56 protein-coding genes (1 of these 56 running past the window's edge) are annotated in these 56,951 nt (G+C 55.8%); 31 read left to right on the top strand and 25 right to left on the bottom strand.

Annotated features, from left to right (window positions below; all coding sequences use genetic code 11):
* Positions 1–41: 41 nt before the first annotated feature.
* Positions 42–239 carry a heavy-metal-associated domain-containing protein gene (locus ACN0UH_RS10870; protein WP_417662053.1) on the bottom strand — a complete coding sequence of 66 codons (198 nt, stop codon included), beginning with the start codon at positions 237–239 and terminating at the stop codon, positions 42–44.
* Between the two features lie 162 nt (positions 240–401).
* Between ACN0UH_RS10870 and ACN0UH_RS10865 the strand changes: the two genes are divergently transcribed.
* The 3 genes from ACN0UH_RS10865 to cueR all read left to right on the top strand — a co-directional run bounded on the left by ACN0UH_RS10865 (position 402) and on the right by cueR (position 3,733).
* Entirely contained in the window at positions 402–794 is a 393-nt protein-coding gene (locus ACN0UH_RS10865; protein ID WP_417662052.1) for a hypothetical protein, read from the top strand.
* A gap of 87 nt (positions 795–881) precedes the next feature.
* Positions 882–3,257: a heavy metal translocating P-type ATPase gene (locus tag ACN0UH_RS10860; RefSeq protein ID WP_417662051.1), complete on the top strand. Its 2,376-nt coding sequence runs from the start codon at positions 882–884 to the stop codon at positions 3,255–3,257.
* A 68-nt stretch (positions 3,258–3,325) separates the two neighbouring features.
* Positions 3,326–3,733 (top strand): Cu(I)-responsive transcriptional regulator, encoded by a 408-nt coding sequence (gene cueR, locus ACN0UH_RS10855; RefSeq protein ID WP_417662050.1) that lies wholly within the window; start codon positions 3,326–3,328, stop codon positions 3,731–3,733.
* 599 nt (positions 3,734–4,332) lie between these two features.
* Here the strand turns inward: cueR and ACN0UH_RS10850 are convergent.
* The 6 genes from ACN0UH_RS10850 to ACN0UH_RS10825 are packed head-to-tail and all read right to left on the bottom strand — an operon-like array spanning position 4,333 to position 8,434.
* Complete coding sequence (locus tag ACN0UH_RS10850; protein WP_417662049.1) at positions 4,333–4,632, bottom strand: GNAT family N-acetyltransferase; 300 nt, start codon at positions 4,630–4,632, stop codon at positions 4,333–4,335.
* A gap of 16 nt (positions 4,633–4,648) precedes the next feature.
* The gene (locus ACN0UH_RS10845) at positions 4,649–4,789 is read right to left on the bottom strand and encodes a hypothetical protein (protein WP_417662048.1); all 141 of its coding nucleotides are present in this window, start codon (positions 4,787–4,789) and stop codon (positions 4,649–4,651) included.
* A 2-nt stretch (positions 4,790–4,791) separates the two neighbouring features.
* Positions 4,792–5,394, bottom strand: a complete 603-nt coding sequence (locus ACN0UH_RS10840; protein WP_417662047.1) for an HAD family hydrolase — start codon at positions 5,392–5,394, stop codon at positions 4,792–4,794.
* Positions 5,391–6,260: an acyl-CoA thioesterase II gene (tesB, locus tag ACN0UH_RS10835; protein ID WP_417662046.1), complete on the bottom strand. Its 870-nt coding sequence runs from the start codon at positions 6,258–6,260 to the stop codon at positions 5,391–5,393. Before tesB ends, ACN0UH_RS10840 begins: the two co-directional genes overlap by 4 nt.
* The gene (locus ACN0UH_RS10830) at positions 6,253–7,875 is read right to left on the bottom strand and encodes a SagB/ThcOx family dehydrogenase (RefSeq protein WP_417662045.1); all 1,623 of its coding nucleotides are present in this window, start codon (positions 7,873–7,875) and stop codon (positions 6,253–6,255) included. Before ACN0UH_RS10830 ends, tesB begins: the two co-directional genes overlap by 8 nt.
* Entirely contained in the window at positions 7,868–8,434 is a 567-nt protein-coding gene (locus tag ACN0UH_RS10825; protein WP_417662044.1) for a GNAT family N-acetyltransferase, read from the bottom strand. The genes ACN0UH_RS10830 and ACN0UH_RS10825 overlap by 8 nt, the downstream gene beginning before the upstream one ends.
* Before the next feature lie 77 nt (positions 8,435–8,511).
* Here ACN0UH_RS10825 and ACN0UH_RS10820 point away from each other — a divergent pair, with 77 nt between their 5' ends.
* Positions 8,512–9,426 (top strand): histone deacetylase, encoded by a 915-nt coding sequence (locus tag ACN0UH_RS10820; RefSeq protein ID WP_417662043.1) that lies wholly within the window; start codon positions 8,512–8,514, stop codon positions 9,424–9,426.
* Positions 9,427–9,483: 57 nt separating this feature from the next.
* Positions 9,484–10,725, top strand: a complete 1,242-nt coding sequence (locus tag ACN0UH_RS10815; protein WP_417662042.1) for a TIGR03862 family flavoprotein — start codon at positions 9,484–9,486, stop codon at positions 10,723–10,725.
* Here ACN0UH_RS10815 and ACN0UH_RS10810 read toward each other — a convergent pair.
* The 5 genes from ACN0UH_RS10810 to ACN0UH_RS10790 form a co-directional block, all read right to left on the bottom strand.
* Positions 10,720–12,147, bottom strand: a complete 1,428-nt coding sequence (locus ACN0UH_RS10810; RefSeq protein ID WP_417662041.1) for a Na+/H+ antiporter NhaC family protein — start codon at positions 12,145–12,147, stop codon at positions 10,720–10,722. The genes ACN0UH_RS10815 and ACN0UH_RS10810 overlap by 6 nt on opposite strands.
* A complete protein-coding gene (locus ACN0UH_RS10805) occupies positions 12,148–13,329 on the bottom strand; it encodes a trans-sulfuration enzyme family protein (RefSeq protein ID WP_417662040.1) in 1,182 nt (393 codons plus the stop codon).
* Between the two features lie 101 nt (positions 13,330–13,430).
* Positions 13,431–14,762 carry a DEAD/DEAH box helicase gene (locus tag ACN0UH_RS10800; protein ID WP_417662039.1) on the bottom strand — a complete coding sequence of 444 codons (1,332 nt, stop codon included), beginning with the start codon at positions 14,760–14,762 and terminating at the stop codon, positions 13,431–13,433.
* A 116-nt stretch (positions 14,763–14,878) separates the two neighbouring features.
* Entirely contained in the window at positions 14,879–15,490 is a 612-nt protein-coding gene (locus tag ACN0UH_RS10795) for a PolC-type DNA polymerase III (protein ID WP_417662038.1), read from the bottom strand.
* Between the two features lie 86 nt (positions 15,491–15,576).
* Positions 15,577–16,053 (bottom strand): NYN domain-containing protein, encoded by a 477-nt coding sequence (locus tag ACN0UH_RS10790; protein ID WP_417662037.1) that lies wholly within the window; start codon positions 16,051–16,053, stop codon positions 15,577–15,579.
* 176 nt (positions 16,054–16,229) lie between these two features.
* Here ACN0UH_RS10790 and ACN0UH_RS10785 point away from each other — a divergent pair, with 176 nt between their 5' ends.
* Together ACN0UH_RS10785 and ACN0UH_RS10780 are read left to right on the top strand one after the other, a co-directional pair.
* The gene (locus ACN0UH_RS10785; RefSeq protein WP_417662036.1) at positions 16,230–16,808 is read left to right on the top strand and encodes a cysteine hydrolase family protein; all 579 of its coding nucleotides are present in this window, start codon (positions 16,230–16,232) and stop codon (positions 16,806–16,808) included.
* A 123-nt stretch (positions 16,809–16,931) separates the two neighbouring features.
* Positions 16,932–17,594: a YciC family protein gene (locus tag ACN0UH_RS10780; RefSeq protein WP_417662035.1), complete on the top strand. Its 663-nt coding sequence runs from the start codon at positions 16,932–16,934 to the stop codon at positions 17,592–17,594.
* On the opposite strand, the gene ACN0UH_RS10775 is transcribed toward ACN0UH_RS10780, so the two are convergent.
* Both ACN0UH_RS10775 and ACN0UH_RS10770 read right to left on the bottom strand, forming a co-directional pair.
* Entirely contained in the window at positions 17,591–18,376 is a 786-nt protein-coding gene (locus tag ACN0UH_RS10775; RefSeq protein WP_417662034.1) for a substrate-binding periplasmic protein, read from the bottom strand. The two genes, ACN0UH_RS10780 and ACN0UH_RS10775, sit on opposite strands and share 4 nt — an antisense overlap.
* Entirely contained in the window at positions 18,376–19,221 is an 846-nt protein-coding gene (locus ACN0UH_RS10770; protein ID WP_417662033.1) for an SDR family oxidoreductase, read from the bottom strand. The genes ACN0UH_RS10775 and ACN0UH_RS10770 overlap by 1 nt, the downstream gene beginning before the upstream one ends.
* 306 nt (positions 19,222–19,527) lie before the next feature.
* On the opposite strand from ACN0UH_RS10770, the gene ACN0UH_RS10765 reads away from it, so the two are divergent.
* Positions 19,528–20,526: an NAD(P)H-quinone oxidoreductase gene (locus ACN0UH_RS10765; RefSeq protein WP_417662032.1), complete on the top strand. Its 999-nt coding sequence runs from the start codon at positions 19,528–19,530 to the stop codon at positions 20,524–20,526.
* 70 nt (positions 20,527–20,596) lie between these two features.
* On the opposite strand, the gene ACN0UH_RS10760 is transcribed toward ACN0UH_RS10765, so the two are convergent.
* Positions 20,597–21,517 carry a LysR family transcriptional regulator gene (locus ACN0UH_RS10760; RefSeq protein ID WP_417662031.1) on the bottom strand — a complete coding sequence of 307 codons (921 nt, stop codon included), beginning with the start codon at positions 21,515–21,517 and terminating at the stop codon, positions 20,597–20,599.
* A 221-nt stretch (positions 21,518–21,738) separates the two neighbouring features.
* Between ACN0UH_RS10760 and ACN0UH_RS10755 the strand changes: the two genes are divergently transcribed.
* The 6 genes from ACN0UH_RS10755 (at position 21,739) to ACN0UH_RS10730 (ending at position 28,331) form a co-directional block, all read left to right on the top strand.
* Positions 21,739–22,806, top strand: a complete 1,068-nt coding sequence (locus tag ACN0UH_RS10755; protein WP_417662030.1) for a 4-oxalomesaconate tautomerase — start codon at positions 21,739–21,741, stop codon at positions 22,804–22,806.
* A gap of 107 nt (positions 22,807–22,913) precedes the next feature.
* Complete coding sequence (locus ACN0UH_RS10750) at positions 22,914–24,233, top strand: OprD family outer membrane porin (RefSeq protein WP_417662029.1); 1,320 nt, start codon at positions 22,914–22,916, stop codon at positions 24,231–24,233.
* A gap of 56 nt (positions 24,234–24,289) precedes the next feature.
* Positions 24,290–25,273, top strand: coding sequence for a Bug family tripartite tricarboxylate transporter substrate binding protein (locus ACN0UH_RS10745; RefSeq protein ID WP_417662028.1), 984 nt, complete (start codon positions 24,290–24,292; stop codon positions 25,271–25,273).
* A gap of 49 nt (positions 25,274–25,322) precedes the next feature.
* Positions 25,323–25,781, top strand: coding sequence for a tripartite tricarboxylate transporter TctB family protein (locus tag ACN0UH_RS10740; protein ID WP_417662133.1), 459 nt, complete (start codon positions 25,323–25,325; stop codon positions 25,779–25,781).
* A gap of 3 nt (positions 25,782–25,784) precedes the next feature.
* Positions 25,785–27,302: a tripartite tricarboxylate transporter permease gene (locus ACN0UH_RS10735; protein ID WP_417662027.1), complete on the top strand. Its 1,518-nt coding sequence runs from the start codon at positions 25,785–25,787 to the stop codon at positions 27,300–27,302.
* A 36-nt stretch (positions 27,303–27,338) separates the two neighbouring features.
* Complete coding sequence (locus ACN0UH_RS10730; protein WP_417662026.1) at positions 27,339–28,331, top strand: D-2-hydroxyacid dehydrogenase family protein; 993 nt, start codon at positions 27,339–27,341, stop codon at positions 28,329–28,331.
* A 45-nt stretch (positions 28,332–28,376) separates the two neighbouring features.
* On the opposite strand, the gene hrpB is transcribed toward ACN0UH_RS10730, so the two are convergent.
* A complete protein-coding gene (gene hrpB, locus ACN0UH_RS10725; protein ID WP_417662025.1) occupies positions 28,377–30,908 on the bottom strand; it encodes an ATP-dependent helicase HrpB in 2,532 nt (843 codons plus the stop codon).
* Between the two features lie 140 nt (positions 30,909–31,048).
* Here hrpB and ACN0UH_RS10720 point away from each other — a divergent pair, with 140 nt between their 5' ends.
* Together ACN0UH_RS10720 and ACN0UH_RS10715 are read left to right on the top strand one after the other, a co-directional pair.
* Complete coding sequence (locus ACN0UH_RS10720; RefSeq protein ID WP_417662024.1) at positions 31,049–31,468, top strand: polyribonucleotide nucleotidyltransferase; 420 nt, start codon at positions 31,049–31,051, stop codon at positions 31,466–31,468.
* 64 nt (positions 31,469–31,532) lie between these two features.
* Positions 31,533–32,438 carry a cation diffusion facilitator family transporter gene (locus ACN0UH_RS10715; protein ID WP_417662023.1) on the top strand — a complete coding sequence of 302 codons (906 nt, stop codon included), beginning with the start codon at positions 31,533–31,535 and terminating at the stop codon, positions 32,436–32,438.
* An 18-nt stretch (positions 32,439–32,456) separates the two neighbouring features.
* Here the strand turns inward: ACN0UH_RS10715 and ACN0UH_RS10710 are convergent, their stop codons facing one another.
* Complete coding sequence (locus ACN0UH_RS10710) at positions 32,457–32,864, bottom strand: DUF6515 family protein (protein ID WP_417662022.1); 408 nt, start codon at positions 32,862–32,864, stop codon at positions 32,457–32,459.
* A 227-nt stretch (positions 32,865–33,091) separates the two neighbouring features.
* Here ACN0UH_RS10710 and ACN0UH_RS10705 point away from each other — a divergent pair, with 227 nt between their 5' ends.
* The 3 genes from ACN0UH_RS10705 to ACN0UH_RS10695 all read left to right on the top strand — a co-directional run bounded on the left by ACN0UH_RS10705 (position 33,092) and on the right by ACN0UH_RS10695 (position 34,651).
* Positions 33,092–33,511, top strand: coding sequence for an MAPEG family protein (locus ACN0UH_RS10705; RefSeq protein ID WP_417662021.1), 420 nt, complete (start codon positions 33,092–33,094; stop codon positions 33,509–33,511).
* 318 nt (positions 33,512–33,829) lie between these two features.
* Positions 33,830–34,309, top strand: a complete 480-nt coding sequence (locus ACN0UH_RS10700) for an Lrp/AsnC family transcriptional regulator (protein ID WP_417662020.1) — start codon at positions 33,830–33,832, stop codon at positions 34,307–34,309.
* A gap of 132 nt (positions 34,310–34,441) precedes the next feature.
* A complete protein-coding gene (locus ACN0UH_RS10695; protein WP_339516454.1) occupies positions 34,442–34,651 on the top strand; it encodes a DUF2788 domain-containing protein in 210 nt (69 codons plus the stop codon).
* A 26-nt stretch (positions 34,652–34,677) separates the two neighbouring features.
* Here the strand turns inward: ACN0UH_RS10695 and ACN0UH_RS10690 are convergent, their stop codons facing one another.
* Positions 34,678–35,244 carry a pseudouridine synthase gene (locus ACN0UH_RS10690; RefSeq protein ID WP_417662132.1) on the bottom strand — a complete coding sequence of 189 codons (567 nt, stop codon included), beginning with the start codon at positions 35,242–35,244 and terminating at the stop codon, positions 34,678–34,680.
* Positions 35,245–35,453: 209 nt separating this feature from the next.
* On the opposite strand from ACN0UH_RS10690, the gene ahr reads away from it, so the two are divergent.
* Positions 35,454–36,488 (top strand): NADPH-dependent aldehyde reductase Ahr, encoded by a 1,035-nt coding sequence (gene ahr / locus ACN0UH_RS10685; protein WP_417662019.1) that lies wholly within the window; start codon positions 35,454–35,456, stop codon positions 36,486–36,488.
* A 227-nt stretch (positions 36,489–36,715) separates the two neighbouring features.
* Here ahr and amn read toward each other — a convergent pair whose 3' ends face one another.
* The 4 genes from amn to ACN0UH_RS10665 all read right to left on the bottom strand — a co-directional run bounded on the left by amn (position 36,716) and on the right by ACN0UH_RS10665 (position 42,764).
* A complete protein-coding gene (gene amn / locus ACN0UH_RS10680; protein WP_417662018.1) occupies positions 36,716–38,191 on the bottom strand; it encodes an AMP nucleosidase in 1,476 nt (491 codons plus the stop codon).
* Positions 38,192–38,366: 175 nt separating this feature from the next.
* A complete protein-coding gene (locus ACN0UH_RS10675; protein WP_417662017.1) occupies positions 38,367–40,016 on the bottom strand; it encodes an acyl-CoA dehydrogenase family protein in 1,650 nt (549 codons plus the stop codon).
* Positions 40,013–40,654, bottom strand: a complete 642-nt coding sequence (locus tag ACN0UH_RS10670; RefSeq protein ID WP_417662016.1) for a TetR/AcrR family transcriptional regulator — start codon at positions 40,652–40,654, stop codon at positions 40,013–40,015. The genes ACN0UH_RS10675 and ACN0UH_RS10670 overlap by 4 nt, the downstream gene beginning before the upstream one ends.
* A 142-nt stretch (positions 40,655–40,796) precedes the next feature.
* On the bottom strand, positions 40,797–42,764 hold the full coding sequence (locus tag ACN0UH_RS10665; RefSeq protein WP_417662015.1) for a sensor histidine kinase: 1,968 nt from the start codon (positions 42,762–42,764) through the stop codon (positions 40,797–40,799).
* Between the two features lie 324 nt (positions 42,765–43,088).
* On the opposite strand from ACN0UH_RS10665, the gene ACN0UH_RS10660 reads away from it, so the two are divergent.
* The 5 genes from ACN0UH_RS10660 (at position 43,089) to ACN0UH_RS10640 (ending at position 47,339) form a co-directional block, all read left to right on the top strand.
* Positions 43,089–43,883, top strand: a complete 795-nt coding sequence (locus tag ACN0UH_RS10660; protein WP_417662014.1) for a bifunctional hydroxymethylpyrimidine kinase/phosphomethylpyrimidine kinase — start codon at positions 43,089–43,091, stop codon at positions 43,881–43,883.
* 13 nt (positions 43,884–43,896) lie between these two features.
* Entirely contained in the window at positions 43,897–44,520 is a 624-nt protein-coding gene (gene thiE / locus ACN0UH_RS10655) for a thiamine phosphate synthase (RefSeq protein WP_417662013.1), read from the top strand.
* A gap of 66 nt (positions 44,521–44,586) precedes the next feature.
* Complete coding sequence (hemL, locus tag ACN0UH_RS10650) at positions 44,587–45,876, top strand: glutamate-1-semialdehyde 2,1-aminomutase (RefSeq protein WP_417662012.1); 1,290 nt, start codon at positions 44,587–44,589, stop codon at positions 45,874–45,876.
* Positions 45,876–46,538: a hypothetical protein gene (locus tag ACN0UH_RS10645; RefSeq protein WP_417662011.1), complete on the top strand. Its 663-nt coding sequence runs from the start codon at positions 45,876–45,878 to the stop codon at positions 46,536–46,538. The genes hemL and ACN0UH_RS10645 overlap by 1 nt, the downstream gene beginning before the upstream one ends.
* Positions 46,539–46,793: 255 nt before the next feature.
* A complete protein-coding gene (locus tag ACN0UH_RS10640; protein WP_417662010.1) occupies positions 46,794–47,339 on the top strand; it encodes a tetratricopeptide repeat protein in 546 nt (181 codons plus the stop codon).
* Between the two features lie 85 nt (positions 47,340–47,424).
* On the opposite strand, the gene ACN0UH_RS10635 is transcribed toward ACN0UH_RS10640, so the two are convergent.
* Complete coding sequence (locus ACN0UH_RS10635) at positions 47,425–47,748, bottom strand: DUF1820 family protein (protein ID WP_339490177.1); 324 nt, start codon at positions 47,746–47,748, stop codon at positions 47,425–47,427.
* 129 nt (positions 47,749–47,877) lie between these two features.
* Between ACN0UH_RS10635 and miaB the strand changes: the two genes are divergently transcribed.
* The 5 genes from miaB to lnt all read left to right on the top strand — a co-directional run bounded on the left by miaB (position 47,878) and on the right by lnt (position 53,325).
* Positions 47,878–49,221, top strand: coding sequence for a tRNA (N6-isopentenyl adenosine(37)-C2)-methylthiotransferase MiaB (miaB, locus tag ACN0UH_RS10630; RefSeq protein ID WP_417662009.1), 1,344 nt, complete (start codon positions 47,878–47,880; stop codon positions 49,219–49,221).
* A gap of 134 nt (positions 49,222–49,355) precedes the next feature.
* Positions 49,356–50,360 (top strand): PhoH family protein, encoded by a 1,005-nt coding sequence (locus ACN0UH_RS10625; protein ID WP_417662007.1) that lies wholly within the window; start codon positions 49,356–49,358, stop codon positions 50,358–50,360.
* The gene (gene ybeY, locus ACN0UH_RS10620) at positions 50,353–50,811 is read left to right on the top strand and encodes an rRNA maturation RNase YbeY (protein WP_417662006.1); all 459 of its coding nucleotides are present in this window, start codon (positions 50,353–50,355) and stop codon (positions 50,809–50,811) included. Before ACN0UH_RS10625 ends, ybeY begins: the two co-directional genes overlap by 8 nt.
* Positions 50,812–50,844: 33 nt before the next feature.
* Positions 50,845–51,684 carry an HlyC/CorC family transporter gene (locus tag ACN0UH_RS10615; RefSeq protein WP_417662005.1) on the top strand — a complete coding sequence of 280 codons (840 nt, stop codon included), beginning with the start codon at positions 50,845–50,847 and terminating at the stop codon, positions 51,682–51,684.
* Between the two features lie 120 nt (positions 51,685–51,804).
* Positions 51,805–53,325 (top strand): apolipoprotein N-acyltransferase, encoded by a 1,521-nt coding sequence (gene lnt / locus ACN0UH_RS10610; RefSeq protein WP_417662004.1) that lies wholly within the window; start codon positions 51,805–51,807, stop codon positions 53,323–53,325.
* A 23-nt stretch (positions 53,326–53,348) separates the two neighbouring features.
* Here the strand turns inward: lnt and ACN0UH_RS10605 are convergent, their stop codons facing one another.
* On the bottom strand, positions 53,349–54,107 hold the full coding sequence (locus tag ACN0UH_RS10605; protein ID WP_417662003.1) for a YdcF family protein: 759 nt from the start codon (positions 54,105–54,107) through the stop codon (positions 53,349–53,351).
* A gap of 164 nt (positions 54,108–54,271) precedes the next feature.
* On the bottom strand, positions 54,272–54,697 hold the full coding sequence (locus ACN0UH_RS10600; RefSeq protein WP_417662002.1) for a hypothetical protein: 426 nt from the start codon (positions 54,695–54,697) through the stop codon (positions 54,272–54,274).
* Between the two features lie 207 nt (positions 54,698–54,904).
* Between ACN0UH_RS10600 and leuS the strand changes: the two genes are divergently transcribed.
* Positions 54,905–56,951, top strand: the 5' portion of a protein-coding gene (leuS, locus tag ACN0UH_RS10595; protein WP_417662001.1) for a leucine--tRNA ligase. 560 nt of this gene lie beyond the right edge of the window; 2,047 of the gene's 2,607 nt are visible here — the first part of the coding sequence; it begins with the start codon at positions 54,905–54,907; its stop codon lies off the right edge, out of view.

Below are 56,951 nucleotides of genomic sequence, written 5' to 3'. Positions count from 1 at the left end.
CAGCGGCTGCGCAAAGCAAACAGTGTCAGCGCAGAGCAAGCCTACTGGGCTTGCGCGCAATAACCTGCTTTATTAATCAGTGCACTCAATTGCGCAGCATCCAATGAACTGCTCACACACACTTCAGCACTTGCCAGATCGACTTGCACTTGCGCCTGCATATCAACGGCTTTAATCACATTGGTGATGGCCTTTATGCAGTGCCCACACCTCATACCATCGACTTTGAATATTTGCATTTTCAATCTCCAAACGTTACGGATATAGGGCATTGGCTACCCTGTCGAGCGCAGTATCAAGCTTGCCGCACTGGGAAGGTCAAGCGCTGGCGGTTATGCTGTTTGGCAACGACCTGCAGCGCCGTGATGACCTGCGTTGGTCCTGACTTTTCGGGGATAAACATGCGTCGATTAGTAATATCTGTGATTTGCAGTGCCATTGCAGCCAGCTGTTTAAGTGGTACAGCACAGGCTGGCGACTACAGTCGCGCTGAAAGCTATGCGGTTTTGATTATTTCTCGCGAACGCCTGCAAGTGTCGACCCAATGTGAGATTGGCCTGTATTTGCAAGACGAGCTGACAGCGCGTCTGGATCAAGGACAGTCGGCTTCATTTAATCTGCCACCGGGAGAGATTACGGTCCGTTTGGCCACCGTCGGCACCAAAACCTGCCAGCCAGGTATTAACCAACTGGACGGTCAGCGCCTGTCACTTAAAGCCGGCGAAATCAGCCGTTATCGGATTAGCCAGACCAGTGCCGGCTATAAATTGATTCGTGCCCCTTCAATCAATTAAAGCTGCGCGAAATAAGGTCGCCCAAACACTTGACCTTACCAAGATGGCAAGGTTGATCATGTAGGTGAACTTCAAGGAGATCGCCACATGTCCGCCACCCAAACATTCAACCTGCCAATCGGCGGAATGACCTGCGCCAGTTGCGCTGGACGCGTCGAGCGCGCCTTGCGTCAACTGCCCGAAGTCAGCAATGTCAGCGTTAACCTTGCCAGCGAACAGGCACGTGTCGACGCCCCGGCAGACAGCCTGCTCAAACTGCTCGACACCATTGAAGCCGCAGGTTACGAAGTGTCCAGCGAACGTATTGAACTGGCTATTCAGGGCATGACCTGTGCCAGTTGCGTCGGCCGTATTGAGCGGGCATTAGCCAAGCACCCGGGGGTACTCGAAGTCAGCGTGAACCTGGCAACCGAGCACGCCCAACTCAAGGTTGCGCGAGGCGCTGACCGCAACCTATTACTCAGCGCAGTCAGTAAGGCCGGCTACAGCGCGACATTATTGACTGAGCAGGCAACAGAACCTGACAGCGCCGAGAAAAACCTACAGCGCGAACGCTGGTTATTGATTGTCGCCTTGATGCTGGCCGCACCGCTGGTTTTGCCGATGCTGCTGGCTCCATTGGGTGTGCATTGGATGCTCCCGGCCTGGGCACAATTTGTCATCGCCACACCGGTGCAGTTCATCCTTGGCGCACGCTTCTATCGAGCCGCCTGGAAAGCACTACGAGCAGGCGCTGGAAACATGGACCAACTGGTTGCCATCGGCACCAGCGCCGGTTATGGCTTGAGCGTTTACCAGTGGCTGACTACTCCAGCCGGACAAATGCCGCATCTGTACTTCGAAGCTTCTGTGGTGATTATTGCGCTGATTATGCTCGGCAAATATATGGAGAGCCGCGCCAAGCGGCAAACCACCAGTGCCATTCGCGCTCTGCAAGCACTACGTCCCGATCAAGCCCTGCGCTTGAAAGACGGTGAGGAACAACTCGTCGCCCTAAACCAATTAGTGCTCGGCGATCAGGTCGTGGTCAAACCGGGCGAACGGTTCCCGGTAGACGGCAAGGTGCTTGAAGGTCAAAGCCATGCCGATGAAGCCCTGATCAGTGGCGAAAGCGTGCCGCAGGCCAAACAACCGGGCGACTCTATAACCGAAGGCGCAATTAACGGCGAAGGTCGCTTATTGATCGAAACGACAGCGCTAGGCACAGAAACCGTGCTGGCGAAAATCATTCGACTGGTCGAAGACGCGCAAGCCGCCAAAGCACCGATTCAAAAGCTGGTGGATAAAGTCAGTCAGGTGTTTGTGCCCGCCGTTTTAGGCATAGCGCTGATCACCCTGATTGGCTGGCTGATCGCGGGTGCAGGCGTTGAGACGGCCCTGCTCAATGCCGTTGCAGTGCTGGTGATTGCATGCCCGTGCGCACTGGGCTTGGCTACACCTACAGCAATTATGGCGGGCACGGGTGTTGCGGCGCAGCACGGTATTTTGATCAAGGATGCCGAAGCACTTGAGGTCGCGCACAAAGTCAATATTGTTGCCTTCGACAAGACCGGCACACTCACCTCAGGCACACCGCAAGTTGCCCACCTGCAAGCCGTCGACAACGACACTCAAAACTTGCTGCAACTGGCGGGCAGCTTGCAAAGCGGTAGCGAACACCCGCTGGCCAAGGCTGTGCTGGATGCCTGTGCAGAACAAAACATCAAACCGCTGGCTGTGACCGCCAGCAAGGCCTTGAGCGGTCGTGGAATCGCCGGAACACTGGCTGAGCGCAGCTTGGCCTTGGGCAATCGGCGCATGCTCGATGAGCATGATTTGAGCCCCGGCGACTTAGCTGCCAAGGCCCAGGCCTGGGAGGCTGAAGGTCGCACTTTGTCGTGGTTGATCGAGCAAAAGCCGCAGCCAAGGGTACTGGGCTTATTCGCTTTCGGTGACACCCTTAAGGAAGGCGCCAAAGAGGCGATCAGCCGCTTGAAGGCGCTGGATATCGACACTCACCTGATCAGCGGCGACAACCGTGGCAGCGTTGATAACGTCGCGAATGAACTGGCGATTACTTCAACCCACGCCAATGTATTACCAGCAGACAAAGCCTCAATCATCAACGCATTAAAGCAGCAAGGCGTGGTGGCAATGGTCGGCGACGGTATTAACGATGCGCCCGCCCTCGCCTCAGCTGATGTTGGTATCGCCATGGGCGGCGGCACTGACGTTGCGATGCAGGCAGCAGGCATTACGCTTATGCGTGGCGATCCGCGCTTGGTGGCTGCGGCGCTGGACATCAGCAACCGCACCTTTAACAAGATCCGGCAAAACCTGTTTTGGGCTTTTGCCTACAACATGGTCGGCATTCCGTTAGCAGCACTTGGTTACCTCAACCCGATGGTGGCTGGCGCGGCGATGGCGCTTTCCAGCGTCAGCGTAGTGGCCAATGCATTATTGTTGAAACGCTGGCGGCCCTGATAACTGTTGCGCCATGTGGAAACAGATGGCGCAACTAGCAGGGACAAATTGTTTGATGGAGACTTGAAGTGAATATTGGCCAAGCAGCGAAAAAGACCGGGCTTAGCGCGAAGATGATTCGTTATTACGAGTCAATCGATTTGCTGCCAGAGGCTGGGCGTAGCGATAGTGGCTATCGGATTTACAGCTCACAGGATCTGCACCGTCTGACGTTTATCAAACGCTCAAGAGACTTGGGCTTTTCTCTGGCTGAGGTCGCCAAACTCCTGACCTTGTGGCAAGACCGTGACCGCGCTAGCGCGGATGTGAAGAAGCTGGCTGGCGAGCATATTGAGGAACTCAACCGCAAAATCGTTGAGCTGACGGGCCTGCGCGACACACTGCAAGAGCTGAGCGATCACTGCCACGGCGATCAACGACCAGACTGCCCAATCATCAAGGCGCTGGAACCAAACGCAAAGGATGACCATCCGTAAGGTGCGACAACGCGAAGCTTGTCCACCACAAAGCGCCAAGCAATCCTGTTTTGTGCTGCAAATGGCGGACAGAAAAGCGCTGTCCTCCCTACGAAATAAGCATCACTCGTAGGGTGCGACAACGCGAAGCTTGTCCACCACAAAGCGCCAAGCAATCCTGTCTTGTGCTACAAATGGCGGACAGAAAAGCGCTGTCCTCCCTACGAAATAAGCATCACTCGTAGGGTGCGACAACGCGAAGCTTGTCCACCACAAAGCGCCAAGCAACCCTGTTTTGTGCTGCAAATGGCGGACAGAAAAGCGCTGTCCTCCCTACGAAATAAGCATCACTCGTAGGGTGCGACAACGCGAAGCTTGTTCACCACAATGCGCCAAGCAATCCTGTTTTGTGCTGCAAATGGCGGACAAAAAAGCACTGTCCTCCCTACGAAATAAGCATCACTCGTAGGGTGCGGCAACGCGAAGCTTGTCCACCACAATGCGCAAAGCAATCCTGTCTTGTGCTGCAAATGGCGGACAGAAAAGCGCTGTCCTCCCTGCGAAATAAGCATCACTCGTAGGGTGCGACAACGCGAAGCTTGTCCACCAACGCCCACCGATCAGGGCGCAAGTGCCTTGGTCATGACGATTATTTTTTCGGCGCCCTCGTACACTTCACGAATCGTTGCGTAACCCAGACGCGTATAAAAGCCTTCGGCGGTAATTGAGGACGGCACGCTCAATTTGCTAACCGACCGCTGCCGCGCCAGCGTTTCTATTTGCGCCATCAGCGCCAAACCGGCGCCACGGCCTTGATATTCCGGCAAGACAAAGACCGAGCGCACGGTCATGCCATCCAAGCTGGCGGTGGCGATAACCACGCCAGCGTCCAGGGCGACATAGGTGTCTCGCACCGACATGCGTGCTGCGATTTGTTCAGCAGAACAAATGCTCAGGTAACGACTCGATTAGTTCAGCGGGATAATCCTTGGCATTGGTTTGCTTGATCGCAGTGATGATTACCGAGCTGATCGCTGATGCGTCATCCTGCTGAGCCTTGCGAATTAGCAGCGCCATGACTAGATCGAGCTGCCTGTAAGCTGTTTGAGCAGAGCGTTGCAATCCACTGCAAAGTGATCAACCAGCTCTGGCCAAGGATTACTCGGTAAGTTAACCAACACACTGTAAGCGCCAGCCGCACGGGCGCATTGCAGGTCGAAGCGGTAATCACCGACCATCACCAACTGCGTTGACGCAACCTGCCAGCGCTGCGCCAAACGTAGCAAACCATCAGGGTCAGGCTTGGGCAGTGCTTCACCACGGCCGATCACATCAGGTGCTGCGAAGTAGTCGCCAACACCGATCGCCTGCAAGGTCAGCAGCGCCAGTTCATGGGCATTGCGGGTCAGGATGCCCAGTTGGTAACCACGCTCAGACAACTCACGCAGCAGTTCGACCGCGCCGGGCGCAGGCCGCGCATTAAGTGCTAATTCGCGCTCGTGCTCGAGTAGCCACGCATGTTTGGCCTTGCCTTCGGCGATCGGTAATGCTGCGAGGTGATGCAAAATATCCTGTTCAAGCGGAATTTCCAGCTCACGCTTGATCGCCTCGAAGTCATGCACAGCCAGCGTCAGCGTGCCGTCCATGTCGAATACCCAATGCTGCGCTGTGTGCAGGCTCATTTCCAGTCTTCACGCAGACGTATCAAGCCTTCCTGAGCAACCGAGGCAACCAGCTTGCCCTGCCGGTTGAACACGCTGCCGCGGGCAAAACCACGGGCGTTACCCGCCCACGGGCTGTCCATTGCATAAAGCAACCAGTCGTCCATGCGCAGATTGCAGTGAAACCACAAGGAGTGATCCAGGCTAGCCACCTGCATGAATTTTTGCCACACCGAAATACCGTGCGGCAGCATCGAGGTTGTCAGCAGGTTGAAGTCCGAGGCGTAGCCCAGAATGTATTTATGCAGGGCCGGGCTCTGTGGCAACGTCCCATCAGCCTTGAACCAGACATACTTCACAGGCTCAGTAACTTCAGGATTGAATGGATTGCCGACGGTAACCGGGCGGATATCGATTGGCTTGTCACTCAGCGCTCGCTCACGCATCCGCTCGGGCAGCAAGTGCGCTACTTGGCGCGCCAGTTCAGTCTCCGACGCCAACTCTTCTGGGCCAGGAATGTCCGGCATTTCGATCTGATGACTAAAGCCTGACTCATCCGCCTGAAATGAGGCGCTGCAGGTGAAGATTGGCTGGCCCTTTTGAATCGCCATGACGCGGCGCGTGCTGAAGCTGCCGCCATCACGCACGCGATCGACTTGATACACAATCGGCAAGGTTGGATCACCCGGGCGCAGGAAATAGCCATGCATCGAATGCACATGCCGCTCATCATCCATGGTCTGGCTCGCCGCAGAGATGCACTGACCGAGTACTTGGCCACCAAATAACTGACGAAATCCTAGATCCTGGCTCACACCGCGAAACAGGTTTTCTTCAATGGTTTCGAGGCTCAGCAGCGCCACCAAATCATCAAGAACTTTACTCATCGAACCGCTCCTTACCGCTTGCTGCGGCTGGTAATCGTAGCGTTGGGTAAGCGGGCAGCGCAGTCAAACGCTCATCCCAAACAGCCTTACCCAAAGTGAAATGGTAGAGACTTTGCCAGCGAGTGTCGGCCAAGCCCAGCAATTCATGCACGGCATCGTCGAAATAACAGCCGATACCCGTCGCAGATAGCCCTGCCGCCTCTGCCTCTAAATACAAAACTTGGCCTATTTGGCCGCATTCCCAATACAAGCGCGGATAACGCCACTGGCCTGCCGCCAGCGCAGTATCGAAACGCGCGAGCATAGCCATGGCCACACAACCATCGCTGGCGATATCTTGCGTGCAGGATAAAAACCCAGCCAGTTCACGGGCATCACCTTCCAGCAAGCGATACAGCGGCAGCTCGTCATCAACCCGTTGCCAGCTAAAATCGCCACGTAAGCCGGTTTCAGCCTCACCTCTCACGCGCGCCAACCAGTAAAGCCCTGGTTGCAAGCCTTGCACTCGGTGAACAAAGATTAATAAATCGACCTGAGCGGGCTCACCTGTCGTGGCGAACGGTACGGGCGAGTTGTTCGGCATAAGGCGACGCAGCCAGGCCAACAGTAACTCAGCATGGATGCCGGTTTTGCCATCCATGGATTGGGCGCTGCGCCTGCGGTGCAAGATAGGCCGCAGCGACAGCCCCGGATTATCTGCCTGCATGCGCCCTGCCCCGGCTTGCCAGTCGGCGACCGGCAATGCTGGCGCCCGGCACAGCGCCTGTACGCGCTGCAACTCCGGCCAGTTGCGGTACTGGCGCGACAAACGATTCGGCGTTCCAGCCAGTTCAAGCTCAGACAAGCCCTGCAGTAAGGTTGCAGGTAGTGGAAATTCAGCGGTTAGCGTTGGACCAACCCACAACAGGCAATCAGCGTGCTCCGCTTCGGCAAAACCGTGGCGATCCAGCCCCAGCACTGCATCGAGTTGATCCTCTGCAACAGAGTGCAGCATGCGCACTTGCCAGCCCTGCACGTTTGCCGCTATCGCCAGCGCAGCCAACGCGTGGCCAAGGTCGTGATTGCAGTAACGGTAAGCGCGTTCGCCGTACTTCCAGGCCTCGCGCCAGGCAATACTGCTCAACCCCAGTAGAAAACCATCTGCAGGCAATGCACTGCGAAGCTGTTCAGCAAGCGCTGCAGGTAACTCGCTACGTACCTCCAATGCGTGCGCATCCGGCGCGTAATGCACCAGCAAGGCAGACGACTCAAGCGTGCCTGCGGGGATCAGTGCATAGGCCTCGGTCGGGTGTAAATTGCCGGATGAGGGATTAACCCGTAACGCCCAGCGTGTGGCGCCCGCCTGCTTCCACGCGGACACCGCCAGGCTGTCATAAAACAGCTGCGAGATACTTGCCAGATTAAGCTCGGCAGCGGGCTGTGCCGACTCACTGAAGGCGCTGTCGTATGCAGGCGATTCTTCCTGCGGGCGATGCCACAACTCAATCAGTCGCGCATGGTTGTAGCGGCGAAACGGCGCGGGCTGCGTCGCCCATTCCAACTGACCGGGGCCAGGTGCAAAGTTACCGGGTTGGTGCTTACTGAGTTGGTGATAAGCCCTGACCAGATCACTCATGGGTTTGCTGCCACTGTTCACGCGTAAGCCGGTAAAGAACATGCTGACGCAACGGATGCTCAACCGGTAGGCGCGGATGCTCAAAGTCAGCCAATGGGTCGCGCTGCATATGCAAACGCTGCATCAATGCTTGCGATGAGGTGTTTGCCGGTACGGTAAACGCGACGATCTGTTCAAGCTCAAGTTCAGTGAACCCATGGCGCAGTACCGCCTGCGCCGCCTCCAGTGCATAACCTTGACGCCAGTGGTTCGAATCCAGTCGCCAGCCGATCTCAACCGCTGGCGTAAAGGCCGCCGCAAAGCTGACATGCAGCAAGCCAACAACACCGATCAAACCTGGCTGATCAATACGCTCGACAACCCATTGGCCAAAGCCATAATCGGCAAAGTGCTGGATAATTCGCTGCGCCAGCGCATCACTTTCTTCGCTGTTCATGCACGCTGGAAAGTGGCGCATAACCTCTGGATTGGCATTCATTGCCGCGAACGCAGCTAGATCCTCCTCGCGCCACGGACGCAGGATTAATCGTTGTGTTTGCAGCTCTCTCAGCTCGCTCATTGCTACTCCACTTGAGTCATCATGCTCTGCAGCGCCATACTCACGCCCTGAAAAAATACCGTTACAGAAGTCATTGTATGCGCCTACCGCTGGTCTATCACCCCGACTACAGCCCGGAGTTTCCTGTGGAGCATCGCTTCCCCATGGAAAAATTCCGTCTGCTGCAAGAGCACCTGATCAACAGCGGAGTGGTGAGTGACAGTCAATTGCAGCGCCCAGAACTCTGCCCCAATGAGGTTCTGGCATTAGCCCATTGCCCAGATTACATCGAGCGCTACATGAGCGGTGAGTTGCCCCATGCCGACCAACGCCGACTCGGCCTGCCTTGGAGTGCAGCACTGGCGCAGCGCACGGTCCGCGCCGTTGGCGGTTCGATTCTAACCGCTGAACTGGCGCTCAAGCATGGCATGGCTTGCCACTTGGCTGGCGGCACGCACCATGCGCACTATGATCACCCGGCTGGCTTTTGCATCTTCAATGACCTTGCGGTGATCAGCCATTACCTGCTCGAAGCGGGCAAGGTGCAGCGTGTATTGATATTTGATTGCGACGTACACCAAGGCGACGGTACCGCACGTTTACTGGCCGATACGCCAGAAGCAATCACCGTATCGCTGCACTGCGAAAAAAACTTTCCGGCACGCAAAGCACAAAGCGACTGGGACATTCCATTGCCGATGGGCATGGGTGACAGTGACTACCTGCAAGTGGTCGATGACGCCCTGAATTACCTGTTGCCGCTGTATCAGCCCGACATTGTGCTGTACGACGCCGGGGTCGATGTGCATAAAGATGATGCATTGGGTTATCTGAAACTCACCGATCAAGGCGTCGCTGCGCGTGATGAAGCGGTATTGCGCCACTGCGTTGGCCGCGACATTCCGGTGATGGGTGTAATTGGCGGCGGCTACGATAAAGACCGCAAGGCGCTCGCGGCGCGTCACGGCATCCTGCATCACAGCGCCACACGCGTTTGGGCTGAGCGCATGTAATTCGCTGGTGTAGAATGCCGGCCATTACCCTCGCCGATACGACCGAGCAAAGCCCTGATGACGCCAAATTCCACTGACCCTGCCCGACACGTCGCCATTATTGGTGGGGGTCCGGCTGGCTTGATGGCGGCTGAAGTTCTGGGAATGGCTGGGGTCAAAGTTGACCTGTTTGATGCCATGCCTTCGGTGGGACGCAAGTTCCTGCTGGCGGGTGTCGGCGGCATGAACATCACACATTCGGAAGCCAAACCTGCGTTTATGCAGCGCTACGCGGAACGCAGCGAAGAAATCGGCCAGTTGCTCACAACATTCGATGCCGATGCCTTGCGCAGTTGGATTCACGACCTGGGTATCGAGACCTTTGTCGGCACCTCGGGCCGCGTATTCCCGACTGATATGAAAGCCGCACCGCTACTGCGCGCCTGGCTCAAACGCCTGCGTGAACACAATGTAAGCATCCACACTCGCCACCGTTGGCTTGGCTGGACAGAGGACGGCCAGCTACGCATGAAGAATACAGAGGGTGAGTTTCAATTTGCGCCTGACGCAACGTTGCTGGCACTCGGCGGCGCCAGTTGGTCGCGCTTGGGTTCTGATGGGGCCTGGGTTGAGCTGCTGCATAGCCGCGGCGTTGAAATCAGCCCCTTGCAACCGAGCAATTGTGGGTTTGAAGTGGCCGGTTGGAGCCCGTTTTTACAAGACAAATTTGCCGGTGCGCCGCTGAAAAACGTCAGCCTGAACTTGGCTGGCGAAACACCACGCCAAGGTGAATTCGTACTGACGGCCAAGGGCATCGAAGGCAGCTTGGTGTATGCGCTTTCAGCAAAAATTCGCCAGCAGATCAACCAGCACGGCAGCGCCACGATTTACCTCGACCTGCTGCCACACAGCACGTTCAGTACCTTGGAAAAGGCCCTGAGCAAGCCGCGCGGCTCACACTCAATGGCCAAGCACCTGCATCGCCAAGCCAATATCGACGGAGTTAAATCAGCGCTGCTACGTGAACTGACGGCGGCTGAAGTATTCCAGAACCCGGCGCGTCTGGCCCAGGCCATCAAAGCCCTGCCTATTACCCTGGTTCGAACCCGTCCGCTTGACGAGGCGATCAGTACCGCTGGCGGCGTGCCATTTGCCGAGCTTGATCAACAGTTGATGTTCAACCAACTACCCGGCGTCTTCTGTGCCGGCGAGATGCTCGACTGGGAAGCGCCAACCGGCGGTTACCTGCTCACTGCCTGCTTCGCCACTGGCCGACAGGCAGGCTTAGGTATGCTCGACTGGCTGCACAACCCGTTATAGAAGGCCGACACCAATAAAGAACAACAACGCCACCGCACCCGCGGCTAAGCCATAAGGCAGCTGGGTGTTGATGTGGTCGATGTGATCGTTACGCGTGGCCATCGAGGTGACGATACCGGTGTCGCTGATCGGTGAAATCGAGTCACCAAAGATTGACCCGGATATCGCCGCACCAATCAGTGGGTAAGGGTCAACGCCGGTCGCTGCGGCAATCTGGATACCAATCGGAATCATGATCGCAAAGGTGCCCCAGGATGTGCCGGTCGACAGCGAAATACCGCACGCCACAACAAACACGAAGGCGGCTGACAAACCGGCTGGCACATAGTCATTAATGTGATGCGCCAGATAACCACCGACGTTGAGGTCGCCACTGATATTGCCGATCATAAATGCCAAGGTCATCACCACCGTCAACGGTATCATTGACTGATACCCGGCCAGCAGTTCGCGAAAGTATTCATCAAGGGTGAAAATCCGCTTGATCAGCAAGTACTGCACTGCACCGACAAGTTGACCACTGAGCACACCCCAAAGCACCGCCGTCGAACCAGAACCTTTGCTCAGTTGTCCATCACCGGTGATATACAAACCAATGGGCACGCTGATAATCATAGTCAACAGCGGCAGCAGCAGATTCCACACGCTGTGCGTGCTCGGCTCACGCACCGAGTCTTCATCAAATTCAGCCATCAAGGGAATCGCGCCTTCACGCAACTCAATACCTTGCGCCGCCCGCTCGTTTGCCCGGCGCATACCGGCAAATGAGAACCGGCTGAATATGCTCAGCAAGACAAAGCCAATCGATGCCCAGGCGTAGACGTTGTAGAGCATCGAATTGGCAAGGATGTTGAACGGCTCACCATCGATAAAACCCTTGCCGACTTGCAATGCGATGACGCCCATCATTGCCGCGCCCCAGCCGTTGAACAGAATCGACGACCACACGCTAAGCCCGGTGCCTTGGATCACATACGCCATTTGCTCGCGTGAAACCCGATATTTGCTGGCCAAGCCGCTGGTCACAGTACCTGCGGTCAACAGTGACAAATTGCTCTCGATAAAGATCAAGGTCGCGATCGCCATACCCAGCAGTTGCGTGCTGATTGGGCCTTTCACCACTCGCTCACGATCAGTCAGCAATTTAACCAGACTGGCCATGCCGCCGGTGATGCGCGCCAAGTGGATAATCGCGCCGACCATCAAGCCAAACAGCAAGGTCTTGACCGCGCCATCAGATTTGAATACATCAACCAATCCCTGCGCAGAACCTGCCAACGCTGGGCCTATGTGGAAGTCTGAGAGCACCAGAAAACCGGCGACAACACCTGCAACCAGCGACAGGATTACTTGGCGAGTGAATACTGCTAAAAAAATCGTCAGCAGCGGCGGAATGATTGACCAGATACCGTAATCCGTCATTTATAGTTCTGCCTTCTCGGGTAAAACCGCAGCAAAACCTCGCTGCAGATCTGCGATCAGATCATCGGCATGCTCGATACCAATCGACAGTCGCAGCAAGTTCTCGGTAATCCCAAACGCCGCTTTTTGTTCATGGCTTAGCGAGCAATGCGACATGCTGTAGGAGTGATTGATCATGCTTTCAACCCCGCCCAGCGAATCCGCCAGGACGAAGATCGACAACTGCTCAATAAACCGTGCAGTGCCTGCGCGATCGGCCTTCAAACGCAATGACACCACCGCACCGCCGCTGCGCATTTGCCGTTGACCAAGGGCGTATTGCGGATGGCTCGGCAGCCCCGGATAAAACACCGCCTCAACCTGCGGGTGCTGGCTGAGAAACTGCGCGACGCTAAGCGCATTGCTGCATTGGCGTTCCATGCGCACATCCAGTGTCTTCAAGCCCCGCAAGGCCAAGTAGCAATCAAACGGCCCCTGCACCGCACCAATCGCCATGCTGATGTTGCGCAGGCGCTTGAACAAATCCTCGTTGGCCGCCACCACTACACCGCCAATCAGGTCGGAATGGCCACCGATGTATTTGCTCGCCGAGTGCATGACTAGATCAATCCCATGCTCAATTGGCCGCTGATTCCAGGGCGAGCAAAAGGTGTTGTCGACGCAGGTAAGAATCCCATGCTCACGAGCGAACGCCGCCACCGGGGCAATATCGACCAGCTGCAAAATTGGGTTGGTTGGGGTTTCGATCCAGATTAGCTGAGTCTTCTCGGTACGGCTGGCAGCCAGCGCGTCCAGATCATTGAGATCGACATAGCTGACGGTCAAGCCAGAGGTTCTGCTGCGGTAATCGTTAAGCAAGCGGAAGGTGCCGCCATAAACGCCCGCCATGACGATGATGTGGGCATCTTTTTCCAGCAACTCGAACACAGTTGAAGTCGCGGCCATGCCGGAGGCGCACGCCACAGCGCCACAACCGCCCTCAAGCTGGGCGATGCAGGTTTCATAAGCATGGCGTGTGGGGTTGCTGACCCGGCTATAAGCGTACTCGCTGGGCTCATCAAGGCCACGCTGAACAAATGAGCTGGCGGTAACAATCGCCGGGAAAATAGCATTATCGGCATAGCTCGACTGGTCACCGGCGTGGATCACCTGAGTAGAGAATTTGGCTTTGTCCTGGCTCATCATGTGGCTCCTGATCGGTCTGTGTGCGTCAATCCGAAAGTGGTGGATAAAAAAGCGCTATCCACCCTACGGCTCGCAGGCATTGCGAGACAGCCAAGGCTTTATTTACCCCGTTTGACCGGCTTACCGCCGAAGCTTGGTACTTTGCGGATCGCTTTGATCGGCGGCTCAGCAGGTTCATCGCTTTCAAGCCAGCGCCCCAAGCTACCGGCCTTGTTACCGCCAAGCACTTTCGGCTTTTTGGCTTTCTTTGGTTTTTTAATCACCGCACCACCCGCAACAGTCTGCGGTACACGATGGTCGGGAATAAAGTCTGGTTCATCCACGCGCGGCAAAATTTGCTGGATCATGCTTTCGATTGCGGCCAGCAGTTGTACTTCATCGGCGCAGACCAAAGAAACCGCTTGCCCCGTCGCTCCGGCACGACCGGTACGACCGATGCGGTGAACGTAGTCTTCGGCCACAATCGGCAAGTCGAAGTTGACCACCAATGGCATGTCGTCGATATCCAGACCACGCGCCGCTACATCCGTCGCGACCAAGACGTTGACTTCACCCTGCTTGAAACGCTGCAGTGCGCGCAAACGAGTGGGCTGTGGCTTGTCACCGTGAATCGCATCAGCACTGATGCCATTACGTTGTAATTCAGCTTCGAGTTCATCGACCCCTTTACGGGTTTTCACGAACACCAACACTTGCTGCCACTGTTTACTTTGATACAGGTGCAAGAACAGCTCGGCCTTGCGCTTTTTATCCACAGTGACCAACCACTGTTTCACCGACTTGGCCGCCGCATTACGCGGGCTGACTTCAATGCTCAGCGGGTCGCGCAACATCTCACCAGCCATGCTGCGAATCGCATCGGAAAATGTCGCCGAGAACAGCAGCGTCTGGCGTTTTTTTGGCAAGGCGCTAAACAGGTCATCCAGTTCGCGGGCAAAACCCAGGTCGAGCATGCGATCGGCTTCATCCAAGACCAGCACTTGCAACTGATTAAACTTGACCGCGTTCTGGCGATACAAGTCGAGCAAGCGACCCGGCGTTGCCACCAGCACATCAAGCCCTTTACGCAGCTTCATCATCTGTGGGTTGATGCTAACGCCGCCGTACACCGCGTAGCTGCGCAGCGGCAGGTGCTGACCGTAAGTCTGGAAACTCTGCTGAACTTGCTCGGCCAGTTCGCGAGTCGGCACCAGCACCAGCGCGCGTATGCAATTGCTGGCAACGCTGGGGCCTTCCATCATCAGGCGTTGCAACAATGGCAAGGCAAAGCCTGCGGTCTTGCCGGTGCCGGTTTGCGCCGCAGCCATCAAATCACGACCCTGCAGAATCGGCGGTATAGCTTGCGCCTGCACCGGCGTCGGCGTTTTGTAATCGAGCCCGTCAAGGGTGCGCAGCAACGGCTCAATCAAGTTGAGCGAGGCAAAAGTCATGGTGAATAACCTGATGAAGTAACGCGAAAAATAATGCCGCGTAGTTTAGCAGGCTGCGCGCTGTTTCAGGTGCCGCAGCAAACAGTGCCTAACCTGAGCCTCTTGCGCCGCCAGATTCAAGCCTGACGCAGGCGTTCGAGTGCCAGCCCCATCTTGGCCGCAGGAATTTTCTGCAACGAGCAAAACAGCTCATGCGAGATATCGTTAATGCCATGGCGCTCGCGCAGCAAGGCACTCATAAAACAGGTGAGGTTCGCCGCCATCTCAGCATCAGCCAGCGCGCGGTGAGCCTGGCCGGTTGAAGGGAGCTGCGCCCAACGATTGAGATTACCCAGCTTGTGGCTCGGCGCTTGCGGCAACAGGCGGCGTGATAACAGCAAAGAGCAGGCAAACGGTTGCACTCGCTTACGTCTTACCAATGCTAGCTCGGCGTCCCAAAACTTTTGGTCGAAGGCGGCATTGTGTGCCATCAGCGGAATGTCACCGACAAAGTCCGCCACCTCGTTCATCACCTGCGCGGCGGGCGGAGCATCGCGCAACATGGCGTTGCTGATGCCGGTTAGCTGCTGAATGAACGGCGGCACCCAGGCGCCGCTATTCATCAGACTTTGATAGCGCGCAACAATCTGCCCGTCCTGCACGATGGCAACGCCAATTTCAGTGGCGCGGGCTTGTTGCGCCGGCGACATGCCGGTGGTCTCAAAGTCGATTACAGCAATCTGTTCCACGGAAAAAAGTCCTGATATACAAACTTCATAATGACTTGGCACACACGCCAAGGTTTCACGGTATTGACTCAACCTAGCCGCAAAAATTACTTGAGCAGCAAGGCGCCTTCAATCGGCACGTATTTGCTGGCAGCGCGCATCAGTGCTTGAGCGGTAAGTTCCGGCACGCCGTAAGCGACTGCCTCAACACCATAACTGGCGCGGATTTTATCCAGCAAGATCGCGAAGTCGCCGTCGCCCGAGGCCAGCACAACCTCATCAACACGTGGCGCTGCATCCATAATGTCGATGGTGATGCCCACATCCCAATCGCCCTTGGCCGAACCATCGCTACGCTGGATATACGGCTTGAGCTTTACGGTAAAGCCAAGGTTGCGCAATATCTGCTGGAATTGCTGCTGTTTCGGGTCACCACGGTCGATTGCATAGGCGTAGGCCTCGACAATCTCGCCATTCTGACTGACCTGTTCCCACAGCGCAGAATAGTTAAAGTGGCAACCATAGCCTTGGCGGACGGTGTAATAGAGGTTTTGTACGTCGGCGAATAGGGCAATTTTTTTCACCGGATTTCCTCGGGTGGCGGCTGATGGGCAACAGCATGCAAGATGAGAAGCAGTATGCCAGCCTCACAGACATACCGCAGAAAAAAGGCCGCTGAACCGATAAAGTCACTGGCAAACCGACACTTCGTTTGCCTGCTACTGACAGCCAGGCACAACCTATAGATCAAAGGTGAACCATGCCCGCAGTTGCCCAATTTGACTCACCCATCGCTCTGCTGACCATCGACATGCAGCAAGGTATTCAGCGCGTCAGCCTGCCGCGTAATAACCCCGGTGCCGAGCAACAGATCGCAGCGTTGCAGCAGCATTGGCGCGCTGCCGGTTGGCCGCTTGTGCATATCCGCCATATTTCCAGACAGGCTGACTCAGTATTTGCTCCGGGCCAGAGCGGTGCGCTGTTTCAACCCGCGCTTGAGCCGTTAGCCGATGAGTACGTACTGGAGAAGAATGTCACAGACGCCTTCTGTCACTCAGCGCTTGAGCGTTGGCTGCATATGCGAGGAATCGAGCAGGTGGTGATTGTTGGCGTGGCCAGCGAGAACTCGGTCGAAGCCACAGCGCGCAGCGCAAGCAATCTGGGCTTCAAGACGGTGGTGGTCAATGATGCCTGCTACACCTTCGACAAGATCGACTTTGCCGGCAACTCGCGTAGCGCCGATGATGTCCATAACATGGCGATGGCTAATCTTCGCGATGAGTACGCCGAGGTTGTCAGCTGCACTGAACTGCGTAAACGGTTGGCAAACCAGTCTTGAGTCATACAGGGTTACAGGTTGAGTCGCTGCCGCGAGCACGTCGTGCTTGGGGAGCCTCTGCCAGATCGGCTAAAGTGACGACCTGTTTAACTGCTGCCCCATCAATACGTGATCAAGCCCCCAATGAATATCACTGCGATCCTGCGCGACTCCTGGTTCTTCTTTAGTACTAACCTGCTGAGCATCGCCAAACTGTGCCTTCCGCTGATCATTCTCGAATCAGTTATCCATCAATGGATCAGCAGTATCGCTGGACCAGAAAACGAGATGGTCTACGGCATCATGCTCGGCTTGGTGTTTTACCCGCTGTATACCGGGGCGTTGATTTTGTTTCTCGATGCGCGCAGTCGCAATGAGTCGCCACAGATACGTAACTTGATCGCCACCAGCCTGCACATGTGGCCCGCTTTCGCCCTGCTGACCGCAATCAGCACACTGGTCATTGCGCTTGGCGCTTCGCTGTTCATCATTCCGGGCTTGTGGTTCATGATCAAGCTGGCGTTTGCCGAGTACTTGCTGGTTTTACGCGGCCTCTCCCCGATCAAGGCCCTGCATGAGAGCTTCGAGATGACGCGCGGCTATTTCTGGCCAATTGCCGGTTGTGTACTTATCGTAATGGTACCGCTGTGGCTGCTTAGCGGCTGGCTGCAAGCCACTCAAGGCACGGATGCAGGCGGGCTGTTTGAGGTATTACTCAATAGCACAGACAACTTCTTGCAGCTATTTGCCAGCGTCGTGTTGTTTCGCATATTCATGCTGCATAAACAGCAACCCGCCGAAGGCTAATCCGCAACAGGCGACAAGCGCGCACGATACTCAGGCAGGCTCGATTTCGCGAGGCCATAATGTTCTGCGCGCCGCTCTATCCAGCCGTCCGCACGTAGTTGGCGCAGTACTTCACTGATGTGTTTTATCGCTGCAGCATGATCGCCTTCACGACTAAACCCCAGATACAGGCCGGTATAACTATCGGGCTGATAGGCCGCCTTGGCGATGCGTTTGGCTCTCTTCGGGTTGCGCAACTCATAGTCAACCTGACAATCAGTGCCGACGAATGCCTGGATACGGCCACGGACCAACATTCCCAGCAGTTGCGACTCACTAGGCACGGCGACTTTTTTCAGGGTTTTATCGCTATCAAAGGGTTCGAAGTAAGCTGAGTCGAGCACATAACCGATACGCAAATCCGCGAACTGCTGATAACTGGTCAGCAATGGCGCAGTCTCAGGCGCCACGTAAACTCGTGGCGCACAGGCGTAATAAGCCGGTTCTAAATAATTGATGTGCTGCTCACGCGCCGGGGTTTTCGCCAGCCCGATCATCATATCCGCCCGCCCGGACTTCAACGCTGCCAGCCCTCGTGCCCAAGGTGCCCGCTCGACGACCAATTGGTAACCGCTGCGCTGCTCAATTTCATGCAGCAAATCAATATCCAGCCCATGCAGTTCGCCGTTGGCGTCGAGCATGCGAAACGGCGGCCAGACATCGGTCATCACTTTAAGGGTTAATGAGTCCGCCACCACCTGAAAGCTCGACAACATGACGACCAACAGCAAAGCAGCCCTCACTAGCGCGTCCCCGACCGCTGAGGTTTAAGACCAGAAAGACGAGGCAACAACACTCGTTCGAATAACCGCGGGAAGAACCTCGCCAACAGCCGCGCACGCCAGTTGACGTTGGATAAGACCAATAGACGTTTACGCTTTAACGCACCTTGATAGATCGCTTCGGCAACGTCCTGTGCGGAGGCAACCTTACCAATCGCCAGTGGCGGCTGTGGTGCAACAGAGCCATCGCCAACCAGCGCATTTTTGCGCAGATCTGTGGCGGTAAAACCGGGGCAAACCAGCATCACATTGACGCCAGAACCCTTGAGTTCGGAGCGCAATGTCTCGAATAACCCATGCAAGGCATGCTTGCTGGCGTTGTAGGCACTGCGGTAAAGCAAAGGCGCAAAACCGGACAACGAGCTGAGTACTATAATCTGACCGCTGCGTGCAATCAGGCTCGGTAACGCAGCTCTGGTGCAGTGAACCGCGCCAAAATAGTTGACCGCCATGACCCGTTGAAACACTCCAAGCTCGGTATCAGCAAAGTTGCTGCGATGGGTAATACCGGCGTTATTGACCAGCACATCGATACCGCCAAAGCGCTCGACCGCAAGTGCCACTGCCTGCTCGACCGCTTTGGCGTCTGCAACATCGCAACACACGCCCAGCGCTTCAGCGTTGTGATGATCTTCAAGGTGCTGAACAAGGCTGTCGAGTGACTCCTGCTGCAAGTCAAGAATCACCAATCGCGCACCACCTTGCGCAGCGCGCACGGCTAACGCACGGCCAATGCCAGCGCAGCCGCCAGTAATCAGCACGACTTTGCGATCAAACACTTTGCTGGCGAATACTTTGCGGTGCATAAACACCCTTAATAATTGTGGTGTTAACCGGACTAAAACGCGTTAACCATGACGCGGCAACCCAAAAGCACTCAATGTGCAACCATTGCTGATGCTATTCAGAGAGCTGAACTTGCAATTAATTACGTTCACAGGCCAACAGCTGAATATTAGCGCAAAGACATTATTCAATCAGTGTACGCCTTCAAACATTGCCCACTCCTTGCAGTGCGCTGATAGGCTTGATCACCTACTGTGCACTTATGCTGGAGCCGGCGAAGGCTTCAAATACCATTCACCTCTACCCTGCTGCGGAGGCATTCCACCATGACTCTTCCAACCCAAATGACCCAGATCGAGATCACCGAACCCGGTGGGCCTGACGTTTTACAGCCACGACAAACGTCACTGCCTACGCCAGGCGCTGGGGAAGTACTGATTCATGTACACGCCGCTGGAGTTAATCGCCCTGACGTGATTCAGCGCGCTGGCAAATACCCGATGAAACCGGGCATGAGTCCGATTCCCGGCCTGGAAATAGCCGGTGAAGTTGTTGCACTAGGCTCTGGCGTGACTGACTTCAAGGTTGGTGACAAAGTCTGTGCGCTGACCAATGGCGGTGGCTATGCGCAATACTGCGTCGCCCCGGCCGGGCAAACCTTGCCCATTCCTGATGGGCTGGATTGGGTACACGCGGCGGCGATTCCAGAGACGTTCTTTACCGTCTGGGCCAACGTATTCGGCATCGGCAGGGCAAGCAAAGGCCAGCGCGTGCTGATTCATGGCGGCACCAGCGGTATTGGCACCACCGCGTTGATGCTCTGCCGCGAGTTTGGCATCGAAGCCTTCGCCACAGCAGGCAGTGAGGAGAAGTGCGCGGCAATTCGCGAGCTCGGCGCTGAGCCGATCAACTACCGCGAGCAAGACTTCGCTCAAGTGATCATGCAAAAGACCGCTGACAAAGGCGTCGACGTGATCCTCGACATCATGGGCGGCTCTTACTTCAACAGTAATATCAGCGCACTGGCGATGGACGGCCGCTTGGTCATGATTGGCTTCCTCGGCGGCGCCAAAGCCCAGGACGCGAATCTGATGGCGATTCTGGGCAAGCGGGCGATCGTCACCGGCTCACTGCTGCGCCCGCGCACTGACGCTGAAAAAGCCGCAATCGCACAACAGTTGAGCGAACAGGTGTGGCCCGCGCTTGCCGCCGGACGCTGCACGCCGATCATCGATAAGGTTTACCCTTTCACCGAAGTGGCGCAGGCACATAAGCGCATGGAAGGCGGCGAGCACATTGGCAAGATTGTCCTGACGATGAACTGAACAAGCAACGCCGCGTCTGCCCGCTTGGCAAGCGGCGGGCAGCACAGTGGTTATTCAGAACAGCAGAGGTCTACTCACTCGGCTGCTTGATCAATGACGCATTGCCTGACCAATGCCGGAGCAGTGTGTCGATGAATTTTTCCGCCGCAGGCGAGAGCGAAGAGCCATGCTTGCGTACCAAACCCAGCGTACGGCTGATCACCGGATCAACCAACGGGCGTTGGACCAATATCGGGTGATCTTCGGCAGGCATCGCTAAACTGGGCAGCGCCGAAACACCGAGCCCGGCTTCGACCATGCCCAACGAAGTGGACAAATGCTGCACCTCATAAAACCAGCTCGGGCGCCAATCCAGATTCGCCAGACCATGATCCAGAAGCACGCGGTTTCCGCTCATACGCCCAACGCCAATAAGACGGTAATCACTCAGCTCGCGCCACGCTACCTGTTCTTGTTTCGCCAGAGGATGATCGCGCCTGCAAGCCAGCACAAAAGGTTCGTTGACCAGCGGCGTAAAATCAATTTCGGCACTCTGGCCGCTGAGCATACTGATCCCAAAATCCGCCTCGCCGCGCAATACAGCTTCCAGCCCCTCATGCGCACTATGGTCGAGAATACGAATGCGGACTTTAGGGTATTGCTGGTTAAATTCACGGATAACAATCGGCAAGAAATAAAAGGCAGCGGTGGGGATGCAAGCCAAGGTTACTTGCCCTGATTGACGCTCGGCTAACTCCTGAATACCCAGAATCGAGCGTTCAAAATCGTCCAGCAAGCGCTGGGCTTTTGGCAGGAAGTCACGCCCTACAGCAGTCAGGCTCACCCGCCTTGTCGTGCGGTCAAGCAACTGAATACCTAACCCTTCCTCCAGCTTCTGCATGCGTCTTGTTAGTGCAGGTTGCGATAGATGTATCGCATCAGCCGCCTCGTGAAAGCTTCCGTGCTCAGCAATTTTGACGAAAGCACGTATGTCTTGCAGTTCGTAATTCATGCGCAATGCCTATTAATCAGAAAACTTTATTGCACCGAAAACATTTGAAGCCGGTGAAGCCGCTCATTTTTGGCAAATCGCCATGTGCTGAGTAAATTCCAACTCACACATTAATGCACGAAACAAAACAATTCTTCAAATATATGCAATTTACAAATCAAAGCAAATTGGCAATATCTGTGTAACGCAACAATAACGATATTTCATGCATCGGAGACATCATGCAAGCCATTCCTTGCGTTTTAATGCGCGGTGGGACATCGAGAGGTCCAGTATTTCTGGCGAACCATCTGCCCAGCGATCCGGCGCTACGCGACGAGCTTCTGATCAAGATCATGGGCTCGGGTCACGAGCTTGAAATTGATGGCATTGGCGGTGGCAGTGCACAAACCAGCAAGGTTGCAATAGTCAGTACCTCACCGCACCCGGATGCTGATGTCGACTATCTGTTTGTGCAGGTTCTGGTTAACCAGCGGCGCGTCGATACCGCCCCAAATTGCGGCAACATGCTATGCGCCATTGGGCCATTCGCCATTGAGCACGGATTAGTCAATGCAAAATCTCCAGTAACCCGGGTGCGCATTCGCAATCTCAACACCCACACATTTGTCGACTCCGAGGTCATGACCCCAAAGGGCAAAGTCCGCTACGACGGGGCAACCTGTATTGACGGCGTTCCCGGCAGTGCTGCGCCAATCAAACTGACCTTTCTCAATGCTGCCGGGGCAAAGACCGGAAGCCTATTACCAACCGGCAATGTGCGAGATGTATTTGATGGCGTCTCAGCGACCTGCATCGATATGGCTATGCCAATGGTCGTGGTCCACGCCCATGAACTGGGTAAAACCGGTTACGAGAGCCCAACCGAGCTAGACGCTGACCTCATATTTATGGCCCGCCTGGAAAAAATTCGCCTGCAAGCAGGGCTCGCGATGGGTCTTGGCGATGTTTCCAACATGGTGATCCCCAAGCCGGTGTTGCTATCTGCTGCCAGAAACGGCGGCTCGCTCAACACGCGTTATTTCATGCCACACAACTGCCATCGCTCGCTTGCTGCGACAGGTGCAATTGGCTTGGCTAGTGCCTGCGCGGTACCGGGCAGCGTAGCCCACGAAATATTCCCGGTTGATGGCCCAGCCCTGATTCGTCTGGAACATGCTGGAGGTCAGATTGAGGTCACACTTGAGCCTGCTGAAGACCAAAGGCCCGAGGCAATGCGTGCATCGCTGGTACGCACAGCACGGCGGTTATTTACCGGCGATGTGTATGTGCCCTCAATTTCACGCTAACCAACAGAAATAGCATTCGACCACAGACGCTTTACCGCCTGGTACAGGCCACCAAGAGCGAATGTGGACTACACCACCCGAGTAAAAAAATATCGGAGTCCGTGTTTATGTGCACCCATAAAAATAATTACATGCTCTGCCCGGTCGCCATCTTGAGCGCAGGCTTGTCACTGCCCGCACTTGCAGCGGCTGCAGACGGGCAAACACTCGAACTGAAAACCCGGGCAATCTACTTTGATCGTGATTATGAGCTTGATCGCAATGACCGCAATCAAGGCGGCCTGGGCTTACAGCTAAATTATGAGTCGGCCTACCTCGCCGATATGCTTGGTGTCGGCTTGTCTGGCTACAGCGTGACCAAGCTGGAGGCGTCGGGCCGCAATAGTTCTGATGTTTTATCTGTCGATAACGACGGCGATTTCGAGGACTCATTCGGCAAGCTTGGCCAAGCCTTTTTGAAGCTGAAGTATCAAGGCATCGCCTCTGGGAAAATTGGCCGCCAACTACATAAAAGCTTGCTGCTTTCCAGTTCAAACAGCCGTGCAATCCCAAATACATTTTCGGGTGCCAGCTTCGACCTGAATCCATTCAACGGGCTCACCCTTTACGGCGCATGGTATGACCAATGGTCATCGCGCTTTGACAGTTCATTTGTTGAGTTCAAAACCGACACCAGCTCAAAAGGTGCAATTAATGCGCTGGAAAACTACGGAGCCAGCTATCTCAACGGCCCATTTAATCTGAATGTCGAGTACTTGCGAGCCCAGGACTTCCTGAACAAAACAGGGGTGGTTGCCAGTTATAGGTTCACGCTACCGAACGCTTCAAACCTAAAGCTTACGGCAGGCATGCACACCTCCAACGATGACGGAAAGCTGTTCGTCACCGGTGCCGAAAGTGCTGAATATGATGATGAGGACGAAGCAGGCGCCGTGGTCGGACAAACACGCAGCCATAACGATGGCAAAGGTGTTTATCTTGCCGCCGACTGGGTGTTTTCAAATGTTGAGCTTGGCGGTGCAATCGCAAAATTCAGCGATGCCTGGATTGAAGACAACTACGCCGGTGACCACGGCACCAACCCATTTCCTACCGGAGGCGTACTAGCTGACTTTTCCAACCGTGACGAGAAAGTCTGGATGCTTAAAGCCGGTTACAAATGGGACCAGCTAGCAAAGGGCTTGAAGACTGTTGTCAGCTACAAAAGCGGCTCAGGTGCGCGTAACAGCGCCAATACTTCACTTGGCAAAGCCGATGAAAGCGAATTGGCATTCGATTTGAACTATCAAATTCCAGCCGTTAAAGGCTTGGTGTTCCGCTATATCTTCCTGGATTACAACTCGGATAAAACCGGCCGCCTCGACGGCGTTAAGGAAGATCAAACCGACAATCGGCTTTATCTCGATTACACCTTCAGTTTTCTCTGAATTACCTGATGACTCACCCATCCATCCTGCAAATAAATCCAATAACAGGAAACACTATGAAGATCTCTCTACTGAAAAAAATCCTGCCCTTGGCCTGCGCACTGACAATTTCAGCAGTGCAAGCAAACGCTGGCCAACCACATCGCCCAGAGTGCATTGCTCCAAGTAAACCAGGCGGTGGCTTTGACATGACCTGCAAGCTCGCTCAAGCAGGCTTCAAAGATGAAAAGTTGCTTGATGCCCCCATGCGGGTGACCTACATGCCTGGCGGTATCGGCGCTGTCGCTTATAACGCCATTGCAGCTAATCGCCGCAATGAACCAGGCACCATAGTTGCCTTCTCGGGAGCCTCACTGCTTAACCTTGCATTGGGTAAATACGGTCGTTATGACGAAACTGCCGTGCAGTGGTTAACGACTGTAGGAACTGATTACGGCACTTTGGCGGTGCGTGACGATTCGCCATTCAAAACCCTTGATGACGTCATTCAGGCACTGAAAAAAGATCCCAAAAGCGTCACTGTTGGCGGTGGTGGCAGTATCGGCGGCCAAGGCTGGGCGAAGATCGCGCTGTTGGCCAAGGCAGCAGGTGTGGATCCACGACAACTGCGCTACGCCGCATTTGAAGGTGGCTCAGAACACTACATGGCGTTAATGGGCAAACACGTTGATCTGGTTACCGGCAGTGCCAGCGAAATCCGTGCCCAGCGCGGTAATCACATCCGCGCCCTGGCGGTCTACAGCGAAGAACGCCTGCCTGGCGATCTGTCTGACGTGCCAACGGCTAAAGAACAAGGCTACGACATTCAATGGCCACTTATTCGCGGCTATTACGTTGGCCCAGAAGTGAAAGGTGAAGAGCTGGCCTTCTGGAAGACCACCTTTGCCAAGCTCACCAGCTCTGCAGAATTTCAACAGTACTTGCTCGACCGCGACGTGATCCCATTGACGGTCACCGGCCCAGAGCTTCAAGCCCTGGTGAAGAAGCAAATTGATAACTATCGACAGCTTGGCGCGGAGTTTGGCCTCGTCACTAAGTAGATCAATCCACAGGGCAGACTTGCTGGAAAGCAGCCTGCTCGGGAGCAAGATTATGCAAGATCGTATTTTTGCAGGTAGCAGCCTTTTGATCTGCGCCGGGCTGGCAATCATGGCTTGGGGGTATCAGGCGCCATTTTCATATGAACCTGTCGGCGCACGTGCATTCCCCCTGTTATTGCTTGCGTTGCTGATTGTCAGCACGCTTTATCAAGTGCTTAAACCCTCGGCAAACCCTGCCAAGTCGGATGAGCCGAGCCTCGACCGTCATGTCATCAAAAAAATCGCACTGTGCGTCCTGATCATGACGGTTTATGCAGGGCTGTTTGAGGTACTCGGTTTTATCGCCAGCAGCATGTTGTTTGCCATCGCTATTGGTTACTTGTACGGCGCTAGCAAACTGCATGGGTTGATCAGCGGTGTATTGATCGCTGTCGGGCTTTACCTGTTATTTGACTACGGCCTTGATGTGCCTCTGCCGCTCGGCATATTCGCGCAAGTCGGGAGCTAAACCATGGAAAATACCTTGCACTACCTCGAACTGGGTTTTGGGGTTGCACTTAGCCCTTTCAATCTGGCGACTGCATTCTGTGGAACCCTGATCGGCACCGTGGTCGGTCTGCTGCCGGGTTTGGGCCCGGTCAATGGTGTGGCGCTGCTGATTCCGATTGCATTTGCTTTGGGCTTGCCTCCGGAAACCGCGCTGATTCTTCTGGCTGCTGTCTATTTGGGTTGTGAGTACGGCGGCCGGATATCATCAATCCTGCTGAATATTCCAGGGGAAGCATCTGCCGTAATGACCACTCTGGATGGCTACCCGCTTGCCCAACAAGGCAAAGCCGGCATTGCCCTTTCTCTGTCCGCTTGGAGCTCATTCATTGGCGGTACTATCGCAACGATTGGCGTGGTCTTGTTTGCGCCATTTCTAGCCAAGTGGGCAGTTGCATTTGGGCCGGCTGAATATTTCGTGCTGATGGTCTTTGCCATTACCTGCCTAGCCGGGATGGCTGATAACAAACCTCTTAAAACCGCCACTGCTGCACTGATAGGCTTACTGCTTTCCTGCGTTGGTATTGATGCCAATAGTGGCGTCTACCGCTTCACTTTCGGCACCTTGGGCCTGGCGGACGGCATCCAGTTTATCGTGCTGGTTCTCGGTCTATTCAGTGTCAGTGAAATACTGGTTTTACTTGAACGCACCCATCATGGACACAAAGCAGCCAAAGCGACCGGGCGCATGCTCTTCAACCTGAAGGAAGGCAGCTTTGTCATTGCCACCAATTTGCGCAGCGGCATCATCGGCTTTGTATTGGGCGTGTTGCCTGGCGCAGGAGCCACGCTCGCCAGCGCAGTTGCTTATATGTCGGAAAAGCGTCTAGCAGGAAAGGACAGCAAATTCGGGCAAGGTGATCTACGCGGGTTGGCCGCGCCAGAAACAGCCAATAGTGGCGCGGCATGTGGCTCGATGGTTCCTATGCTGACTCTGGGCGTACCGGGCTCTGGGACTACAGCCGTGATGCTGGGTGCGCTTACGCTATACAACATAACGCCTGGGCCAATGCTGTTCCAGAATCAGCCAGAAATTGTCTGGGGATTGATTGCATCATTGTTTATCGCCAACGTCATGTTGCTGGTGATGAATGTTCCCATGGTGCGAATCTTCACGCGCATTCTCGCCGTACCGACTTGGGCATTGGTGCCCGCGATAGCCATCATTACCTCGATCGGTGTTTACGCGGTACACGCCTCCAGTTTCGATCTTTACCTGATGATTGGGATTGGCGTGTGTGGCTACATCTTGCGTAAGCTGGATTATTCGCTCTCGGCTGTGCTGCTCGGTTTCATCCTGGGCGGCGTGATGGAAGACAACTTGCGCCGGGCACTGTCATTATCCAATGGCGAACTGAGCATCCTCTGGGATAGCCCAATAACCATCGGGGCATGGGTGCTGGTCGCAATCATGGTCGTGCTGCCAATACGCAGAGCCCTGCGCTCACGCAAACAGGCCCGACTAACAACCGTCAGCTCATAGATATAAGCTTAAAGGGGGATGCTTGTGAGTCAGCCAATGCACATCGTAATTCCAGATGATTACCCGCATGCGGTTTGCGACCTGGACTGCTTTGGCTTGCTCACGGATCACCGCGTCAGCGTCTTTCACGACTGGCAACAATCGTCCGAAGTACTGCTTGAACGTTTCAGCGATGCCGATGCCATCGTGCTGACGCGCGAGCGTACCCGGCTCGATGCCAAGTTACTGATGCAATTGCCCAAACTGAAACTGATCAGTCAAACCGGTAAGGTTGGTGCTCATGTCGATGTCGACGCCTGCAATAGTCTGGGGATTGCAGTGGTCGAGGGCAGCGGTTCACCCATAGCCCCAGCAGAACTCACTTGGGCCTTGATACTCAACGCGCGCCGTCAATTAGTTGCAGCAATAAACAGTTTTAATGCTGGCACCTGGCAAAACAATATCGGCGAACGGCTGTGCGGGCAAACACTCGGTATTTGGGGTTATGGGCGCATCGGCAAGCGCTTGGCAAAATACGCTCAGGCGTTTGAGATGCCGGTGTTGGTTTGGGGCAGCGAGGCATCAAGGCAAGCCGCCGAGCTGGATGGCCATAGCGCCGCAGACTCTAGCGCAGCGTTCTTTGCCCAATCCGATATCATCAGCCTGCATCTGCGCTTATCCGAGCAGACCAAACACTTGGTAAACGCAGTTGATCTTGCATCAATGAAGCCCAGCGCTCTATTGGTCAATACCAGCCGTGCGGAGTTGATTGCACCCGGCGCTTTACTCGCAGCAATAGATAAAGGTCGCCCCGGCTATGCCGCCTTGGATGTGTTTGAAACAGAACCTCTGATCAGCCTTGATAACCCGCTGCTCAACCACCCCAAAATCACCTGTTCGCCTCACATCGGCTACGTCGAGAAGCACAGCTATGAGCAGTATTTTGGCGAGGCGTTTACCAATATCCTTAACTTCTTCGACGGCAAACCCTGCCAGCAGATAAATCTCTCAACAATCAGCAATGCACGCTACTCAGCTGACGCGGGTTAGCCGCCGAGCGACTAACCGCCACAGCCTGATTTGCCTGGCATTTGCTCACCGCTTACGCGGTTTTGCTCTGGCGGTGGGTTCGGCTTCCATCGGGTCGTCAGGCCACCAGTGTTTTGGATATCGCCCTTTCAAATCCTTCTTCACATCGATGTAGGTGTTGGCCCAGAAGCTGGCGAGATCCTGTGTCACCTGAACCGGACGACGCGCGGGCGATAGAAGATGTAGCAAGAGCCCTTGCCTGCCGCCTGCGATGCGCGGCGTCTCGGCCAGCCCGAACAATTCCTGCAATCTCACCGCCAGCACGGGCGGATACTCTGAGTAGTCAATGGCGATACGTGAACCTGAAGGCACTTGCAGCGTCTTGGGCGCTAACTCATCCAACTGCTGCGGTAATGGCCAGGGCAATTGGGCGAGCAGGATATTGGCTAAATCGAGGTTGGCGAAATGACTCAGGCGACTCACCTTTGCCAGATAAGGCGCCAGCCACAGCTCAACAGAATCGAGCAGCGCCGCATCCGTTAGATCTGGCCACTCACTCGCACCTTTCTGATCAATATCCAGCTTGCGCAAAAGAGCAATGCGCGCCTGCCACTGGCGCAACTCGGGACGCCAGGGAAGAAGCTCTATGCCCTTGCGCCGAACCAGACCAGCCAAGGCATTGATGCGAGCGTCTTCATTAAGTCCCGGCAGGCTTGTGCGGCTAAGTACCAGCTCGCCCAAGCGCCGCTGCCTCTCGGCCTTGAGTACGCCCTCGCGCTCATCCCACTCCAGTTCATCGCGCTGCACCACCTGCTCAGCAAGCACCGTGTCAAACAGGGAAGGATCAAGTGCAGCCGCCAGATAGATTCGTTCTTCGCGCTGACCTTGACGGCTGCCAAGATCGGCAATGACCAACCATGGTTCTTTCATTAATCCATCTGGCTCACCAAACAGTGCAGCTCGACCGTTGGCCAACCGGTATTCAGCGCCGCCTTCGCGCCGTTGACGAGCGACGCGATCAGGATAGGCAAAGGCCAGCAGCGCGGCGAGCCAGCGAGGGTGATCAGGATCGGCCACCGGTGACGATACAGCGCCCCGCAGGTGGCTTCGGAACTGACGAGCCAGTTGGCGTGCACGCTGAACAGCCCCTCGGCTCGCCCGCGAGAAAGACTCGCTGGCCATAGCCACAATCCGGTCATGCAGGTCGGCGCCAGCACCACGAAGGATGTCTTTCTCACCGAGCAATGCAGCGATATCGCAGGCAAGATTGCCCAGACCAAGGGCCTGCCCTCGCAGCAGCAAATGAGCAATTCGCGGATGGCTGGGCAACTCAGCCATTGCCTGGCCGTGAGCGCTGAGCACACCTCGTTCATCCAGCGCACTCAGGCGCTGCAGCAAATCCCGAGCCTGGGCGTAGGCCGCAGCGGGCGGTAAATCGAGCCAGACCAGTTCGTCCACCGCAACGCCCCAGCGCGCCAACTGCAGCGCAAGCCCGGCCAGATCGGCCTGAAGCATTTCGGGTGCAGAAAAGTTCGCCAACTGCTCATGCTGAGCCTGTGACCAGAGTCGGTAACAAACACCGGGTTCAAGCCGCCCTGCTCGTCCTGCGCGCTGGGTCGCACTGGCCTTGGAAATACGTTGCGTGTCGAGCCGGGTCATGCCGCTGCGCGGATCAAAACGCGGCACGCGCTCAAGGCCCGCATCAACCACAACCCGCACGCCATCGATGGTGATGCTGGTTTCTGCGATGTTACTTGCCAGCACAACCTTGCGCTTTCCAGGCGGGGCGGGATTGATCGCCGCGCGCTGGGCATTCAGATCAAGCTCTCCATGCAACGGGCAGAGCAACACATCATCACGTTCTCCAAGGCGTTCTTGCAGGCCTTGATGGACGCGTCGAATCTCAGCCTGACCCGGCAGGAAAACCAAGATACTCCCCTGCTGCTCGTCCAACGCCTCCAAACAGGCTGCGATAACGCTAGGTTCAATGTATTCGCCAGCTTGATGGGGTTTGCCCCAGCGAGTATCAACCGGAAACATCCGCCCTTCACTGGTCAGCACTGGCGCATCGTCCAGCAACTGCGCCAGTCGCGGACCTTCAAGGGTAGCCGACATCAACAGCACTTTTAACGGCAGCTCGCCAGAGTCCGTTGAGCGAAACATCGCCCGGCCATTGAGGGTCAACGCCAGCGCCAGATCCGCATCGAGGCTGCGCTCATGAAACTCATCGAAGATCACCAGCCCCACGCCTTCCAAGGCCGGATCATCTTGCAAGCGTCGGGCAAGAATGCCTTCGGTGACCACTTCAATCCGGGTTTTAGGCCCGACTTTACTGTCCAAACGAATCCGATAACCGACGGTTTCTCCAACCTTTTCGCCCAACTCACTGGCCAGTCGTTCAGCCGCGGTGCGCGCGGCCAATCTGCGCGGCTCAAGCATGATGATTTGCTGCCCGGCGAGCCACGGCTGATCCAGCAGCGCCAACGGCACCCGCGTGGTTTTACCCGCGCCCGGCGGCGCCTCAAGCACAGCTTCATTGCGTGCAGCCAAGGCATCGCGAAGGGCCGGTAACAGGTGGTCAATTGGCAGCGAATTCATGAGTTCTCCAGTGCGGATGACGATTATACCGGCGAACTGATTGAGCCTTGCACAGTCATTAATCACGAGACTGTTTAAAGCCGCAGCAATACGGCTAACGCCTTGCTATAGTTGCGCCCCCGTCAATCAGGAGAACTTAGATGAGCACCTCGACCCGCATTCTTGGCTGTGTTCTGAGCGCCAGCCTACTCACTCAATTGAGTGCGTGCGGCACACTGTTTTACCCGGATCGTCGCGGTCAGATTGAAGGCAAAGTCGACCCAGTTATTGTCGCGCTAGACGCCATCGGCATTCTGTTTTACGTACTGCCGGGCTTGATCGCCCTTGGCGTCGATTTCGCCACGGGTGCTATTTACCTGCCGGGTGGCCATACCGCTCAGGTGGATCCCCAGGCATTAGAAAATCTGGTCGACAGCCAAGGCCAGGTTGATCGCGCTAAGCTGAAAGCGTTGATCATGCAAAAAACCGGTAAAAACCTGCCTTTGGACGACCCGCGGGTGATTGAACACCGTGGTGATTTGCAGCAACTCGCAGCTTACGGCCTGCGTCCGGCTGCGTGACCCCAGCAAGCGCGTAACAACCATGGTGCAAGCCATCACCACATCTCCGGACTAGAGCCAGTTTATGAGTGTATTGCCGCAACATGCTCGACTGATGCGCCAAGCGTCCTCTGCCGCATTAGTGGTGGCCTTGGCGCTCGCGCTGGCCAAAGCAGTTGCGTGGTGGCTGAGTGGTTCGGTCAGTCTGCTTGCGGGTCTGACCGACTCATTACTCGATGGCGCTGCCTCTCTGCTCAACCTTATTGCTGTGCACTACGCGCTACGCCCAGCAGATGACGACCACCGCTACGGTCACGGCAAGGCCGAGGCGCTTGCCGGTTTGGGGCAGGCGCTGTTTATCGGCGCCAGCGCCGTATTGGTTGGCGTGCAAGGTGTCGAACGCTTTATCAACCCGCAACCGTTGGCCAGCGAAGGTTTAGGAATTGCGGTGATGATTCTGTCCCTGGCGGTTACCGTCGCGCTGCTGATGTTTCAGCGTCATGTAGTGAAAGTCACCGGCTCAACCGCGATTCATGCGGACTCGTTGCACTACCGCTCAGACTTACTGCTCAACAGCAGCATTTTAATGGCGCTGTTTCTGGCCAGTTTTGGCTGGCTGCAAGTTGATGCGATCTTCGCCATCGGCATTGCCTTTTACATTCTCTGGAGTGCGATCAGCATTGCCCGTGAAGCGGGAGCGGTGCTGATGGACAAAGAACTCTCGCCCGATGTCAGCGAACACATGCATGCCTTGGCCTGCGCCGTTCCGGGCGTGCTTGGAGCACATGACCTGCGCACGCGGGTTTCCGGTACGCGTTGGTTTGTGCAATTGCACGCGGAGTTGCCCGGCGAGCTGACTCTGTCTGCAGCACACGCGCTGTGCGAGCAAGTCGAAGATGCGATCCGCGCAGAGTACCCGCGAGCCGAGGTGCTGGTGCACGCCGACCCGCCTGAAGTACTGCCCGATCAGCCAGCAGCCGCGCAGCCATAATCATCACTGAGTGTGCAATTACCCGCGCGGCAAACGCACAATCTGGTAATAGCCTCGCTTGCCCTGCCAGCGATAATAGCTATCCGCAACCCGGTGATATTTAACACCGCGCACCCAAACCTGACGTGCGCCGCGTGGCAACTGCCGAACCGTGAAACCATAAGGCGGCGCCACTCGCACATAGCGGCCCGCAGTTGGTTTGTACCAACGACCATCCCTCATGTAATAGTCGCCACGGTTATAACGAACCCGCTCATACCTGACAGGCTGGTGCGAAATCCTCGGTGATTTTCTTTCGACTTTCACCACCTTAACCACTGCATGCCTATCGCGGTGTTGTTCATGCTTGGGCGATGCCTGCACCAAAGGTGAAAGGCCCAGCAGAACCAGTACGCTAATTTCGACCCACTTAAAGCGCTTAATCATCGCTGCCACCTCATTGGTATGTCTGAGTTACAGAATGACTAAAGTCCGGTCAAATCAGGGTCAATGCTGAGTAAAGAGTCGGTAAATTGGCCAGCCGACGTTAAAGCCACCGCAGTCGTCAGGTTGCTTTGAAACAAACCAAGCCGGCTAGAGTAAAAGCTCTAACTATCCTAAGCTGTGCAAGCGGCCTAATAAAAACAATATTACCCACTCCCAAGGACTCACTTATGACCCTTTCACCTAGTGCAGTTGCGCTGCTCGGATTGCTTGGCTGGACGCTGTTTCTACTGATACTGATGCTCAACCAGCGCGGCTTGCTGGTGCTCAGCGGCAAACTTGCGGTCAATGGCTTCTCCCCGGATGGCAGCAATATGCCGGGCGCATTCGGCCAGCGTCTGGTTCGTACCCATGCCAACTGCGTGGAAAATGTTCCGTTGATGGCAGCGGTGCTGCTGTACGCAATGGTCGTCAGCCAAACCAGCATCACTGATCCGCTGGCTGGGGCTCTGCTGGCGGCACGGATATTTCAAAGCTGCATGCACCTGATCAGCACTTCAGCCTTGTTCGTCTGGTTGCGCTTTGCTGGTTTCCTGGTGCAGATCGTCATCACGCTATGGTGGCTACTGCGTTTGGCAGGCTTGGTTTGAAGCCCATAAAAAAGGGAGGCCTTGGGCCTCCCTTCGGGAATGTTGTCCTGTGCTGGCAATTGTGTCGCCGCCTTTATCGCCCGTCTGGTTGGACAGTGCGGACCCGGGTGCCGAAACGACCCTGTTGGATCGGCGGCGGCCGCTCACCTGATTGAGTGAGTCGGCGTGGACATGTCGTCCGGGCCTTGAAACTGAGATAAATAGTACGGCGAGGCGGTTAGTGAATGATTGCGAAGATTGCTCAATCAAGTATCGGTTGCGCAATTTTTACCTAATCAAGCATTATCTAGCGCAATTCAAATAGAAATCGTGACCAATATGAACAAACTAGACCGCTATGACTTGAGCATTTTGGCAGAATTGCAACGCGACGCTCGCTTATCCAATCAAGAACTGGCCGAACGCATTGGCTTGTCACCCTCCCCCTGCTCGCGCCGGGTTAAACAACTGGAAGACGATGGCTATATCGCCAAGCAAGTTGCTTTACTCGACAGCAAGAAGCTCGGCCTGAGCCTTACCGCCTACGTGCTGATTGGCATGGATCGACATACCCCAGAGCGCTTCGAGCACTTTCAGGAAGCGATCCGCAATTGCCCGGAAGTGCTTGAGTGCAGCCTAGTCACCGGGATGGACGCCGACTACCAATTGAAAGTCGTAGTGCCCGACATGGACCATTATCAAAAGCTTCTGCTCGGCACCCTGACCCGAATCGAAGGAGTCTCCAGCGTGCGTTCGAGCTTTGTGTTGCAGCAGATTCTGTCGAGCACCCAGTTACCGCTGGAACACTTGCGCAGTTAAATCCCAGACGAATTAACCACGGACCGTTGCCAACGGTGCCTGACAAATCACAACGCTCACGTATAATCGCCAGCCTGCGCCAGCTTCGATAGACGTCTGGCCCAGGCTATTTACCCGGTAATTGAGGCCACGATGGAAACCGAAGTTTTCGAAGATCTGATGACAACAGTATTGGTCAGCGTGCTGATCCTGTTTATGGCGTTTATTGTCTGGGACCTGGCCAAGAAATCCAAAGCAGGCCGCTTTGGCAGCATGATCCTGTTTCTCGCCCTCGGTCTGGGCGTGCTCGGCTTTGTGATCAAGACATTTGTCATTGCTGGCCTCGAAATCGAAGGCCACTGACCCAAGACTGCCGCTTCGGGCAATACCTAAAGGCGCGGCTCCAGATCCTGCCACTGCCCCGGCTGCAAACCATCCAGACTCCAGGGGCCGATACGCACTCGCACCAAGCGCAATGTAGGCAAGCCCACTGCGGCAGTCATGCGCCTGACTTGGCGGTTACGCCCCTCGCGAATCACCAACTCCAACCATGTGGTCGGGATGCTCTTACGAAAGCGCACCGGCGGGTTGCGCGGCCAGAGCTCGGGCTCATCCAGCTGGCGGGCTTCGGCGGGCAAGGTCATGCCGTCATTTAGCTCGACACCTTCACGCAAGCGCTGTAGCTGCTCGTCAGTCGGCTCCCCTTCAACCTGCACCCAATAGGTTTTCGCCAACTTGTGCTTTGGATCGGCGATTCGTGCCTGCAGGCGACCGTCATTGGTCAACAGCAACAAACCTTCGCTGTCACGATCCAGCCTGCCTGCCGGATACACACCGGGTACATCGACAAAGTCCTTGAGCGTGGCGCGGCCATGCTCGTCATTGAACTGGGTCAACACATCGAAGGGCTTATTCAGGGCCAGCAAACGCGGCTCGGCGGGTGGCGCCTTGGCCAGACGACGAGGCGTCGGCTTTGCGCTCAAAGAGCGGCGCGGCGCAGCAGGGCGCGGGGGGCGTGGCATTGAAGATTTCCCAAAGGCATGACTAAACCCGCAGTTTAACCGAGGACGGGCCGACATCATCACCGCTGATTATCTTGATTCTGCATTTTGAACGAGGGTCTATGCTGCTTGTCAGCTGATTAATCGTTTCCAGGAGTCCGCACATGAGCACAAACGAGTCTGTCGTTTCTACCTTCACTGGCTGGGCTGCAACCAAGGCAGGCGCGCCACTTGAACAGTTTGAGTATGACCCAGGCCCGCTCGGCGCCGAGGAAGTCGAAGTCACCATTGAATACTGCGGTATTTGCCATTCCGACCAATCAATGATCGACAACGAATGGAAAAACGCACGCTACCCATTTATTCCCGGCCATGAAGTGGTCGGCACCGTGGTGCGCTTGGGCGAGCAAGCTCGCGGTCTGAAGATCGGCCAGCGGGTAGGCATCGGCTGGTTAAAAAGCAGCTGCATGCATTGCAACTCATGCATGGAAGGTTCGCACCAACTGTGCAATATGATCAAACCGACCATAGTCGGCAGCCACGGCGGCTTTGCCAATCGCATGCGCGCCCATTGGGCATGGACTCTGCCGATCCCCGAGAGCCTCGACCCAAGCCTGGCTGGCCCACTGTTTTGCGGCGGATCGACAGTATTTGCGCCGCTGCTTGAACTCAACGTCAGGCCAACAGACCGCGTCGGCGTGGTCGGCATCGGCGGCTTGGGTCACTTGGCGTTGCGCTTTTTGAATGCATGGGGCTGCGAGGTCACAGCCTTTACTTCATCACTGAATAAGCAAGAGGAAGCCAAGCGCCTCGGCGCGCACAATGTGGTCGCCTCAACCGACAGCGCAGCCATGAAGAAAATTGCAGGCACGCTGGATTTCCTGCTGATAACTGCCAGCGCCGACCTCGACTGGAACGCGCTGATCAGCACTCTGGGCGGTAAAGGCAAGCTGCACTTTGTCGGGATTGTGCCAAGCGCGATTCCGGTGCATGTGTTCAACCTGATCCCACGTCAACGCAGTATTTCCGGTTCCCCAGTTGGCTCGCCGGCAATAATGCGCAGCATGCTTGAGTTCTGCGCGCGCCATCAAATATTGCCGCAAGTTGAGCACTTTCCGATGAGTAAGGTTAACGATGCAATCCAGCATCTGCGTGACGGCAAAGCGCGCTACAGAGTTGTGCTCGACGCCAGTAAATAACCTATGGAACCTCTGAAAAACTACTGCGCTAGATATTACTGGGGCAGCCCTTGCTGCGTTAAAAAACTGCTCAAAATGCTCATTTAGGCCACTAAAGTCGAGCGCGACCTCGGTCGCTTTTTCGCAGTTTTTTGCCTTGTCCTATCGTCGCTCGCTACCTTTTTCAGAGGTTCCAATAAAAACGCCCCGGTTCAGGACCGAGGCGTTATTGCCTTTCATACCTAATCTTAGCGAAACGGCGGCTCGTCGAAACTCCTTAATTTACGCGAGTGCAGCGAGTTAAGCTGGCCACGCAATAAGTCCAAGGCAGTGATGCCAATGTGCAAATGCTGGGTCACGGCGCGTTCGTAGAAAGCGCCAGCAGCGCCCGGCAGCTTGATTTCACTGTGCAGCGGTTTATCCGAAACACACAGCAGCGTGCCGTATGGAACGCGCAGGCGATAACCTTGGGCGGCGACAGTGCCGCTTTCCATGTCTACCGCAACTGCTCGCGCCTGATTGATCAGTGGCCGTTCCTGAGCCCAGCGCAACTCCCAGTTCCGGTCGTCGTAGGTCAGCACAGTACCGGTACGCAAGCGGCGCTTGAGATCATCACCCTTCTCGCCAGTCACCTGCGCCGCAGCATCCTGCAGAGCTTGTTGCACCTCGGCCAGTGCTGGTAGCGGGATATTCGGCGGCAGAACCCGGTCAAGAATCCCGTCGCGGCGCATGTAAGCATGGGCGAGCACATAGTCGCCAATGGTTTGCGACTGGCGCAGGCCGCCGCAGTGACCAATCATCAGCCAGCAATGTGGACGCAATACAGCAAGGTGATCGGTGATGTTCTTCGCGTTGGAAGGGCCTACGCCGATATTGACCAGGGTAATGCCATCGCCGCTATCGCCAGACAGCAGGTGGTACGCCGGCATCTGGTAGCGATGCCAGACCACACCACCAATAATCGCCTGCATCTCGCCTTCGGACATGCCACGTTCAATCACCACGTTGCCCGGCAGCACCATGCGGGTAAAACGTGACTCACCGACCAGCATGTCCAGGCCGTGACGAATGAACTGGTCAACGTAGCGGTGATAGTTGGTCAGCAATATCCACGGTTGTACATGGCGCCAGTCGCTGCCGGTGTAATGCACCAGCCGGCGCAACGAGAAATCCACCCGCGCGGCATCAAACAGCGCCAGCGGCATGGGGTCCATACTTTCCCAGCTGTACAGGCCATCGGCCGTGCTGTCTGTTGCAGCCGACAGGTCCGTACTCGGGAACACTCGCGCCAGCTCTCCGGCAGTCACCCCGGAACCGGCAAGTTCATCGCCCTGCTCAACCACATAAGGGTAGGGAATATTCTGCGCACTCAGACCCACTTCAACGCGCAGCGTGTAATCGTTCATCAAGGGTTGCAGCTGCTCCAGCAGGTACTTACGGAAGGCACCGGGATGGGTGACGGTGACGCTGTAAGTGCCTGGCACCTGGACCTTGGCGTATGCACGCACGGTGGCCGGCGCTTCGCCATGACACAAATAGGTCAGGCGCAACTCTGGGTAGCGAAACTGGCAATGCGTGGCCGGATCAGGCTTGACCCGGTCTTTAAGATAGGCCTTGAGCGCCAGACTCAGGGCACGTGTGGCTTGCTCATGCAATGCGGCAAGTCGATCGACCGCCTCTTCAGGGCTGGATACAACAATAAAGTCATCTGAACATGGATTCACGACAAAGCTTCCTGACTGAACATCCAGCCTAATAGTGCACCTTGTACGGCCTGCTAAGCCAGCCTAAGGATAGCCTGAAGCAATTGAGCCAGACGCATATGACACTCTATGCACTGTTCAGTCAGCCGGTCAGCTAAGGCTCGCCCGCAACCTGATCTCGGGCGAGCCTCGCAAATCAAGCCAGATGCGGGGTGCTGCGCGCGACCAAGGCTTCAGCATCAACGCCACGCGGCAAGGTGCCGTAAACCCGGCCACCCTCGCCGAGACGACTGGCCAGGAAAGCATCAGACACCGTGGTATTACCTGCTTCGAGCAACAACTTGGCTTGCAGCGCAATGGCCACATCCTCAGTCAGTTGACGGGCGCGGAACTGAATATCATCGGTGTCGCGAAATGCAGCCTGCACCTTGCCGATATGAGCCTTCAAACGCGCATCGCCATGACCGTCGCCCAACTCGGTGAACAGGGCTTCGAGTACGCCCGGTTCCTTGGACAGAGCGCGTAATACATCAAGGCACTGCACATTGCCCGAGCCTTCCCAGATCGAGTTGACCGGCGCTTCGCGGTACAGGCGCGGCAAGATGGTTTCCTCAACATAACCGGCGCCACCAAGGCACTCCTGCGCTTCGTTGATCATTGCCGGAGCGCGCTTGCAGATCCAATATTTGCCAATTGCGGTTACCAGACGGGCAAATTTTTCTTCCTGCTCGTCATGGGCGTTATCCAATGCCTTGCCCATACGCAAAGTCAGCGCCAGCGCTGCTTCGCTTTCTAGGGCCAAATCCGCCAGGACGTTTTGCATCAATGGCTGCTCGGCCAACACACGTCCGCCAACCTTGCGATATGCGCAGTGGTGTGCAGCCTGAGTCAGGGCTTGGCGCATCAAGGCGCTGGAACCGATCATGCAATCGAAGCGGGTCAGCGAGACCATCTCGATAATAGTCGGCACACCGCGACCTTCTTCACCGATCATCCACGCCAGCGCGCCACGGTATTCCACCTCGCTGGAAGCATTCGACCAGTTACCCAGCTTGTTTTTCAGGCGCTGTATATAAAACTCGTTGCGCGAACCGTCCGGGCGATGGCGTGGCAACAAGAAGCAGCTCAAGCCCTTGTCGGTGTAGGCCAGGGTCAGAAATGCGTCGCACATAGGCGCCGAACAAAACCATTTGTGACCCACCAGTTCATAGGCCTGCCCCGGCCCCGGAATCCCCACTGGATGAGCGTGCGTGGTGTTGGCGCGGACATCGGTGCCGCCCTGCTTTTCGGTCATGGCCATGCCGATGGTCGCGCCGGTTTTCTGTTCAATCGGCAGATTACGCGGGTCGTACTCGGTCGAAAGAATCTTTGGTAGCCAGATTTCGGCGATATCCGGCTGTAGCTTGATCGCAGGAACACTGGCGTAGGTCATCGTCAGCGGGCAGCCTGAACCGGCCTCGGCCTGGCTGTGCAGATAGCTCATCGAAGCCCGGGCGACATGGGCACCGCTGCGCGGATCAGTCCAGGGGGAAGACGGCAAACCGTGCTTGATCGCGGCGCCCATCAACTCATGATAGGCCGGGTGAAACTCGACCAGATCGATACGATGGCCGTAGCGGTCGTGGCTTTTAAACACCGGTTTCTGTTCGTTGGCCAGAAACCCCGCCGCCATTAACGGGCCGCCAGCAAGCGAACCATAGGTATTCAACCGTTCTTCAGCCCATGCGCCGCCAAATCGACGGTTCCACTCCTGCAACGGCAAATCAACACGATACAAATTGGCGCCATCCATAGATGGCACCTGATTAAACACTTCATGGGTTTCTGCGTTAAGGCTCGGGTTCATGCGGATAACTCCTTGGCGCCGACGGCGCTTAAACAGAATGCGATCAGGTCTGCAGTAATATCGCCCAGCGTCAAGGCTGGCTGGCCTTTGGCTCGAGCAGCGCAGGCACTTGGCGATAAAGGCCCAACCAGTGATTCAGCAATAGCGCCGACCAGACAGGCAGCGCTTAGTTGAGTGTGTTGCACACGAAAATTACCGCTAGCAACCCCTTCTTCCAGTACCTCAACCAGCAATTCGGCATAGGCTTGGCGAAATAGCAGGCGTTGCTCATCGACCTCAGGATCAACCGGTTCAGCAATCAGTGCGTAGGCCAGACGACGGCTGTGCCAAGCACGCGCAGCAAACTGGGTCAAACCAGCCGCCAGTCGCTTCGGCGCCAGAGCCTGGGTTTGCAATGCCTGCGCCATGGCGTCGACCTCACGCTGGCTGGCGAGAGCAAAAACCTCTGCTGCCAACTCACCTTTATTACGAAAGTGGCGATACAGACTGCCCGTTGCGATGCCAACATCTTCAGCCAACGCCTGCATAGTCAGCGCAGCAAACCCAGCCTCACTCACGCGAGCCAAAGCGCAGTGCAGAATGCGCAAACGCAAAGCATTGTCGCGGTCAATTCGTAAGGCGCTAGTGCGGTAAGCCATGATCTGAACTCTGATTCAACATTTAACCAGTGAATCAGGATTCAGCTTTTCAATACAGAGGGATTCTAGGCAGATTAGATGCCGTTTCTGCCAGTGACTGGCAACCTCGACACCCAAGTTTATTAAGACGCTAAGAAGGCTGCTATTGCGGCTTCGCAGCAAGCGTACCGGCCAGAGCCAAGCTGACGTTGAGCTTGAAATGGCTGCCTTTACCTACTTGCGACTCATGGCTTAATTCACCACCCAAAAGCGCAACCATTTGTCGGCAAATCGCCAAGCCGATGCCTAAACCACCAAAACGCCGCGTCATAGAGCCATCCAACTGTTGGAAGCACTGGTACAAGGAGTGATGGTTGGCTTGATTAAAACCGGCACCTGTGTCGAGAACATCGATGCACAACGGTACGCCTTGTTGCGCATTCGCCTGCGGATTAATGCGTAGGGTTACACAGCCTTTTTCGGTGAATTTAATCGCATTTTCCAGAAGAATACCGATACTTAAGCGAAGTTTGACCACATCACCTTCCAGCTCATCAGCTAAGGCTTCATCGTACTCAACGACAAATTCAAGACCTTTGCTCTGCGCAAGCGGTGTGTACTGCTCGCTGAGCGAGTCAATCAGCGCTCGCAGGCTGAACGGCTCACACAATGGATACAAGCGGCCAGCCTGCAACTCGGTGAGCGTCAGGATGTTATTGATCATGCGCATCATCTCTTGCGCCGAGCCCGAGGCCATCGAACGGTACTGCTCCATCTCGTTATCCAGGCGTACGGTTTGCAGTAAATCCAGAGAACCAATGACCCCATTCATTGGCGTTCGCAACTCATGGCTTATGGTTGCCAGAAATTCGTCCTTTAACCGGTTATTGTTGGCTAACGCCTGGTTAAGCGACTCCAACTCGCGCCGCGCAGACTGCAAAATCGCGGTGCGTTCTTCTTTGAGGATATTGATCCGGTCAGCCAGCGCCAGCGACAGCAACGCCACCTCAAGCGCCGAGCCTATCTGGCTGGCATACATGGTTATAAACACATTCGGCAAAAAGCCCAGCACCATCAGTGTATTGAGAATGCCGCCGAGTAAAAACGCCGACCAGGCAAAGATAAAGTAGCGCGCAACACGCATGCCGCTAAACCAGGCAGCAAGGCCTGCGCAAAAAACAACCAAGGTAAAGATCAGCGCCAGATAAGTGGCTAAACGCAAGGACAGCGCATAGCTGGTGGTCAACGCCAGAACCATCACCAGCGCAGCGGCAACTATCATCATAAGCAGTGAGCGATCAATCAATTTGCCCTGCTGCGCGGTTTGCAAAAAACTGCGCGCAAACTGAGTACCGAACAAGATCGCCGAGCCAATCAAAAACGGTGTAGCAGCATTCGCCCACCATGGATTCTCCGGCCAGAAATAGGCAATGCCGGCACCGTTTACCGATACCTGATAAAGGCCGAACGACGCGATATAAAGGATGTAATACAGGTAGCTGGTGTCACGCACGCTGAGGTAGATGAACAGGTTGTAAATGATCATCCCCAGCAGCACGCCATAGATGATGCCCAGTACATAAATGCGCGTCGGCTGGCTTTCAATGTAGGCGTTTGGTGCCCAAAGCTTCAAAGGTGCTTGAATAGAGCCTTGGCTTTGCAAGCGCAAATAAACTCGCCGAGGCTGATTGGGCTCCAGCCCCAACTCAAACAGATAGTTATTGTTTTTGATTTCACGGGAAGCGTAAGGCAGTGCATCACCTGTGGCCCGCAGCAAGTCGAAACCACCTTGGAGGTTATCGATATAAAGCATTAGATGATCGAGCGGCGGGTATGCCAACTCCAACAGCCAAGGCCGCTCACCATTGAGCTGCTGCGGTTGGTAATCGAGATCGACACGCAGCCAAAATGCCGACCGCGAGTAACCGGCGTTCAAGATATTTTTAGATTGGCGTTTAAAACGCGAGGCATAAGCAGCCGACGAGACTTGATCAATAGTGGCGGCGCCACTGACATCTTCAAGTACATAACTGCCACGACCCAAATCTACTGATCGCGTATGTTCATCAAATGTTACTGCTCCAGCCAATAGCGGCCAGACGGCAAGTAACAGAATCAAAATGGTGCGCATTCAGCCCCGCGGTACGTGATGACCGACAATCTTGGACCGCGCCCGTGAGCCCCAACTCACTGATTCGACGCTGTCTGGCATGTCTGTTTGTTCGAATATGCGCCACAATATCACAGGGTAAAACCTGCAATAAGTAACCCTCTCACAAAATACCCAAAACTTTGCTTAAAACCCTTTAGCTCGGGGCTTTAATTAACAAGCAGGGCTCCATCAACAAGCCCGGACAAGGCGCTGAACAGCACGTTTAAACATAGCGAATCACCACAGGCCATGACAATCATGTCGCAGGCCAAAATCAGCCATTTAATGATAAGCTCGCGCACCATGAAAACGCCTACTTCCCGTCCCGTAGTACTTTGCCTGTCTGGACACGACCCAAGTGGTGGTGCCGGCTTGCAGGCAGATATCGAAGCGCTGCTCGCTCAGGGCTGTCACGCTGCACCTACCGTGACCGCATTGACCGTTCAGGACACAGTCAACGTTTCCGACTTCCGCGTGCTGGATCGCGAATGGGTGCTGGCGCAAGCCAATGCTGTCATCGCCGACCTGCATGTCGAAGCGATCAAACTGGGCATGCTCGGCTCGGTCGAGATGGTCGAGACGGTACTGGAAATCCGCAACAAGCTGCCTGGGATTCCGCTGGTTTGCGACCCTGTATTACGCGCAGGTGGCGGCGGCGCACTGGGTAAAGACGAAGTAGGCTTCGCCATGCGCGAGCGATTGTTCCCGGCCTCGACCATTGCCACGCCCAACCTGCCCGAAGCACGAATTTTGGCTGAATTGCCCAATGGCAGCGCCGATGAATGCGCGGCCAAGCTATTGCCGTTCATCGAGCACTTATTGATCACTGGCGGACACGGCGACGAGCATGAAGTACACAACCGCCTTTATTCGCGCGACGGCAACCAGCACACCTTTACCTGCCAGCGCCTGCCCGGCAGTTATCACGGCTCAGGCTGCACATTAGCCAGCACCTTGGCAGGCCGCTTAGCGATTGGCGAAGAGTTGGTCAGCGCTGTGCGCACCTCGCTCGACTACACCTGGCGCACCCTGCGCGATGCAGAACAGCCTGGCCAGGGTCAATTCATTCCGCGGCGTTTACCGCTGGATGGATGCTGATGGAGGCCATTTAATGAAATTGCGCGGACTCTACGCCATCACCGATAGCCAGTTACTGGCGGATGGCAAGTTGCTGCCCTACGTCGAAGCAGCGCTTAAAGGCGGTGCCAAACTCCTGCAGTACCGCGACAAATCAAACGATGACGCACGCCGCCTGCGCGAAGCTGAAGCCTTGCGCGAGCTGTGCGAGCGCTACGGCGCAGCCTTGATCATTAATGATGATGCGGAGCTCGCTGCGCGTCTTGATGTTGGCCTGCACCTAGGCCAGAGCGATGGTTCACTTGCAGCCGCTCGGGCCCTGCTCGGACGCAATGCAATCATTGGCGGCACCTGTCACGCCGAGCTTGAGCTGGCGCAGAGCGCAATCAATGAAGGGGCCAGCTACATTGCCTTTGGCCGCTTTTTTAACTCCAACACCAAACCGGGAGCGCCAGCAGCAACAATTGAGCTGCTCAACCAAGCGAAAACCCGCTTTAACCTGCCGATCGTAGCCATCGGTGGAATCACGCTTGAGACCGCGCCACAGCTGATCGCCGAAGGTGCCAGCATGGTTGCGGTGATTCATGGGCTATTTGCCGCTGACTCAGCAGATGAAGTCGAGCGCCGCGCCCGCGCTTACAGCGCGCTGTTTAACTAAGCACGCAGGCCACAGATTAAATTTTGCAGAGCCCTGGCGCTCTGCACAGACTTTGAGAGGTTCCCGATGTCACGTTCAGAAACCCTGTTTGCCAACGCCCAAAAACACATTCCGGGCGGTGTTAACTCGCCGGTTCGCGCTTTCAAAAGCGTGGGCGGCACGCCATTGTTCTTCAAGCACGCTGCCGGCGCTTATGTCACTGACGAAGATGACAAGCGCTATGTCGACTACGTAGGTTCATGGGGCCCGATGATTCTCGGTCACAGCCATCCCGAGGTTCTCGACTCAGTGCGCAAACAGTTGGAACACGGCCTCTCTTACGGCGCCCCGACTGCCATGGAAACCGAGATGGCTGATCTGGTGTGCAGCATCGTGCCTTCCATGGAAATGGTGCGCATGGTCAGCTCCGGCACCGAAGCCACCATGAGCGCAATTCGTCTGGCACGCGGCTTCACCGGCCGCGACTCAATCATCAAGTTCGAAGGCTGCTACCACGGACACTCCGACAGCTTGCTGGTAAAAGCCGGCTCGGGCGCCCTGACCCTCGGCGTACCAAGCTCGCCCGGCGTACCTGAAGCCTTCGCCAAACACACCTTGACGCTACCCTTCAACGACATCGACGCCGTGGCCAAGTGCCTCAATGAAGTCGGCAACGAGGTTGCTTGCATCATCGTTGAACCTGTTGCTGGCAACATGAACTGTGTACCGCCAGCCCCGGGCTTTCTCGAGGGTTTGCGTGAGCAGTGTGACAAGCACGGTGTCGTGTTGATTTTCGACGAAGTGATGACCGGTTTCCGTGTTGCGCTCGGCGGCGCCCAAGCGCATTACGGCGTCACCCCGGATCTGTCGACCTTCGGCAAGATTATCGGCGGCGGCATGCCAGTCGGCTGCTTCGGCGGCAAACGCGCAATCATGAGCCACATCGCACCGCTGGGCCCGGTTTACCAAGCAGGCACCTTATCTGGCAACCCACTGGCCATGGCCGCAGGCCTGACCACGCTGCGCCTGATTAGCCGCCCAGGTTTCCACGCAGAACTAAGCGACTACACCACACGCCTGCTGCAAGGCTTGCAGGAACGTGCCGATGCAGCAGGCGTCGCCTTCACGACAACTCAAGCTGGCGGCATGTTTGGCCTGTACTTCACCGAGCGCAAGCACATCAGCAGCTTTGAAGACGTCATGAGCAGCGACAGCGAACGCTTCAAGCAGTTCTTTCACCTGATGCTCAAAGGCGGCGTTTACCTCGCACCAAGCGCATTCGAAGCTGGCTTCACCTCGATCGCCCTTGGCGATACTGAACTGAAGCTGACTCTTGACGCTGCAGAGCACGCATTCGCCGAGATGACTAAAGCCTGATGCAATACACCACCGCCGCCAGCGATGCATTGCTGGCGCTGGCTTGCGCAGCCAGCGCCATCATCATTGGCAAGGCCAGAGCGCGTTATCACGACGCCTATCAACCCGCTCTATTTTGCGCACTACTCGGATTCGCCTTGACCGCTGCCGCCGCTCTTTGCGGCAGCATGCGCTACGGCCTCGACCCTAGCTGGCAAGGTGCTCATTTATGGTTAACCCAAGCCAGCACCTTTCTTGGCCTGCCGTTAATTGGCTGCGCAGCACTCTCATTAAGCCGCAACTGGGTGTGGAGCCGTGCAAACTGGGGGCGGATATTGCTCGGCCTGTGTGCTTTTTTCGAATTGGCCCGCCAACTCAACCAGCTTGATGATTACCGCTTGCTGCTCAACCTCATCACGCTCGCAGCGGTGCTCTACGCAGGTCTGATCCAACTTCCCAACAAAACACTGACGCTTGCAGCAGTGGCCTCGGTTGGATTGTTTGTTGTGGCAGGCTTGGCTGTCGGCACCACAGGTTATATCGGTGCGATACGCCGCGTAGACCTGTTTCATCTACTCCTGACACTCGCTTACCCACTACTAGCTTGCTTTATATTGAAACTGCCAGTGCAGAGCGCGGTCTCAACTGAAACAAGCCAAGCAACCGATAAAACAGACCAATAACAGCCTTGATGCTCACAAGCCTGCTCAAACCACTGATTTATATAGAATAAACATTGGTTTTAGTGGGTTTTGGCTCGCCTAACCATTACCTGACAATTATTGACGACCTATTCACAGCCCTTGTATTACAGCTATTTACGTTAAACTTCGTAAACACTTTGTAAGAACAGCGCTGCTTATTTCATAATGTGACACCCGCCACATTTTCACGGGCTACTCATTAGCCGTATTGCAATGCGAGGAACACGGACTTTCATGAATCGCACCGGCCGCGCCCTCTCACTGGGCTGCCTGCTGCTTCTACCTTTACTCGCTTTCGCGAGCGGTAATTCGCTGCTCATTCCAGCGACAGGGAGCTGCTCACTAAATACCGCCCCCGAAGAACTGCCTGACGCGCTTGATGCGTGCCTGGCATCCGCCAACGCTGGCGACCCGCAAGCGGCATACGAGCTGGGCGAGTTCCATTACGACGGTAAACGTGCGCCCCGTGACCTGCAGCAATCGCTCAACTGGTTCGAGCAAGCCTCATTAAAAGGTCATGCGCAGGCACAATACCGGCTTGGAATGATGTTCTTCCGCGGAGAAGGTGTGCAGGCCAATAATATTCAGGCGTATATCGTGCTGAAAATGGCCGCGGTCAATGGCTCGGATGAAGCCATGGACAGCGCAGACCTGATTGCAGCGAAAATGGAGCGCAATGAACTGGAGATATCCAACCAGGTGCTGGGGCAGATATTCCGCAACTATTTGCAAGAACTGCAAACCGCCGAGCATATAACGCCCTTCAACCCGCTGCCTTGATCGCCCATTCGTCTAACACCTACGAATCAAGCTACACCGCCATCAGGCAGCAAGACCAAGCTGCCTGATCTATCGCCTGATCTGATTATTTATCGGGCATCGGCATTGGAAACGGCATGACGTTGCCGCCACCTTTGGCCTCACTGATCTTCGGCGTGCCCAAGCGCTCGACTTCATCAATCCGAATGATCGAATGCATGGGGACAAAGCTGCGCACAACACCATCAAACTGTGCCTTGAGCTTCTCTTCGCTCGGATCGACCACGACCTGAGTACGCTCACCAAAGACAAACTCCTCCACCTCAAGAAAGCCCCACAGATCGCTTTGGAAGATCTGCTTGGCGTACATTTCGTACACCTGACCCTGATTCAGAAAAATCACTTTATAAATAGGTTCGCGCTTACTCATATAGACAGTTTAGTCGGGCCAGAAAAATAACGGGCGCGAATCATAGCATGCAGGCAGTCAGGCAACGCTAGGAACACAAGCGCTTGGGGCATATAATATGCGGTTCTTCGAATCACCCTTTGAGCCCGCATGACCAAGAAGCTTTATATCGAAACCCACGGCTGCCAGATGAACGAGTACGACAGCTCGCGCATGGTCGATCTTTTGGGCGAACATCAAGCACTGGAAGTTACTGAACGCGCTGAAGATGCAGACTTGATTCTGCTCAACACCTGCTCCATCCGTGAGCGCGCGCAAGACAAGGTATATTCCCAGCTGGGCCGCTGGCGTGAACTGAAACTGAGCAACCCGGATCTGGTTATCGGCGTTGGCGGCTGCGTAGCCAGCCAGGAAGGCGCGGCAATTCGCGACCGCGCGCCCTACGTCGACGTGGTATTTGGCCCGCAAACCTTGCACCGCCTGCCAGAAATGATCAACGCGGCACGCGTCACCAAGCTGCCGCAGGTTGATGTTTCATTCCCTGAGATCGAGAAATTCGACCGCCTGCCGGAACCGCGCATTGACGGTCCAACCGCCTACGTCTCGGTAATGGAAGGCTGCAGCAAGTACTGCACCTTCTGCGTAGTGCCCTACACCCGCGGCGAAGAAGTCAGCCGCCCCATGACTGATGTCTTGAGTGAAATCCTCCACCTTGCTGAAAACGGCGTGCGTGAAGTGACCTTGCTTGGGCAAAACGTCAATGGCTACCGCGGCGACACCGGCAACGGCCAGATCGCCGACTTTGCCGAGTTGCTCTATGCAGTTGCCGCAATTGATGGCATCGACCGCATTCGCTACATGACCTCGCACCCGCTGGAGTTTTCCGATGCGCTGATCCAAGCCCATGCGGATATCCCGGAACTGGTGAAGTACCTGCATTTACCTGTGCAATCTGGCTCAGACCGGATTCTCGCGGCAATGAAGCGCAACCACACCGCGCTTGAGTTCAAATCGCGGATACGCAAGCTGAAAGCCGTGGTGCCCGATATTCTGATCAGCTCAGACTTCATCATCGGCTTCCCAGGCGAGACCGAGAAAGACTTCGAGCAGACCATGAAACTGGTTGAGGACGTGGGTTTCGACTTCTCCTTCTCGTTCGTCTACAGCGCGCGCCCCGGCACGCCGGCAGCAGACCTGCCCGACGACACCCCCGAAGAGCTGAAAAAGCAGCGCCTGAAGATCCTGCAGGACCGCATCAATCAGATCGGCTCGGCAAACACGCGCCGTATGGTCGGCAGCATCCAGCGCATTCTGGTCAGCGATTACTCAAGGAAAGACCCAGGCATGCTCCAAGGCCGCACCGAGAGCAATCGCGTAGTCAACTTCCGCTGCGACAACCCAAGCCTGATTGGCCAATTTGTCGACGTAATGATTGATAGCGCTCAATCCTACTCACTGCGCGGCAGCCTGATCACAGATTCAGGCGCTGAATAAACCTGTGCAGCCCAACATATCAGGGCGCTTCACGCATACTGCACTAAAGCCTATGCTGTTGATGCTTTCATGCGTGAACAGCTAAGGCTATTCTTGCCCAACTACCCCTGCCGACTGGCGGCCATCTTATTATTTTGAATACACAGACAGCACCACATCATTTCATCCTCGAGCCATTCGAAGCCAATCGCTTCGCCAACCTGTGCGGGCAATTTGACGAGAACCTGCGCCTGATTGAACAGCGCCTCGAGATCGAAATTCGCAATCGCGGCAATCAGTTCGAATTGCTTGGCGATAGCGAGCAAACCCGTGCAGCAGAACAACTGTTGCGCCGCCTCTACCGTGAAGCCCAAAACACAGAACTGTCTCCAGACATGGTGCACCTGTTTTTGCAGGAGCCCGGTATCGAGGAGCTGAAAAACTCAACAGTCGAATCCAATATTGCCCTGCGCACGCGCAAAGGCATGATCCGGCCACGGGGAGCCAATCAACAGGCTTACGTCAAATCGATACTTGAGCACGACATCAACTTCGGCATTGGCCCGGCAGGCACGGGCAAAACCTACCTTGCAGTGGCCTGCGCAGTCGACGCATTGGAGCGCGAGCAAATTCGCCGCATTCTCTTGGTGCGTCCAGCGGTTGAAGCAGGCGAGAAGCTCGGCTTCCTGCCTGGCGACCTGTCACAGAAGATTGATCCGTATCTGCGCCCGCTCTACGACGCACTATACGAGATGCTCGGCTTTGAACACGTCGCCCGTTTGATCGAAAAACAAGTGATCGAAGTGGCCCCGCTCGCCTACATGCGCGGCCGTACGCTGAACAACAGCTTTATCATTCTTGATGAAAGCCAGAACACCACGCTTGAGCAAATGAAGATGTTCCTCACCCGGATCGGCTTCGGCTCTACCGCAGTGATCACCGGTGACATTACTCAGGTTGACCTGCCGCGCGGCAGCAAGTCTGGCCTGACCCATGTAATCGATGTACTACGCGACGTGCCCGGCATCAGCTTCACTCACTTCAAGCCCAAGGACGTGGTCCGCCACCCATTGGTTCAACGTATTGTTGAAGCTTACGAGCGCTTTGAAGATCACGCACACAGCAAACCTGCCAACGAACGAGGCAACGGCGATGCTTGAGCTGGACCTACAGATCGCCAGCGATGCCAGCGATTTACCCAGCGAAGCGCAATTTACTCAGTGGTGCGAGGTTGCTCTACGCCAGCGCACCGCCGATTCTGAGCTAACAATACGCCTGGTCGACGAAGCAGAAGGGCTTGAGCTCAATCACACTTACCGCCAGCGCGAGTACGCCACCAACGTACTCTCGTTCCCTGCGGACGTGCCTGATGAGATGCTCGACATTCCACTGCTTGGCGACCTGGTCATTTGCGCGCCAGTAGTAGCCCGCGAAGCCATCGAGCAAGGAAAAAGCCTGACTGCCCACTGGGCACATCTGGTGATTCACGGCTGCCTGCACCTTCTCGGCTACGACCACATCGAAGATGCAGAAGCCGAAGAAATGGAAGCATTAGAACGTACACTGCTCGCCGAGCTGGGTCATCCCGACCCTTATGCCGACGACGAATGATTGATCACAAGCAAGGATCCTGAGTAAAACCCCATGAGCGAAGACCGATCGAGCAACGAGCAAAAGTCATGGCTGAATAAGCTGACACAGGCTTTTGCTCACGAGCCGAAAAACCGTCAAGAACTGCTGGAAGTCCTGCGCGAAGCGCACCAGAACAAGCTGCTCGACAGCGAGGCGCTAGCCATCGTTGAAGGTGCTATTCAGGTGGCTGACCTGCAAGTTCGCGACATTATGGTTCCACGTTCACAGATGATCAGCATCAAAGCCACGCAAACTCCAAAAGAGTTTCTGCCCTCGATTATCGAGGCAGCGCACTCGCGCTATCCGGTAGTGGGTGAAAGCCTTGATGACGTGATCGGCATTCTGCTTGCCAAGGATCTGCTACCGCTGATCCTGCAAGAAGAGCAGCAGAACTTCAACATCAAGGATCTGCTGCGTCCGGCGACCTTCGTCCCAGAGTCAAAGCGGCTTAATGTGCTGCTGCGCGAGTTCCGCGCCAATCACAACCACATGGCGGTGGTGATTGACGAATACGGCGGTGTCGCAGGTCTGGTGACAATTGAAGACGTGCTCGAGCAGATCGTCGGCGACATTGAAGACGAACACGACGTCGAGGAAGACAGCTACGTCAAACCGCTGCCAAGCGGCGATTTTCTGGTCAAGGCGCTGACCCCGATCGAAAACTTCAACGAAGCCTTTGGCACCGACTTTTCCGATGATGAGTTCGATACCGTTGGCGGCCTGGTCATGAGCGCCTTTGGTCACCTGCCAAAGCGCAATGAAGTGACTGAGATCGGCGGCTTCCGCTTCCGTATCCTCAACGCGGACAGCCGACGCGTACATTTGCTGCGTTTGTCACCTCTGGCAGGCTGATGCTCAACCTGACTGAGCCAGAACGCTGGCTCAGTCAGAACAGCAATTACAACTGCAAACTTGCCGAACATGGGCGCTTACCTATAGCCTCCAGCGGTCTTTTATCGTCTAGGATTTAACATGCGCTGGATCACCCGCCCGGGCTGGCTAGGCAACCTGATTAGCATGGCTGCAGGTACCATCACCACATTTGCACTTGCACCCTTTGATATCTGGCCGCTGGCGCTGCTTTCCATCGCGCTGTTTTACCTCGGCCTGCGCGACCTGTCACCGCGCAAAGCAGCCGGACGCGGCTGGTGCTATGGTTTTGGCCTGTTTGCCGCTGGCACCAGTTGGGTTTATGTCAGCATCCATACTTTTGGCGCTGCCTCGCCCCTGCTCGCGGGCCTGTTAACCTTTGGCTTTGTTGCTGGCCTGGGCTTGTTTTTTGCCCTGGCGGCATTTCTTTGGGCACGCTGGATCCGCCGCACTGAAGCACCATTGGCTGATGCCCTGGCGTTCGCCGCATTGTGGGTCGCTCAGGAAGCATTTCGTGGCTGGTTTCTGACCGGCTTTCCCTGGCTTTACGCCGGTTACAGCCAGCTAGACGGCCCACTGACCGGGCTTGCACCAGTCGGTGGCGTATGGCTGATCTCATTTGCCCTGGCCCTGAGCGCAGCGCTAATAATCAACCTCTACTCACTGCGCAAGCAGCCCGCGTTTCTAACCGTTGGTGCAGTACTATTGGTTGCGCCGTGGCTCAGCGGTTTATTGCTCAATGGCTATGCCTGGACCAAACCTGCCGGGCAACCGCAAAGCGTGTTATCGATTCAGGGCAATATTGAACAAAGCATGAAGTGGGACCCCGCCAAGCTTGAAGCACAGCTTGAGCTGTACCGCGACCTGACGTTAAATGCCAAGCCAACAGATTTGGTGATCTGGCCAGAAACAGCGGTGCCGGTGCTCAAGGATCAAGCACTAGGTTACCTGAGCAGCATGGATCGCTTTGCCAGCGAGCGTAAAAGCGCTCTGATCACCGGCGTACCGATTCGCCAGCCGAATAAAGCTGGCGAGATGCGCTATTACAACGGCGTGACCGTGCTTGGCCAAGGCAGTGGCGACTATCTCAAGCAAAAACTGGTGCCATTTGGTGAGTATGTACCGTTGCAAGAAGTGCTGCGCGGCCTGATCGCCTTCTTCGACCTGCCGATGTCTGACTTTGCCCGTGGCGACTCGGACCAGCCTCTGCTTGAAGCCAAAGGCTACAGAATCGCAACCTTGATCTGTTACGAAGTGGTGTATCCGGAGTTTGCCGCCGAACTTGCAGCCAAGAGCGACCTATTGCTTACGGTGAGTAACGACGCCTGGTTCGGCAGCTCAATCGGCCCGCTGCAACACTTGCAGATGGCGCAAATGCGCGCCCTGGAAGCAGGACGCTGGATGATTCGCACCACCAACAACGGCATGACCGTGCTGATCGACCCCATGGGCGCAATCACCGCAGAACTGCCGCAATTCAAGCGCGGCATGCTCTACGGCAGCGTCCAGCCGATGCAGGGTTTGACGCCGTACCTGCAGTTTCGCTCCTGGCCGCTGATTGTCCTCTGCGGCCTGTTGTTTGGCTGGGCCCTGCTGGCCAGCCGAATGGCCAAAACCGTTTAACCCGCAACCAATCAGGGCCGGACTTAATAAAACAGGCGATAGGCAACATGGCCAATCGCCTCGTTAATCAGCCAGGTACTTTGCATAAAGGCCTTGCCGTCCGGTAACCAACCCGCGTCTGGCCGCGCATCCAAACGGGCCAGAGACCCAACTGGCGCAGGTACCACTTCAAAACCAACCTGCTCGAAACTCCAGCGCGAACGCGCCATATGAAACGCTTGGGTGACCAACACCACTCGATTGATCTTTTCTGGCTCGAGGATCTGACGGCTGAACTGCGCGTTTTCCCAGGTGGTGCGACTTTGTGATTCTTGCCAGCGAGTGTCCACCGCAAAATCCTCGGCCAACACGTTGGCCATGATGGTCGCCTCGCTTGGTGGCTTACCGAAATGCAGCCCTCCAGATATCAACACCGGCAATCCTGAAGCCTTAGCCAACCTTGAGGCATAACGCAGGCGCTCAATCGCTAATGCGCTGGGTTGATCCTCTGCCCATGCCGCATCACCTTGATCACGCCCGGCGCCGAGCACGACGATTGCATCGGCCGTCTGCGCCAGTTGGCCTATCTGCTCTGCGCTCAGTGCTGACTCTGTTTCGATCTGTCGCGCAGCCCATTCAACCGCCACCGGCAAACTCATCACGTAGAGCCCACCGGCCCCACACACAAAGCAACATGTGGCAATTCGCGGCGCACGCTTACGCAGCCACCACGCGAGAATCAGCAAGATGAACAGCACGCCGGGGGGCATGCACAGTTGTTTGATCAAGAAACGAAGCGGCATTGAGTCAGTCCATCGACATTTGTGAGCAGTTCCCTCACAAGCTAAGGCGGTGAAGCGCCAGCATATATCAGATTACTGCCTCCGTTCAGGAACGCCTGGGCAAATATGGAGGTTAAAAATAAGCTGTATTTATAACGCTGCAGCAAGCGCAACGCTCCTAAACTTCAATGTACTTGCGCCCTTTCCAAGCGGAATAATTTTGAGCCACAAACTTGGCAGTCGCACACTCGCGAAATAGCCTGCAATGACACGGCCTTTCCACAAAGGGCACAACATAATTGCCCACGCCTCGCACAAGAGGGTCTTAACCGTGGCTTCATCTTAAGACGCGCGTTCCAGACGGGGCGGCTTTCACGGCTGGAAAGCTCTTTGGCGGCAGCATGCCAACCACGCAACCAACTCAAGTCGCGCTCTAAATAGGCATTGATCAGCCCAAGCTCGGCAGGGGTCAAGCCACGCAGCTCCAACTCCTGCGGCTCAGTTGCGGCAAGGCCCCGCACACTTTGTGCGTCATCCAGCGCAATGGCGAGCCGTTGTAACAAACGGCTATATAACCCTGCACTGTCTTGTGTCTTTTGCAATTCACCCATCAAGCACCTCTTCCGGGTTGATACCCACCCTTACAGCAAGCTTAGCGGCCTGCATTTAAGCGACAGGCTGCTGCGACAAACGGTGACTGTGTGACGGATAAACGACCAATCATCTACTCGCTGATGAAATCAAGGTTTCCCACTGTTGCCGGGGGTCATGTATGCTACGGCGTTTCCCGAAAGCCTCTATTCCTAGCGCAAGTAGCCATGCACGAACAGTATCAGCCACGCGAAATCGAAGCCGCCGCGCAATCCCAGTGGGATGTGCAGAAATCCTTTGTAGTGAGCGAACAGCCAGGCAAAGAAACATTCTATTGCCTGTCGATGTTCCCCTACCCGAGCGGCAAGTTGCACATGGGTCATGTGCGCAACTACACCATCGGTGATGTGATTGCCCGCTACCAACGTATGCAGGGCAAGAACGTACTCCAGCCAATGGGCTGGGACGCCTTTGGCATGCCAGCTGAAAACGCTGCCATGAAAAACAAAGTTGCGCCCGCCAAATGGACCTACGAAAACATCGATTACATGAAGACCCAGCTGAAAAGCCTGGGTCTGGCAATCGACTGGACGCGTGAAGTCACCACCTGCAAGCCCGACTACTATCGTTGGGAGCAATGGTTGTTCACCCGCCTGTTTGAAAAAGGCGTGATCTACCGTAAAAACGGCAGCGTTAACTGGGACCCAGTCGACCAGACCGTTTTGGCCAACGAACAAGTGATCGACGGCCGCGGCTGGCGCAGTGGCGCGCTGATCGAAAAACGCGAAATTCCGATGTACTACTTCAAGATCACCGCTTATGCGGAAGAGCTCTTGAGCAGCCTTGATGAACTGGATGGCTGGCCTGAACAGGTCAAGACCATGCAGCGCAACTGGATCGGTAAGTCGCGCGGCATGGAAGTCTGCTTTCCCTATGATGTTGCCAGCATCGGCAGCAGCGGCGAACTGAAAGTATTCACCACCCGCCCAGACACCTTGATGGGTGCGACTTATGTTGCTGTGGCGGCGGAACACCCGCTCGCGACACAAGCGGCACAAGGCAACCCTGAGTTGCAGGCATTCATCGACGAATGTAAGCGCGGCGGCGTTGCGGAAGCCGATATTGCCACTCAGGAAAAGAAGGGCCTGCCGACTTCATTGTTCGTCGAGCATCCACTGACCGGCGCCAAGCTGCCAGTCTGGGTCGCTAACTACGTGTTGATGCATTACGGCGACGGCGCAGTCATGGCTGTGCCAGCACACGACGAGCGCGACTTCGAGTTCGCCAGCAAGTACGACCTGCCAATCAAACCCGTAGTGCGCACCAGCGCCGGCGATGAAACACCTGCACCTTGGCAAGAAGCCTATGGCGAACACGGTGAACTGATCAACTCAGGCGAGTTTGATGGCCTCGACTTCCCCGGCGCCTTCGACGCGATCGAAGTCGCGCTGCAAAAGAAAAGCCTCGGCCAGTCACGCACTCAATTCCGCCTTCGCGACTGGGGCATCAGCCGCCAGCGTTATTGGGGCTGCCCGATTCCGATCGTACATTGCGACAGCTGTGGCGATGTGCCTGTACCGGAATATCAACTGCCAGTCGTGCTGCCAGAAGACGTCGTACCAGACGGTGCAGGTTCACCGCTGGCGCGCATGCCTGAGTTTTATGAGTGCAGTTGCCCGAAATGTGGCGCACCGGCCAAGCGTGAAACCGACACCATGGACACCTTCGTCGAGTCGTCCTGGTACTTCGCCCGCTACGCCTCACCAAACTACACCGGTGGCATGGTTGACCCGGACGCTGCCAATCACTGGCTGCCGGTTGATCAATACATCGGCGGCATCGAACACGCGATTCTGCACTTGCTGTATGCACGTTTCTTCCACAAGTTGATGCGTGACGAAGGCCTGCTTAGCTCGAACGAGCCGTTCAAGAAATTGCTGACCCAAGGCATGGTGGTCGCTGATACTTACTACCGCATAGCGGAAAACGGCGGCAAGGACTGGTTCAACCCGGCTGATGTCGAGATTGAGCACGACAGCAAGGGCAAAGTGACCGCTGCCAGACTCAAGGCTGACGGCCTGCCAGTTGAAATTGGCGGCACCGAAAAGATGTCGAAGTCGAAAAACAACGGCGTCGACCCGCAAGCCATGATCGACCAGTACGGCGCGGATACTTGCCGCCTGTTCATGATGTTCGCCTCACCGCCCGACATGAGCCTGGAATGGTCGGACTCAGGCGTTGAAGGCGCTAGCCGCTTCATGCGCCGTGTTTGGC

Origin of the sequence: Pseudomonas sp., assembly GCF_048265905.1 — a bacterium.
GTDB lineage: Bacteria > Pseudomonadota > Gammaproteobacteria > Pseudomonadales > Pseudomonadaceae > Aquipseudomonas.
This window is presented reverse-complemented; position numbering and strand designations above follow the sequence as displayed.

Coding starts and splice junctions, on each gene's coding strand:
- ACN0UH_RS10870 (WP_417662053.1), bottom strand. CDS start 239: ATGCAAATATTCAAAGTCGATGGTATGAGGTGTGGGCACTGCATAAAG.
- ACN0UH_RS10865 (WP_417662052.1), top strand. CDS start 402: ATGCGTCGATTAGTAATATCTGTGATTTGCAGTGCCATTGCAGCCAGC.
- ACN0UH_RS10860 (WP_417662051.1), top strand. CDS start 882: ATGTCCGCCACCCAAACATTCAACCTGCCAATCGGCGGAATGACCTGC.
- ACN0UH_RS10850 (WP_417662049.1), bottom strand. CDS start 4,632: ATGTCGGTGCGAGACACCTATGTCGCCCTGGACGCTGGCGTGGTTATC.
- ACN0UH_RS10845 (WP_417662048.1), bottom strand. CDS start 4,789: ATGGCGCTGCTAATTCGCAAGGCTCAGCAGGATGACGCATCAGCGATC.
- ACN0UH_RS10840 (WP_417662047.1), bottom strand. CDS start 5,394: ATGAGCCTGCACACAGCGCAGCATTGGGTATTCGACATGGACGGCACG.
- tesB (WP_417662046.1), bottom strand. CDS start 6,260: ATGAGTAAAGTTCTTGATGATTTGGTGGCGCTGCTGAGCCTCGAAACC.
- ACN0UH_RS10830 (WP_417662045.1), bottom strand. CDS start 7,875: ATGAGTGATCTGGTCAGGGCTTATCACCAACTCAGTAAGCACCAACCC.
- ACN0UH_RS10825 (WP_417662044.1), bottom strand. CDS start 8,434: ATGAGCGAGCTGAGAGAGCTGCAAACACAACGATTAATCCTGCGTCCG.
- ACN0UH_RS10820 (WP_417662043.1), top strand. CDS start 8,512: ATGCGCCTACCGCTGGTCTATCACCCCGACTACAGCCCGGAGTTTCCT.
- ACN0UH_RS10815 (WP_417662042.1), top strand. CDS start 9,484: ATGACGCCAAATTCCACTGACCCTGCCCGACACGTCGCCATTATTGGT.
- ACN0UH_RS10810 (WP_417662041.1), bottom strand. CDS start 12,147: ATGACGGATTACGGTATCTGGTCAATCATTCCGCCGCTGCTGACGATT.
- ACN0UH_RS10805 (WP_417662040.1), bottom strand. CDS start 13,329: ATGAGCCAGGACAAAGCCAAATTCTCTACTCAGGTGATCCACGCCGGT.
- ACN0UH_RS10800 (WP_417662039.1), bottom strand. CDS start 14,762: ATGACTTTTGCCTCGCTCAACTTGATTGAGCCGTTGCTGCGCACCCTT.
- ACN0UH_RS10785 (WP_417662036.1), top strand. CDS start 16,230: ATGCCCGCAGTTGCCCAATTTGACTCACCCATCGCTCTGCTGACCATC.
- ACN0UH_RS10780 (WP_417662035.1), top strand. CDS start 16,932: ATGAATATCACTGCGATCCTGCGCGACTCCTGGTTCTTCTTTAGTACT.
- ACN0UH_RS10770 (WP_417662033.1), bottom strand. CDS start 19,221: ATGCACCGCAAAGTATTCGCCAGCAAAGTGTTTGATCGCAAAGTCGTG.
- ACN0UH_RS10765 (WP_417662032.1), top strand. CDS start 19,528: ATGACTCTTCCAACCCAAATGACCCAGATCGAGATCACCGAACCCGGT.
- ACN0UH_RS10760 (WP_417662031.1), bottom strand. CDS start 21,517: ATGAATTACGAACTGCAAGACATACGTGCTTTCGTCAAAATTGCTGAG.
- ACN0UH_RS10755 (WP_417662030.1), top strand. CDS start 21,739: ATGCAAGCCATTCCTTGCGTTTTAATGCGCGGTGGGACATCGAGAGGT.
- ACN0UH_RS10750 (WP_417662029.1), top strand. CDS start 22,914: ATGTGCACCCATAAAAATAATTACATGCTCTGCCCGGTCGCCATCTTG.
- ACN0UH_RS10745 (WP_417662028.1), top strand. CDS start 24,290: ATGAAGATCTCTCTACTGAAAAAAATCCTGCCCTTGGCCTGCGCACTG.
- ACN0UH_RS10735 (WP_417662027.1), top strand. CDS start 25,785: ATGGAAAATACCTTGCACTACCTCGAACTGGGTTTTGGGGTTGCACTT.
- ACN0UH_RS10730 (WP_417662026.1), top strand. CDS start 27,339: ATGCACATCGTAATTCCAGATGATTACCCGCATGCGGTTTGCGACCTG.
- hrpB (WP_417662025.1), bottom strand. CDS start 30,908: ATGAATTCGCTGCCAATTGACCACCTGTTACCGGCCCTTCGCGATGCC.
- ACN0UH_RS10720 (WP_417662024.1), top strand. CDS start 31,049: ATGAGCACCTCGACCCGCATTCTTGGCTGTGTTCTGAGCGCCAGCCTA.
- ACN0UH_RS10715 (WP_417662023.1), top strand. CDS start 31,533: ATGAGTGTATTGCCGCAACATGCTCGACTGATGCGCCAAGCGTCCTCT.
- ACN0UH_RS10710 (WP_417662022.1), bottom strand. CDS start 32,864: ATGATTAAGCGCTTTAAGTGGGTCGAAATTAGCGTACTGGTTCTGCTG.
- ACN0UH_RS10705 (WP_417662021.1), top strand. CDS start 33,092: ATGACCCTTTCACCTAGTGCAGTTGCGCTGCTCGGATTGCTTGGCTGG.
- ACN0UH_RS10700 (WP_417662020.1), top strand. CDS start 33,830: ATGAACAAACTAGACCGCTATGACTTGAGCATTTTGGCAGAATTGCAA.
- ACN0UH_RS10695 (WP_339516454.1), top strand. CDS start 34,442: ATGGAAACCGAAGTTTTCGAAGATCTGATGACAACAGTATTGGTCAGC.
- ahr (WP_417662019.1), top strand. CDS start 35,454: ATGAGCACAAACGAGTCTGTCGTTTCTACCTTCACTGGCTGGGCTGCA.
- ACN0UH_RS10675 (WP_417662017.1), bottom strand. CDS start 40,016: ATGAACCCGAGCCTTAACGCAGAAACCCATGAAGTGTTTAATCAGGTG.
- ACN0UH_RS10670 (WP_417662016.1), bottom strand. CDS start 40,654: ATGGCTTACCGCACTAGCGCCTTACGAATTGACCGCGACAATGCTTTG.
- ACN0UH_RS10665 (WP_417662015.1), bottom strand. CDS start 42,764: ATGCGCACCATTTTGATTCTGTTACTTGCCGTCTGGCCGCTATTGGCT.
- ACN0UH_RS10660 (WP_417662014.1), top strand. CDS start 43,089: ATGAAAACGCCTACTTCCCGTCCCGTAGTACTTTGCCTGTCTGGACAC.
- thiE (WP_417662013.1), top strand. CDS start 43,897: ATGAAATTGCGCGGACTCTACGCCATCACCGATAGCCAGTTACTGGCG.
- hemL (WP_417662012.1), top strand. CDS start 44,587: ATGTCACGTTCAGAAACCCTGTTTGCCAACGCCCAAAAACACATTCCG.
- ACN0UH_RS10645 (WP_417662011.1), top strand. CDS start 45,876: ATGCAATACACCACCGCCGCCAGCGATGCATTGCTGGCGCTGGCTTGC.
- ACN0UH_RS10640 (WP_417662010.1), top strand. CDS start 46,794: ATGAATCGCACCGGCCGCGCCCTCTCACTGGGCTGCCTGCTGCTTCTA.
- ACN0UH_RS10635 (WP_339490177.1), bottom strand. CDS start 47,748: ATGAGTAAGCGCGAACCTATTTATAAAGTGATTTTTCTGAATCAGGGT.
- miaB (WP_417662009.1), top strand. CDS start 47,878: ATGACCAAGAAGCTTTATATCGAAACCCACGGCTGCCAGATGAACGAG.
- ybeY (WP_417662006.1), top strand. CDS start 50,353: ATGCTTGAGCTGGACCTACAGATCGCCAGCGATGCCAGCGATTTACCC.
- ACN0UH_RS10615 (WP_417662005.1), top strand. CDS start 50,845: ATGAGCGAAGACCGATCGAGCAACGAGCAAAAGTCATGGCTGAATAAG.
- lnt (WP_417662004.1), top strand. CDS start 51,805: ATGCGCTGGATCACCCGCCCGGGCTGGCTAGGCAACCTGATTAGCATG.
- ACN0UH_RS10605 (WP_417662003.1), bottom strand. CDS start 54,107: ATGCCGCTTCGTTTCTTGATCAAACAACTGTGCATGCCCCCCGGCGTG.
- ACN0UH_RS10600 (WP_417662002.1), bottom strand. CDS start 54,697: ATGGGTGAATTGCAAAAGACACAAGACAGTGCAGGGTTATATAGCCGT.